Origin of the sequence: Kribbella sp. NPDC051586 (assembly GCF_044453965.1) — a bacterium.
GTDB lineage: Bacteria > Actinomycetota > Actinomycetes > Propionibacteriales > Kribbellaceae > Kribbella.
Genome location: NZ_JBITDF010000005.1, coordinates 670,318 through 725,358, shown reverse-complemented (window position 1 = coordinate 725,358; position 55,041 = coordinate 670,318). Strand labels below are relative to the sequence as shown.

The following is a 55,041-nucleotide window of genomic DNA, read 5'->3' as shown; positions in this document are numbered from 1 at the left end:
GCTCGGCCCGGTGGCTGCGGACCTCGGCACGCGGATCACGCTCGCGGTCTTCCTGGTTGCCTCGGTCAACTTCCTCGGCCTGGGGCTCAGTCCGACGGCACCGGACTGGGCAGTCAGTGTGTCCCGCAACCGCGAAGGACTACTGCTCCAGCCGTGGTCGGTGCTGGCGCCGGCGCTCCTCCTCGTCTCGTTCACCCTGGGCTTCAACCTGCTGGCCGATCGTCTCGTGCACAGGTCTCGGCAGGTTGTGACCGCATGACGGTGGCGCGAGTCGACAACCTGAGGGCTACGGCGGGGTCGGCGATTCTCGTCGACGGCGTGTCGTTCGAGGTTGTCGCGGGTGAGGTGACGGCGCTCGTCGGCGCCTCCGGGACCGGTAAGACGACGTCAGCATTGGCGTTGCTGGGCGAGCACGGTGACGGCGTACGGCTCGATGGGCGGGTCGAGGTCGGCGGTGAGGTTGTTGTCGACAGCAACGGGCCGACGCCGGCCGACGTGCGTGGGCGGGTGGTTGCGTACATGCCGCAACATCCAGGCAGCGCCCTCAATCCGGCCCGGAGGATCGGTACGACGTTGCGCGAGCTCGCGAAGCTTCACGACGGCGATGTCGGGGAGGCTGTCCGCGCAGCGCAGTTGCCGGGCGACCGGGCGAGTCTGAAGAGGTTTCCGCATCAGTTTTCTGGCGGACAGCGGCAGCGGATCGCGCTGGCACAGGCCTTGACGTGCAGACCGCGGGTGCTGGTCCTCGACGAGCCAAGTACCGGTCTCGACTCGATCACCCGCCTGCAGTTGGTCCAGGAGCTGCGTGACTTGACTGCGACCGGCCTGGGGATCTTACTGCTCAGTCACGATCTCGACCTGGTGCGGGCGCTGGCGACCCGGGTCGTGGTTCTGGACGCGGGCCGAGTGGTCGCCGATGTACTCCCGCCGTCGCCCGACCTGCCCACCACGGGAACCTCGGCAGCCGGGCATCCGTTGCTAGAGGCAATGAGCCTGTCTGCTTCGCTGCGGCCCCGCGGCCGCGACGTCGTACTGCGTGACGTCGAGCTGAGAGTCCGCGCCGGCGCCTGCCTCGGGGTCGTCGGCCGCTCGGGCAGCGGTAAGACGACCCTCGCCCGCTGTCTCGCCGGCCTGCACGAACGCCATACCGGCCGCATCCTCCTCGACGGTGAGCCGCTCCCGGTGCTGCGCAATCGCACCCGCGAACAGAACCGCCGCGTCCAGTACGTCTGGCAGGAAGTGCGCGGCTCCTTCGACGAACGCCGTCCAGTCGACCAGCAGGTCGCCCGTACGGCGCAACGCCTCCGCGGCCTCCCAGTACAGCAAGCCCGAGAAGAAGCACAGGCCACCCTCGCGAGACTCGGCGTCGCCGCGATCACAGCGGGCCGCCCGCCGAGCCGGCTCTCCGGCGGCGAGCTCCAACGCGCCGCCCTCGCCCGGGCCGTGCTCGCGAACCCCGACGTACTCATCTGCGACGAGATCACCACCGCCCTCGACGACCGCGGTACGGCGCTCGTCCTCGACCTGCTGGGCGAACTGAAGGCCCGCGGTACGGCGCTGATCTGGATCGGGCACGACGTCGGCCTGGTCGCGGCCGCCGCGGATCAGGTCCTGGTCCTCGACGCGGGCCGCGTGGTCGAGCAGGGCCCGCCCTCGACCCTCACCACCGAACCACACCACGAACTGACCCGCCGGCTGGTCGCAGCCGCCCGGATCGGCAACCCGCACACTCCGCCCGTGCTGACCCTCGATACAGGATCTGACCCAAGGAGCGAACCGCGCCGATGACGCGACTGCACGACCACCTGGCGGAGGCCATCAAGGATCCCGATCCGATCCGCGTCCGGTCCTCGTCAGGGGACGACCTGATCTGTCTGCGGTTCGAGACCATGAAGGTGTACTCCGCCCTCGGCGCCGTCCGCCACCTGCTCGAGACCGGACGGGTACGGCGCGGTGACACGCTGATCGACAGCTCGAGCGGGATCTACGCGCACGCGCTCGCACTCGCCTGCCACCGGTACGGGATGAACTGCCACATCGTCGGCTCGACCACGGTCGACCGGACCCTGAAGATCCAGCTCGAGATCCTCGGCGCGACCGTAGAACAGGTCCCGTCGTCCACCAACCTCCAGCTCGACCAGAACCTCCGCGTCCGCCGGATCGGGGAGATCCTGCGCGCCAACCCGACATACCACTGGATGCAGCAGTACCACGACGACATCCACTACCTCGGGTACCGCGCGGTCGCGGATCTCGTGGCCGAGGTGGTGCCGGACGGAGCGCTCTGCCTGGTCGGCGGCGTCGGTACGGGCGCCTCGACCGGCGCGATCGCGGCGTACCTGCGCGAGCGTGGGCGGGACGTGAACCTGGTCGGGGTGCAGCCGTTCGGGAGCGTGACGTTCGGGGCCGGACACACGCAGGACCCGGAAATGATCATCGCGGGAATCGGGAGCTCGATCGAGTTCCGGAACGTGCGGCACGAGCTGTACGACCGGCTGCACTGGGTCTCGTTCGACTATGCGATGTCGGCCGCCGTCGACCTGCTCCGGACGTCGGGCGTGTTCGCGGGCTTGTCGGCGGGTGCGGCGTACCTGTCGGCGCTGTGGGAGCACAGCTGTGACCGTGGCCGCAGGCACGTGTTCCTGGCCGCGGACACCGGTACGCGGTACGTCGAGTCCGCTTTTGCCCGGCATGCCGAGGCGCGGCCGATGGCGTCGATGCGGCCGCGCGAGATCGACTCGCTGGCGGAGCTCTCCGTGCCGTGGTCGGCGATGTCTTGGGACCGCCGGGAGTCGGCGCAGGCTCACCGCAACCCCGAAAGGCTGGCCGATCTGCCATGACCGTTGCTGACCTCACCGCAGCAGTTCTCGCTGGTTCTCCTTCACCGGCGGACTTCAACGTCACCAGCGCCTTCTGGCTGCATCACACCACCCGGCTGCCGGGCGCGGATGTCACCTACCGGAACTACTACGTGCTGCTCCGCGTGGGGGAGGCCTTCGGCGCCTGTTCCTTCGAGGCAGGGGAGTTGGACCCGTCGTACTGCGCGGACACCTCGGGCCGGACGCTGGCCGACGTACTCACATCCGACGATCCGCTCCCGGTGCGGATCGCGGCGCTCGACGCCTACTTGGCCGCGGTCGAGCCTCACCACACGTCCGGGCAGGCCGAGGAGATCGTCCTCCCGGCCGGTACTCCGGACGTCCGGGCGCGCGCCCGCGATGCCGCGGTCGCCGGTCTCCTGGATGTTGCTGACGGCACTAAAGTCGCGCTGATCGGGGTGGTCAACCCGCTCGTCGACGCGATCACGGCGCGCGGCGGGATCTGCCTGCCGTGCGACTTCAACCTGCGCGAGACGGCGTCGGGTCTGCCGGTGTCCCGCGACATGACCGAGGTGATCGACGCGGCGGACGCGGTCGTCGCCACCGGCATGACGCTGTCCAACGGCAGCTTCGACGTACTCCTCACTCGTTGCCGCGAGCAAACGAAGCCGCTGGCGATCTACGCCCAGACCGGCAGCGCCGTGGCCCGCGCGTTCCTCGGCGACGGCGTCACCGCGCTGTCGGCCGAACCGTTCCCCTTCTCTCAGTTCAGCTCCCGCCCGAGCAGCCTCTACCGCTACCGGACGGATCGATGACCACGCTCGCACGCTCGACCGAAGTACCCGGAGATCTCCGGATGGCCAAGCGGTTGTGGCCGTTTCTGCTTGCCTCCGCGGTGGGACTGATCCCGTTCACCGTGTTCGGGATGTATCTGGTGCCGATCGCGGATACCGCGGGTGGCAGCGTGGCGGAGATCGGCGGGTTTCGCGGATTGGGAGGACTCGCGGCCTTGGCGGTGGGAGTGTTGCTGGCGCCGTTGATGGATCGGATGGCCAGGGAGTTGGTAGCTGCCGGCGGCCTTGCCCTGCTGGGGATCTCGGCCGCGTTGGGTGCCGTGGGCAATGTCTTCGCGCTGGCCGCGTTCTGTCTGTTGATCGGCACCTCGACGTCGGTCCTGGCGCCGTCGATCGGGGCCGCGGCGGCGGACCGGTTCCGATCGCCTGCGGCCGCCGCCCGCGCGGCGACGCTGGTGTCCGCCACGACTTCGGCGATGGCGATGCTGGCCGCGCCGGTGCTGGCCGGTCCGGGGCTGATCTGGGGCTGGCGGGGCAACCTGCTCGCCGCCTCGGCGATCTCATTGGCGCTGTCCGCGGCCTTCTTCTGGCGCGGCCGTGGGCGCAAGGCTCCACTTGGCAAGAACGCGCGGATGAGCTACCTGACGACGTACCGAGAGCTGGCCCGTGTCCCCGGCGCGCTCCCGCTGCTCGCGGTCGCCATGCTCCGGACGGCAGCCTTCATGGGGTACCTGGCGTACCTCGCCGCGTTCTACGACGACAAGTTCGACCTGCCTCCGGGCTGGTTCGCGCTCGTGTGGTCGCTGAGCGGTGCGTCGTTCTTCCTCGGCAATCTCTTCGCGGGGCGTTATCTCGCCACCGACCGCGCGTGGATCAGCCCCGAGAAACTGCTGCTCGGCGGCATCACCGTCGCCCTGATCGCGGTCGCGGCGTTCTACTTCTCGCCGACCCTGCCGCTCACGCTGCTGCTCACCGCGCTCATGGGCGCCGGCCACGCAACCGTCGCGGCCTGCGTCATGACTCTGCTGGTACGCCGCAGCGGCGACCTGCGGGGCTCCGCGCTGAGCGTCAACGCGGCCGGGATGAGCCTCGGCACATTCCTCGGCGCCGCGATCGGCGGGCTGGGCCTGGGCCTCGGCGGGTACCCCGGTACGGCGCTCGCCTTCGCCTCGATCACGCTCGTCGCGATGCTGTGTGCCCTCAGAGTTCAACGCCGGCAGTAAGGGTCAGGATCGGGGATTTGCCGGAGTCCTCACCGAGCCGTTCTCGATATATCGTTCCGTGTTATGGAGAATCTGCCCGACCGCCCGCACCCGCACGCGCACCTGCGGGCGTCCGACACCGATCGTGACCAGGTCGTCGACGTACTGCGGGACGCCCTGATGTCGGGCCGGTTGTCGCAGGACGAGCACGCCGAGCGCCTCGAGCAGACGTTGCAGGCCAGGACGCTGGGCGAGCTCGAGCCGATCACCCGCGACCTCGTCGTACCGGGTCAGGCTCAGCCGGTGCCGCTGCCCGTGACGCAGCCGTCGGTGTCGAACAGCCCGGTGCCGATCGAGGAGCCGGCCGACCCGAGCCAGAGCTTCGACACGATGGTGGCGATCTTCGGCGGCGGCGAGCGGACCGGCCGCTGGCGGGTGAAGCGGCGTACGAACGCGTTCGCGGTGTTCGGCGGGCACGATCTGGACATGACGAACGCGGTCTTCGAGGGCCGCGAGGTGACGATCTGGGCGTTCGCCGTGTTCGGCGGCATCGACATCACCGTCCCCGAGGGCGTCACGCTCCGCAACGAGGGCGTCGGCATCTTCGGCGGCTTCGGCGCCCGCGGCAGCGACGACCCGGACCCGAACGCGCCTACCGTCGTGGTGAAGGGCCTCGCGCTGTTCGGCGGCGTCGGCGGCCAGTCCTCGGCCAAGCGGCACGGCAAGAATCACAAGGGCAAGGGGCACCACGAGCTGCACTAATGCGCGTGCGGTCCGGGGCGCGGCCTCATAGCCTGCCGTCATGAGCGACTTCGTCCCAGCTGACTTCGACGTACCCCGGGAACTGATCACGCCGCGCTTCCGGCTGGAACCGCTCGGCCCGGAGCACAACGTCCCGGACCATGCCGCGTGGACGAGCAGCATCGAGCACATCCGGGCGACTCCCGGCTTCGGCGGCAGCTGGCCGCCGGTCGACGGAATGTCGCTGGAGTCCAATCTCGGCGATCTGAAGCGTCACGCCGAGGACTTCGTGCAGCGGCGCGGCTTCACCTTCACGGTGCTCGAGACCGGCGGTGACGTGATCGGCTGCGTGTACATCTATCCGTCGCGCAAGGATCCGAGCGTCACCGACGTCCGTTCCTGGGTGAGCGCCGACCGGGCCGAGCTGGACATCGCGCTGTACGAGGCCGTCAGCAACTGGCTGGCCGCGGACTGGCCGTTCGGACGAGTCGACTACGCGGTCAGATCCACGACTTGAACCACATCCGGCTGAGCCAGTCCGGGTGGGGGAGGACCTTGTCGGTCAGGATCGGCCAGATGTAGGCGAAGTTCAGCACGACGAGTACGACGAACGCGCCCGTCACCGCGCTGCCGATCAGCCGGCGCGGTGACGCCGTACCGAGGGCGGCACGGGCCGGGCCGAGGATCTTGCCGAGGATGAGAGCCACCGCCATCACGGTGAACGGGATCATCGTGACCGCGTAGAAGAAGAAGATCGGTCTGTCGTCGAACCCGAACCACGGCACCCAGCAGGTCACGAACCCCACGATCGGTACGCCGTACCGCCAGTCCCGCAGGCCGATCCAGAACACCAGGGCCGCGATCAGCGCGAGCGCGCCGCCCCACCACAGCAGCGGCGTACCCAGGGCAGAGATCACCTGCAGGCAGTTGGTCCCGGCCGGGGCGTTGCAGCCCGGCGTACCGGGTTTGATGTCGTTGACCGCGTCGAAGCCGATCGGGCGGGCGATGATCGGCCAGCCGGCCGGGTTCGACTGGTACGGATGGGTGGCGTGCTTGATGTAGTCGCCGGTGTGGAACGCGAGCACTTCCTTGTGGTACTCGAGCAGGGACCGGAAGTCGTCCGGCACGACCTTCATCACGCCGTGCGCCGGATTGCTCGCCGCCCAGTTGTGGTCGTACGCGTTGTCGTGCAGCAGCCAGCCTGTCCAGGTCGCGAGGTACGTGACGCCGGCGACCAGCACCAGGCTGACGAACGCCGGGATGCCGTCCACCAGCGCCGACTTCACGAACGCGAACCGCACACCGAGCGCACGTCGCGCGCCGAAGTCCCAGGCGAACGCGAGCACGCCGAACGCGGCGAGCGTCCAGACCGCGGACCACTTGGTGCCCAGCGCGAGGCCGAAGCAGATGCCGGCGGCGATGCGCCACGGGCGGATCAGGAGCCAGCGGCCGATCGTCCGGCGCTCGCCGTCGGCGGTCGGCTGGTCGAGGGAGTCCGCGTGCCGGCGACGGGTCCAGTCGCGGTCCGCGACCAGGCAGGAGACGGCCGCGACTAGCCAGAACGCGAGGAAGATGTCCAGGAGCGCGACCCGGGACATGACGAAGTGCAGGCCGTCGACCGCGAGCAGCAGGCCGGCGATCGAGCCGATCAGGGTGGAGCGCGTCATCCGGCGTACCGTCCGGATCACCAGCAGGACTGTCAGCGTGCCGAACAGGGCCGGCATGAACCGCCAGCCGAACGTGTTCATGCCGAACAGCTGCTCACCGGCCGCGATCATCCACTTGCCGACCTCGGGGTGCACGGTCAGGCTCGGGGTCGGCTTGAAGACGTCCAGGTTGCCGCTCAGGATCGCCTTGTCGGCGGCGCCCTCGGGCTGGTCGATGAACTGCCGCGCGTAGCCGAACTTGAGCAGGCTGAACGCGTCCTTGGCGTAGTACGTCTCGTCGAACACGAACTTCACCGGCGTACTGAGGTGCCAGAACCGCAGGATGCCCGCCATCAGCGTGATCGCGAGCGTCGCGATCCACCCGCCGTCGAAGTCCCGCGGCATGGCCGGGTACAGGCGCTCCTTGAGCGGCGGCAGCCGTCTCCCGAGCACGTCCCGCCCGAGCGTCTCCAGCCCCTCGCCGGCGTCGCTACGCCGCGCAGTCCCATCCTCGATCACAGCAGCCACGCCCGCCATCGTACGGACGCCCCGGTACCACCGCCTCCCCGCGGTTGTGGATAACCAGAACCAGCAGCGCCGAACCTCCTACAATCAGGCACATGAGCACGCCACGCGAGGAGCTGCACGCACTGATCGACTCGCTGTCTGACAGCGCAGCGGCCGAGCTGCTCCCAGAGCTTCGCCTGCTCAGGCTCCAGGCCGAAGCCCGCACCGAGCGGCCGCGCAAAGCTGGGACCTGGCCTCCGTCGTGGTTCGGGGCAGTGGAGGGCAGCCGGCCCGACCTGTCCGCACACATCGACGAGATCCTCGGTGCGGAGTTCGGACGACGCTCGAAGTGACCATTGTCGACAGCGGGCCTCTGGTCGCCGCCGCACTCGTGAGTGACATCAACCATCGGCGCTGCGTCGAGCTCTTCGCCTCGTTGCGCCTCAACCGCGAGCGGCTGGTGCTTCCGCCGTTCGTCGTGGCCGAAGTCTGTTATCTCCTCGCCCGCGAGGGCGGCTCGAAGCCGGAGGCGGCCTTTGTCCGGTCGCTGGCAACGGGAGATTTCACCGTTGCGCCGGTGACCGATGCCGGGCTCGAGCGCACCGCTGACCTGATCGAGCAGTACGCCGATCTGCCCCTCGGGATGACCGATGCGTCGGTGGTCACACTCGCCGAGCAGTTGGAAGTGGGCGAGATCGCGACACTGGATCGACGGCACTTCAGCGTGGTCCGACCACGGCACGTCGACGGTTTCACCCTTCTGCCATGACCGGGCGATTGGTGCTTGCGGGGACGCCTATTGGGGATGTTTCTGACGCTTCGGCGCGGTTGGGGCGGGTGCTGGCGGCGGCGGACGTGGTCGCCGCGGAGGACACGCGGCGGTTGCGGCGGCTGACTTCGGAGCTGGGGATCACCGTCGGTGGTCGGGTGATCAGCTACTTCGAGGGGAACGAGCGGGAGCGGACGCCGGAGCTGCTGCAGGCGCTGGTCGACGGGCAGACCGTGGTGGTGGTGACGGATGCGGGGATGCCAAGCGTCTCGGATCCGGGATATCGGTTGGTCGCGGCGGCGATCGAGGCGGACGTCCAGGTGACGGCAGTGCCGGGGCCGTCCGCGGTGCTGACGGCGCTCGCGCTGTCCGGGTTGCCGGTGGATCGGTTCACGTTCGAGGGGTTCCTGCCGCGCAAGCAGGGTGAGCGCGGGCGGCGGCTCGACGAGCTCAAGGACGAGCCCCGGACGATGGTCTTCTTCGAGGCGCCGCACCGGATCACCGCGTCCCTGGAGGCGATGCGCGACGCGTTCGGCGCGGATCGGCGTACGGCGGTGTGCCGGGAGCTGACCAAGACGTACGAAGAGGTGAAACGCGGTCCGGTCGACGAGCTCGTGACGTGGTCGAAGGACGGCGTACGCGGCGAGATCACGATCGTCGTCGCCGGCGCAGACCCGGACAAGATCGTCACCCCGCAGGACCTCGCCCGCGAGGTGGCGAAGGACGAGGAAGCGGGCACCCACCGCAAACAAGCGATCGCTGACGTCGCCAAGCGCTTCAACGTCCCGAAACGGACGGTGTACGACGCCGTCCTAGCCGCCCGAGACCCTGGTAAATAGCATTCGCGCGCCCCACTACGCTTGAGTCATGTCCGAGAAGGCCTATTACGTCACCACCCCGATCTACTACGTCACGGCCCCGCCGCACATCGGCAGCGCCTACACGACGGTGGCCGGGGACGTCCTGACGCGCTGGCACGCGCAGCGCGGCGAGCGCAAGTGGTACCTGACCGGTACCGACGAGCACGGCGAGAAGGTGATGCGCAGCGCCGAGGCGCAGGGCATGACGCCGCAGGCGTGGACGGACAAGCTGGTCGAGGAGGCCTGGAAGCCGGCCTGGGTGGACGTCGACATCGCGTACGACGACTTCATCCGGACCACCGAGCAGCGCCACACCGAGCGGGTCCGTGAGTTCTGGCAGACGCTGTACGACAAGGGCGACGTCTACAAGGGCGAGTACGAGGGCCTGTACTGCGTGGGCTGTGAGGAGTTCAAGCTCCCCGCGGACATCCGGACCGACGAGGACGGCACGCAGCGGTGCATGATCCACGGCACCGAGTTGGAGACGGTCTCGGAGACCAACTACTTCTTCCGGCTCTCGGCGTACGCCGACAAACTGCTGGAGCTGTACGACGAGCAGCCGGACTTCGTCGCGCCCGCCAGCGCCCGCAACGAGGTGATCGCGTTCGTCAAGCAGGGCCTGCAGGACCTGTCGATCACCCGCTCGACCTTCGACTGGGGCATCCCGGTGCCGTGGGACGAGGACCACGTTCTGTACGTCTGGATCGACGCGCTGCTCAACTACGTGACGGCGGCGGGCTACGGCACCGACCCGAAGCGGTTCGAGGAGTTGTGGCCGGTCGACGTGCACCTGGTCGGCAAGGACATCCTCCGGTTCCACGCGGTGATCTGGCCGGCCATGCTGATGGCTGCCGGGGTCGCCGTGCCTCGCCAGGTGTTCGCGCACGGCTGGCTGCTGGTCGGCGGCGAGAAGATGAGCAAGTCGAAGCTGACCGCGATCGCGCCGCACGAGATCACCGACCACTTCGGCTCGGACGCCTTCCGGTACTACTTCCTGCGCACGATCCAGTTCGGATCGGACGGCTCGTTCTCGTGGGAGCACCTGAGCGCGGTCTACACCTCCGAGCTCGCGAACGGCCTGGGCAACCTGGCCAGCCGGATCGCGGCGATGGTCGGCAAGTACTTCGACGGCGTGCTGCCGGAGCCGACCGACCACGGACCGGCCGAGCAGGCGCTCGCGGACAAGCTCGCGCAGACGGTGGCGACCGCGGACAAGGCCCTGGACACGCTCGCCTTCCAGGACGCGCTCGCCGCGATCAACGAGCTGGTCGGCGCCGTGAACGGGTATGTCACCGAGCAGGAGCCGTGGAAGGTCGCGAAGGACGATTCGCAGCGGGACCGACTCGCGACGATCCTGTACTCCGCGGCCGAGACGCTGCGCGCGGTCGCCGTACTGCACAACCCGACGATGCCCAAGTCGTCCGCGAAGCTCTGGGAGCTGCTCGGTGCAGAGGAGAAGCTGGGCGCGCTGAAGGATCAGCGGGTGCAGGACGCCGGCACGTGGGGCCAGCTGCCGGCCGGCGCGACGCTGACGAAGGGCGATCCGCTCTTCCCGCGGCTTGAAGAGAGCTGATTGCAAACAAACTGACGCCGTCGTCCGGGAATGCCGGGCGGCGGCGCAGCCTTTTCTTGTAGCAACAACCAATTCGAGGAGGCTGTCGCATGTGGGCTGTGGTGTTCGAGGAGTACGGCGATCCTGAGGTACTGAAGCTGCAGGACGTGCCGGAGCCGCACGCCGGTCCGGGGCAGGTGCGGATCAAGGTGCAGGCGGCCGGCGTGAACCCGTACGACACCAAGATCCGCCGCGGCTTCACCAAGGACTTCGCGCCGGCGAAGTTCCCGGCGATCCCGGGGTTCGAGGTGGCCGGCGTGGTGGACGAGGCCGGGGACGGCGCCGAGTTCGCGATCGGCGACGAGGTCGTCGGCTGGTCGGTCGGCGGTTCGTACGCCGAGTACGCGCTCGCCGGCAATGTGACGCGCAAGCCGGCGGGCCTCGGGTGGGAGCAGGCGGTCGGCGTACCGGTAGCCGGCGAGACCGCGCAGCGGGTGCTCGATCTGCTCGGTGTGAAGCCGGGCGAGACGATCCTGATCCACGGTGCGGCCGGTGCGGTCGGCTCGGTCGCCGTACAGCTCGCTGTGGCGGCCGGTCTCACGGCGATTGGTACGGCGTCCCCCGCGAACCACGACTACCTGCGCTCGATCGGCGCGGTCCCGGTGGCCTACGGCGACGGTCTGCTCGAGCGGGTCCGCGAGGCCGCGCCGCAGGGCGTCGACGCGGTGTTCGACACCGCCGGCATGGGCGGTCTCGAGGAGTCGATCGAGCTCCGGGGCGGCACCGACCGGATCGTCACCATCGCCGACTTCGGCGCGGCCGAGCTCGGTATCCAGGTCTCCGGCGGCGGCACAGGCACCCCCGACGAGGTCCGTGCCGCCCTCGACGCCCAACTCCAGGCGGCCGCCGACGGCAAGCTCACGATCCGGATCGCCGACACCTTCGGCCTGCCCGACGCGAACAAGGCCCAGGCCCTGAGCGAGTCCGGCCACGCCCGCGGCAAGATCGTCGTACTGCCTCAGGCGTAGGCGAACCGGGACTGCGGCGTTGGTACGTCGTCTACCCGTGGGTCCCAGCGATCGACGAAGTTGACTCCGGGCGGGACCTCGATGGATTTCGTCGAGGTCCAGCCGCGGGTGAGGGTCGGGAAGTCTGGCACGTCCGGGTGGTAGTGCGGCTTGCCGGTGCCGAGGAGGTCGCGTGCCATCGGTGCGCTGCGTGCCTGGTACCGGAAGTCGGCCGACAGCCGTAGCCGCTTGGTCCGGTTCGGCATCGCGCCGTGCACGGTCAGGCTCCCGAACAGCAGTACGTCGCCCGGCTGGTACGACGTCGTACGCCACTCCGGATCGTTCTCGTCGGCCTCGGCCCGCATCATCCCCGGCCCGTCGGACGCTTTCACGGGCAGTACGCCGAGACGCGGCGACCCGGCGTACACCCGCAGCCCGCCGATCTCGGGCGGCGCCGGGCTCAGCGGGAGCCAGGTGGTCAGCGTGTCGACGCACCCTTGGATGAACCGGTAGTCCTGATGGATCGGTGTCGGATTCGCCCCCGGCGACGGCGGCGCGATCCGGCAGATATGCGCCGGATGCGCGAACGCCTCCTCACCCAGCAACTGCGAGGCGACCCCGATCAACTCCGGCCGTACGGCGAGCTCGTGGAACGCCTGCGTGCTCTGGATCGCCGTATAAGCACCGAAGAACCCCGCCGACCCCTCCTCGACAGCCCGCCCCGAAGCCACCAACTCCCGCGGATCCGCATCCCGCGCCAACCAGTCACTGTCGTACAAGATCCGCGCCAGCTGCTCATGCACATCGGTGACCACCTCAACCGGCAACAACCCCCGAAAGAACAGGTAGCCATCCGTCCCAAGCCGCTGCCGCAGTACGGCGTCGTCCGCCCGATCGGCGTACGAGTCGGTCAGTTCCTTCATTTGAGTAGTCGCGAGTAAGCCGCCGCCTTCAGGGCAGGGAACGGCGACTCCCTCCTTTCGGAGATCAGGGACTGTCGGTCCCGACTGATTGGGTGGATCTCGTGTCCCGGTTCCGGTTGTTCGCGAGGGTTTCCGTATCGTCGGATCCCAGGCAACGCGTGTCAGTAAGTTGAACCGCAAGTGGGCGCAGGTGCTGGTGCCGAAGGTCGGTTGGGTGCGGTTCCGACTCTCTCGTCCTGTTCCCGAGGCGAAGTCCTACCGCATCACCTCCGATAGAGCAGGTCGCTGGCATCTTGCGTTCGCGGTCATCCCGCCACCGATCCCCGCGCCCGGCACTGGCGCAGTCGTCGGGGTGGACCGCGGCGTCAAGGTGTCGGCAGCCCTCTCGACGGGAGAACTCCTGACGTGCCCTAGCTGGTCCGTGACAGAGCAGGCCCGGCTTACCTCGTTGCAACGCCGCCTGGCCCGCTGCCGTCGCGGCTCCAGACGGTCTGCACGAGTCAAGGTTGCGATCGCGAGGCTGTATGCACGCGCGACAGACAGACGTAAAGACTGGGTGGAGAAGACCAGCACCGACCTCGTTTTGCGGTTCGATGTGATCCGTGTGGAGGCGCTGCGCATCGTCTCGATGACCAGACGTCCCAAACCCAAGCCCGACGTCGAACAGCCCGGTAGGTATCGGCCGAACCGTCGACGCGCGAAGGCCGGGCTCAATCGAGGGATACTTGCCAACGGTTGGGGGCTGCTTGTGCGTCGACTGAAGGACAAGGCGACCAGCCGGGTCGAGCTGGTCGATCCCGCCTACACATCTCAGACCTGCGCTGTTTGCGGCCATTGCGCATCGGACAACCGCGAGAGCCAAGCGGTGTTCCGATGCCGAGACTGCGGCCACCGAGCGCACGCAGATGTGAACGCGGCAATCAATATCGCGGCCGGACGGGCCGTTAGTGCACGTGGAGAGGCGCCTTCCTTGGTCTCCATGAAGCGTGAACCTCAACTCACTACCCTCCTGTAGTGGTTGGAATCTCCGGCCTTCGTGGCCAGGGAGGACGTCAATTGTCGTTTCCGATCTTGTCCATGGCGGCGGCGATGTCCTGGACAGGGGTCTTGTCGAGGAAGAGGTCGTTGGCGGCTTTGTTGATCTCGGTGACCTTCGAGGTCCAGCCGTCGGCGATCGGGAGGTTGACGGTGGAGCCGGCGGCCGAGTCGAGGAAGGGTTTGACGTCGATGCCCTTCTTCTGCCAGAAGGCCTGGTAGCCGGCGCCGGCGTCGGTGAGGGCCGGGATGATGTAGCCGGCGTCGCCCATCAGCCGCTGTGCCTTCTCGGTGCCGAGGAACGCGACCAGCTTGCCGGCCTCGTCCGGGTGCTTGGTCTTGGCGAACATCGCCTCGGCCAGCCCGTTGATCACGACGGTGCGCCCGGCCGGTCCGGCCGGCATGGCCGCGACCCCGATCGGGAACTTCACCTCGGGCAGCGCGAACGGCAGCAGCGCGTTGTTCGCCGGGAACATCGCGACCTCGCCGCGGTAGAACATCTCGGTCGCCTGCCCGGTCGGCGGGTTGGTCCGGGTGCCGTCCGGCGACACCTTCCACTTGAAGATCAGGTCACGCGCGAACTGCAGCGCCTCGACCGACTTCTGCCCGGCGAAGTCGAACGTCCCGTACGGCTTGTCCATCGCGTGGCCGCCGTTCGAGGCGATCCAGTTCAGCCACTGGGTCTGGTTGTGGTTCCACGAGCAGAAGCCCCACTGCTTCGGGCCGACGGTCAGCTTGCGGGCGACCTCGAGGAAGCTGCCGGAGCCGTCCGGCGCCCAGGTCAGCTCGGCCGGCATCGTCACGTCGGCCTTCTTGAACAGGTCCTTGTTGTACAGCAGCCCGACGATGCCCATGTCCTTCGGCATCCCCAGTTGCTTGTCCTCGAACTTGTACGACTGCACGACGTTCGGGTTGTACGCGTCGAGCTTCAGCCCGGCCTTCGAGATCAGGTCGTCCAGCGGCGCCAGCACACCCTTGCCGGCGAAGTCCGGGAAGTAGTCGACGGTCAGCCAGAACACGTCCGGCGCCTTGCCGCTGGCCAGCTCGGTGGTGAGCTTGGTCCAGTACTGGTCCCAGGGCAGGACCTCCATCCGGACCGTGATGTCCGGGTTCTCCTTGGTGAACTCCGCGAAGACGGCCTTGTAGCCGACCTCCTGCTGCTCGTCCCACAGGCGGTAGACGAGCTCGACCTTGCCGCCGCCGCTGCTCGCCTTGTCGTTCGACGAGCCGCAGCCCGCGAGGGCGAGCACGCTTCCGGCGCCGATCAGAAAAGTCCTCCTGGACAAAGACATGAGAGCCTCCGAACTACTTGAGCCCGGTAACAGCGACCGAGCGGACGATGAAGCGCTGGAAGACGATGAACAGGACCAGCAGCGGCGCCAGCGCGATCAGGCTGCCGGCCATCACGGCGTTGTAGTCGACGCCGATCTCCCCCTTGAACAAGGCGATCCCGACCGACAGCAACCGCTTGTCCTCGCTGCTGGTGATGATCAGCGGCCAGAGGAAGCTGTTCCAGTTGGCGACCACGGCGAGCGTGGTCACGGTGACCAGGATCGGTTTCGACAACGGCAGCACGATCGACACCAGCGTCCGGACCCGCCCGGCGCCGTCGATCCGGGCGGCGTCCTCGAGATCCGCGGGAATACCGCGGAAGAACTGGCGGAGCAGGAAGATCGCGTACGGCGTGCCGAGCATCGTCGGCAGCATCAGGCCGGCCCAGGTGTCGACCAGGCCGAGCTTCTGCATCATCAGGTACAGCGGGATCATCGTGACCACCGGCGGCACCATCAATGTCGACAGATAGACCCAGAACAACGCGTCCCGGCCGGGGAACGACAGCCGCGCGAAGGCGTACGCCGCCAGTACCGCGAACACGACCTGGCCGAGGGTGATCCCGGCGGTGACGAGCGTCGTGTTGACCAGGTAGCCGCCGAAGCCGGACGCGAACAACCGGTGGAACGCCGCCGTACTGGGTGGCACCCCGGGCTGCCACGGCATCGTCTCCGACAGTTGCCCGGGGCCCTTGAAGGCTGTCAGCACGGTCAGGAAGTACGGGAAGATCGCGAGTACGCAGCCGGCCACCAGGACGGCGTACACGAAGACGCGCAGTTTCATCCGGACACCTCGTAGGTCGTACGGCGTTCGAAGTACACGAACTGGGAGAGCGTCGCGATCAGCACCACGGCGAACAGCAGCACCGAGATCGTCGAGGCGTAGCCGAAGTCGAACTTCTTGAACGCCTCGTCGTAGATCAGGTACGTCGTCACCTCGGTGCTGTCACCGGGACCGCCCTCGGTCATCACGAAGATCGTGTCGAAGGCCTGGAACGAGCCGATCACGTTGGTGATCAGCACGAACAGCATCGTCGGCCGCAGCAGCGGCAGCGTGATCGTGAAGAAGTGCGCGACCGGGGACGCGCCGTCCAGGGACGATGCCTCGCGCAACGACGGCGGGATGTTCTGCAGTCCGGCCAGGAAGAACAGCATGTTGTACCCGGCGAACTGCCAGATGTGGACCGCGGCCACGCTCGGCATCGCGAGCACCGGGGACGACAGCCACGCCGGGCCGTGCACGCCGAACAGGCCGAGGAACTGGTTCAGCGCGCCGCGGCCGGGGTCGAAGATCCAGCTCCAGACGAGGCCGAGGGCAACAGGTGTCGCCATCCACGGGATCACCAGCAACGCGCGGAAGTACTTCATCCCGCGGAGCTTGCGGTCGACCAGGAGTGCGAGCAGCAGCGAGAGGATCGTCGTACCGGGCACGCAGATGACCACGTAGTACAGCGTGACCAGCAGCGAGTGCCAGACATCGGAGTCGGTGAACAGCTTGCGGTAGTTGGCCAGTCCAATGAATTCCGGGGTCGACAGCAACTTCCAGTCGAAGAGGCTGAGCACCAGGACGATCACCACCGGGGCGAGCAGGAAGCCGAGTACGCCGACCAGGCTCGGCGCGAGCAGGGCGTACGCCGCGGCCGTCTGCTTGCGGGCCCCGATGCGGCGGGCGCGGTGGGGCGCGGGCCTAAGCATCGGGATCCTTCAACGGGTGCGGCCGCGGCGAGCTCGGGACGAGCAGTTCGCGGGTGCGATCCAGACCCCAGCGGTCGAGCTCGCCGATGGGATCGCTGGACATCCGCAGACCAGGACCCTCGGAGATATGTTCTGCCCAGATCTCCCGCTCCTGGACGTCGGGCCGCACGATCAGGCAGTCGGAGTCGTTCGCCCACCACCGGCCGTGCAGGAACTCACGCGCCACCGACGTGGACCGCGCGCCGCGCTGACCCGGCTGACTGATGTCGCCGGACGGCGGCTCGACCAGCGGATCGGTGTCGGGGGAGATGCGCATGCAGTCGACCAGTCCGAGACTCGGCAGGATCGGGGCGCCGCAACCGTGCAGGATCCGGTTGGGTCCGACGGCCTCCCGCAGCAGCCGCAGCCCGTGCCGGTACGCCGCGATGCCGTCGAGCTGCTCGTGGCGTTCGCCGTCGATCGCCCCGGCGTACACGAAGTCGAGCTTGAAATGGTCGTACCCCTGCCGGCACAGCTCGGTGAAGACGTCCTGGATGTGCCGCGCCGCGCCGGGATGGGTTACGTCGAGGACCAGTTGCTCCTGGCCCCAGTTGGTGCCGGCGTTGATCCCCGGGACGAGCCACTCCGGATGTTTGCGGGCGGTCTCGCTACCGCTGCCGACCAGGAACGGTGCTACCCAGATACCTGCGCGGCGACCGCTCGACCGGATGTCGGCGGCGAGACGGACCGTCGATCCGAAGTCGTCGCGCGGCGTCAACCAGTCGCCGATCGCGGCCTGGTATCCCTCGTCGAGCAGGACCAGGTCGACGCTGAGATCGTGCTGGTCGAACTGGCGGACCTCGGCCATCACGTCGCGCTCGGTGACCTTGCCCCAGTACGCGTACCAGCTGCACCACGACGGACCGAAGACGCGGACAGGCGGCGCGCCGGCGGCGAAGAGGTCGGCCCAGTCGGCGAGCGCCTGGTTCGGGTTGGCGTGCTTGCTTGTCGTCACGTGGATCTGCCCGTCGGCCGAGATGATCAGCCGGTCATCGTGAACCTCGGCGCGGATCGACGGGACCGCGTCAGGGGTGCTCGCGGCAACGATTGTGACCTCGGTGCCGGTCGCGACTGCGAGCAGACCCTCGCCCTGGAACCGGCCCGCATTCACGCCCGGGCGGTAGGCCATCACGTGATGGTTCGGGGCGGTCGGCCGCGGCGGGGACGCGTCGAGGCGGTACCAGCCGCTCGGGCTCCAGGACTGCCAACCGTGCTCGAAGACCAGCGTGGAGGCGTCGTACTCGAGCTCGGCGACGGGGGCGAAGGGCACGGATCACTCGATTCTTCGGGTGCAGGATCTTGCTAATCTTGGAGCCCTTACGAGGGGATCCACCATGACGGAGCCTGCTGACTTCGAGCACGATCTTGCTACCCAGGTCCTGATCGAGCTGTACAGCGAGATCCCGCCGCCGAGCAAACTGGTGACCGGTCATTTCCACAGCGGCGGCGACTACCGCGTCGTCCGGCCGGACGGCGTGGGCAGCTGGTACCTGCTGTACACCGCGTCCGGGACGGGCCGGTACCTCATCGGCGAGAACAGGCTGACCCTGCGCCACGGCGACGTCGTACTGGTCAGCCCGGGTACGCCGCACGACTACGGGACCGTCGGCACGTACTGGGAGTCCTGGTGGGCGCATTTCCAGCCGCGGCGTGAGTGGCACGCGTGGTTGTCGTTGCCACAGGCAATGCCGGGGTTGTCGTACGTGCGGCTGACCAGGTCGTCGGAGACCGACCGCGTGGTGTCGGCGTTCGACCGGCTGCACCGGGATGCGCAGCGGGCCGGCCTGTCCCCGACCGGCGACACCGAGCTGCATCTGCTGGAGAAGAGTGTCGCGACCGAGCTGACCATGAACGGCATCGAGGAGGTGCTGCTGACCGCGGTCGCCAGCCTCCGCCGGGAGACGCAACACCTGGATGCCCGGGTGCATCTGGTGCTCGAGGCAATCACCGCCGACCCGGCCCGGCCGCACACGCTGACCTCACTCGCCGGCCTCGCCCAGGTATCGGTCTCCCGCCTCGCACATCTGTTCAAGGAGCAGGTCGGCGACTCGATCATGAACGTCGTACTGGCGCTGCGTCTGCAGCGCGCCGCCGAGCTTCTCGGCGCCACCGACATGTCCGTCGCCCAGATCGCCGCAGCGGTCGGCTTCGACTCCCCGCACTACCTCAGCCGGCAGTTCGGCCGCCGCTACGGCATCTCGCCGACCGCTCATCGAGCCAAGGTCAGGAACCCGGAGCTAGAGCTATATTGAGCTCGGTCGCGGCCGCGTAGTCGGCGCCGCCGGCCAGCCCGACCAGCCGCACATAGCGGGCCGTCGTACCGGCAGGGAGTCGGGCGATCTTTGCGTCGACGCCGCCGTCCCACGCGCCCGTCGTCACCGAGGTGAAGGTGACCCCGTCGGTGCTCGTCCGGACGTCGTACGACGAGATCCGGCCGTTCGGCACGTCGGCGTCCTGGCGCGGTGTGTAGACAAGCGCCTCGATCGCGCGCGACGTCTTCAGATCGAGGGTGATGTACTGCGGCAGCGGTGCGTGCGGGCTCCAGTTCGAGTGCCACATCGTCGTGCAGTTGCCGTCGATCGCCGCCGCCGCGCTGTAGGCGGGGGAGCCCTGGCTGGTGGCCGTCGCCGTCATCTCACTCTGCGGCAGCAGGTCCAGCGGACCGAACGGGCCGTCGGCCGGCGGTGGCGTACCGGGGATCGCGGTCACCCGGCCGAGACTGGGGGCCTTGAGCAATGGATGGGTGCGAAGATAGTTGAGGAAGACCTCCTGGCCCATCTTCGGTGCCCGGGTCAGGCCGGTGAACTGCTGGAACCCCGGATACCCGTACTGCGCTCCGTGCAACGGCATCGCGGCGCTCGTCGTCACGCGGTACGTCTTGTCGAGGTCCAGTGGCTTCCCGTTGATCAGGACCTTCGCCGGATCGACCCGGTCGCCGACGGGTCTGCCCAGGTCGTAGGTGTAGCGGAAGTTCGCCGAGGTCGCGAGCGCGGACAGCCGGGTGCAGCCGTACGCCGGTGGGATCCACTGCTGCTCGAGGACGGCCTCGACCGTGGAGCCCTTCATCGAGAGCGTGGTGATCGGCGAGATCCCGGCGACGGGCCACGCATCGCCGTACGTCACCGTGCCCGCCTTCAGCCCGGCGGCGATGACGTCGACGCCGAGATCGGCCGGTACCAGCGCGAAGTCGCCGTCGGCTTCTGCTTTGTAGAGGTCGGCGACCAGGTTGCCGGTACGGCTCTCGGCCTTCGGCGCGAAGTCGAGGTCGCGGTCCAGCTTCGTGAGCGGTTGCGCCTGCCGGGCGGTCCACTTGTTCATCCAGTACTTCACGATCTTCTGGATCTTCGGGTCGGGCGTCAGGTCCTTGGTGATGGCGTGGTTGGTCGCGGTCGTCGCGGACCGGATCACCTCACCGGTCGCCGGATCGAGCTCCAGGTTCACCTCGCCGAGCACGCGGCCGTGGTTGCTTGCCTCGAGCACCGGCCGCGGTACGCCGTTCGGGTCCGGGATCATGCAGTTGAACGCGGTGTGCCAGTGGCCGCCGAGGATCACGTCGATGTCCGGCGACATCGCGCGGGCGGCATCGAAGATCGGACCGGTCGGCTCCTTGCACTCGTCGTACAGCCCGCCCTGCTGACCGCCCTCGTGCATGCTGACCACGATCGCGTTGACGCCTTGGGCCTTGAGCGCGGCCGCGGCCCGGTTCGCCGCCTCCACCACGCCTTGGAACTCGAACCCGGAGCCCTTGATCGACAGCGTCTCGGTCGGCGTACCGGGGAAGCCGAGTCCGATGAACCCGATCCGCTGCGATCCGGCCTTCGCGATCCAGTACGGCGGCAGCACCGGTCGCTTGGTCCGCGGGTCGACGATGTTGGCCGCGTGGTACGCGTAGTCGGTGCCGTGGAAGTTGCGGCCGGTGGAGTCCTTGAAACAGCTGTCGAAGCCGGGCTTGCCGTAGCAAGCGCCGGTCGTCATCCGGCGCAGGAACGGGAATTCGCGGTCGAACTCGTGGTTCCCGGCGACGTCGAAGTCCATCCCGAACGCGTTCAGCACCTCGATGGTCGGCTCGTTCGCGAACGCCTGCGTGTAGTCGGGCCAGCCGCTGAACTGGTCGCCCGAGCCGATCAGGAAGCTGTTCGGCTTCCTCAGCTCGTCGATATGCGCTTTGAGGTAGCCGGCGCCGCCGACCTGCTGCGTGCCGGAGGGGCCCGCGATGGTCAGGTTCTCGGTCTCCGACAGGTAGCCGTGGAGGTCGGTCAGGCTGAGGATCTGCACGGCGATGGGCGGGGGCGTCGTCGCGGTGTGTAGCGCTCCTGCGACGAGGCTTAGGGCGGCGAGAATTGCGCTGATCCGGGGCATCGGCTGCTCCTGTCGGTCGGGCGGAACCGAGACGCAAATTACTGGGCCGCGGTCGGCGCGAACATGGCCTTGGATGCTGACTTCCTGCACGATCCGGCTGACGCTTTTCTACAAGCGCATGGGGAATGGGAACCGTACGGTCAGGGGTAGAGAGGAGTTTGACCATGACTGGATATGACGCAGTGGCCGAGATCGACATCGATGCGCCGGCCGCGCAGGTCTGGGAGGTCCTGACCAGCCCCGAGAAGTTGAAGGAGCTGTGGTTCGGGGCCGAGGTCGAGACGGACTGGCAGGTAGGCAGCCCGATCACCTGGTCGGGCGAATGGGAAGGCAAGCCCTACCAGGACAAGGGCGAGATCCTCGCCGTAGAGCCCGAGCGCCTACTGAAGCTGACCCACTTCAGCCCCCTCACCGGCCAACCCGACGTACCGGAGAACTACCACACCCTCACCTACGAGCTGACCGGCAGCACCCACCTCAAACTCACCCAGGACAACAACGCCACCGAGGACGAGGCCAAACACTCCCAGTCCATGTGGGAGACGCTCGTAGCCAAGGTGAAGGAGGCCGCTGAGGCCGGATAGCGGGTTGTTTGATGAGTGGCCTGTTATTGCGCGCTAGCCGTGACATAACCCGCTATCGAGGCAGGTTGTGAGCGGCCGATCGCGCGGTGGATGCGGTTGAGGAGGTTGGAGGGCCGGGCGAGGTCGGACCAGCGGACGCGGACGACCTGATATCCCAGGTCGCGCAGGTCGTCCTCGCGCACCTTCTCGGCGATGAGCGCCTGCCGGCCGCCGTCGCCGTACTTGACGTCTCCGTCGAACTCGACGATCACGCCGTACTGCGCGAACAAGAAGTCGACCCGCGCGACCAGCGAGCCGCTGCCGTCCCGGATCTCGGCCTGGGCCAATGGCGCGGGCAGACCGAGATCCGCCAACAGGGCCCTGAGCCGCGACTCCCCGACAGACTCGGACCGGGCGTCGCCGAAGCGCACCGCCCGGGTCGCGGTGCTGATGCCGCGCCGGCCGGTGAACAGTTCGAGGGCTGCGGCCAACTGGTGGGCTGTTGCGATACGCAACCGCAGCGCCTGGTCGACGACGGAGACCGCAACGGGATAGCTGGTCGCCCGAATGGTCTCCACGACAGCCCGTGGGCCTGCAGTCGTCCGTACGCCGTCGACCTCGGCCCGCGCGTCGACCGGTGGCCGAGGCGAGTGCTGGCAGACCGCAGCACCAGACCGGCCCGCGCCGACGAGCCTGGTCAGATGTACTCGGCGCAGATCGAGATCCGAGACACGAATCCCGAGCAGGAGCAACGCCGACTGATGGCTTACGACCGCCCGACCGCGCAACCGGTGGTACACAGCGCTCGCGGTACGCACATGCAACCAGGTATCCCGCTCCCAGGCCGGCATCGCCTCGACCGCGGGTCCCGACTCGGCGTACGCGCCCCGAGTCAGATGCACCCACCGCCCCGACACCACCTCCCGACGGAGATCGGCATCGGAGTAGCCGGCGGCGATCGCATCCCGCCGCGAGAACCATCCGCCCCGCCTGGCAGCCACAACCTGAAGTCTCACGTCCATGTCCACAACATGCCGCGAACTCACCCGCTCACCGGGCCCGATCTTCGGACCTGTGGATAGCGGGTCGATCACCGGTTGTTTCGCCGCTGACCGCTTGTAAGCCGCCACCGGCGAAACAACCCGCCAGTGAGTCGGGTGGGGTCAGTAACCTAGGCGGCATGTCTGATGGTGTGGAGGTGAATCGGCCGACTCGGGAGCGGGCTGCGATCGGGGAGGACGGGCGGTCGCGGGATCGGAGTCGGCCGGCGGTGCCCGATCCGTTGCCGATGAGTGTGGTCGACGCGCACTGCCATCTCGACATCGCGGACGGCGAGGACGGTGCGTGGTTGAGCCCGGCGGAGGCGATCAAGCTCGCGTCGTCCGTCGGCGTGACGCGGATCGTGCAGGTCGGGTGCGATCTGCCGGGCGCGGTGTGGGCGGTCGAGGCGGCATCGCAGTACCCGAACCTGATCGCGGGCGTGGCCCTGCACCCGAACGAAGCGCCCAAGCTGAAGGAGGCCGGCGAGCTGGACAGCGCGCTCGCCGAGATCGAGCGGCTGGCGTCGAGCTCGGACAAGGTCCGGGTGATCGGTGAGACCGGGCTCGACTACTTCCGTACCGGTGAGGACGGGCGTACGGCGCAACACGAGTCGTTCGCCGCGCACATCGAACTGGCCAAGCGCCTGGACAAGACGCTGATGATCCACGACCGCGACGCGCACGAGGACATCCTGCGCATCCTGGACCGCGAAGGCGTGCCCGACCGGCTCGTCATGCACTGCTTCTCCGGCGACACCGAGTTCGCCCGCGAGTGCGTGAACCGCGGCGCCTTCCTGAGCTTCGCCGGCGTAGTCACCTTCAAGAACGCCCAGTCCCTCCGCGACGCCCTCGCCGTCACCCCACTCGACCGCATCCTCGTCGAGACCGACGCCCCGTACCTGACGCCGTCCCCGTACCGCGGCAAGCCGAACGCGTCGTACCTCATCCCCCACACCGTCCGAAAGATGGCCGACGTCCTCAACATCTCCGTCCCCGAACTCTGCACCGCCCTCAACACCAACGCCAACCACGCCTTCGGCGGCCCTTGGTAACCGTTCGGCCGTTACCCTGAACCTGTGGATCAGGTGGATTACGACTCTGTAGACGCACAGGTGCGGGAGCTCGCCGATTCGTTGCGCGATGCCGACGAGGCCACCGTGGCAGCCGAAGTCACGCGTCTGACGGCGTTGGCCGAACAGATCGCGGACGAGCGATCCCGCAACCTGGCGGTCATCAGAGCGGGGAAGCTGCCCGAGCTGATCCGCGGCCCGCAGCCGGGGACAAGCCCGCAGTACGAGCGTGCGGCGAGCCTGGTCACCCAGGTCGTCAACGATCAAGGCCCGGCGGCTGATCAGATCGACCACGCCGAGCGCGCGATCACCGAGATCGGCGCGTTGGCCAGACAGGCCCCGCCGCGCGAGCTCCGCACGATCCTGCGGATGAACTCGACCCTGAAGCGTCTGATCGAGCGCCGCCGGAACGAAGGTGCGGACGGCGGATCGTGACCACCGACGTCGAGATCTCCCCGCAGTCCTGGGAATACCGGCTGGTGGCCGCGGTCATCTACGCAGTCGACCAGCGGGTCGGTGGTAACGCAGCCGCGCCGCGGACCCATTGGAACGGGCTGCTGCTCGAGGAGACCAACCCGGACTTTCTGGGTTCGGCGGGCGATGACGGCAGTATGTCGGTGTCGATCGAGAACGTGCTCGAGCCGCTGCGGAAGGCCCGGGATCTCAATCGCCCGCTGAACGGCGGTGAAGCATGGGAACTCCGCGACGCGATGGGGACGCTGACCCACGAAGCCGTGCACCTACTCGCTGAGCTCGGCGACCAGAACGCACCGGACGCCTACCCGTACGACTCCGCGGCTACAGCCGACAACGAAGGCCGTACCGAGCACTGGACACACGTCAATCTCGACGACATTGTCCGCGACGTCTTCCCGGACGCCGGACTGGAGCACGCGGAGGCGTCCGTGTCGTCCCAGACGAGCCTCGACGCCTATCCCGCCTACACTCCTGCCGCCCGGGAATTTGATCGAGCCCTGGCCGCGCGGAGCGGGCTGACGAGTTCGGAGGTCACCGAGAAGCTGATGGTGACGGACGACTCTCAGCGGTGGAACGTCGCGGTCGACCTGGTGATCGACGAACGCCTCGCGAAACCGGGCCTGATGCCGGAGGCACACCGTGCCGAGGTGCGGGAACAACTCGTCGCTCCGTTGCGCGATTCGCTGTCCGGCCTGGAGGCGATCGAGGCCGACGACTCGCTGGGGAGCGATGACAAGTCCACCGAGGCCACCAAGGCCGCTCAGAAGGCGGTGGCAGGGCTGGACCAAGAACTGAATCGCATCGAACGCAGGTACCGCATCGACAACATGCAGAGTGCCCAGCAGCAGTCCCAGCGCCCGGCCTCCCGGCTGAACCAAGCTGTTCGCCAAGCCCAGGAAAACCTCCCGCCCGACCTCAAACGGCTTCGATCCTTGACCGGGCCTCAGGCGCCCGCGGCCGGGGCGGCCAAGCGGCCGGCTGATGCTGCGGACCGTCCGCCGTCGGAGCAGGGCGACGGCTCCCGGCCACGTGGGCAACAGGCACCACAACCTGGTGGCCGCAGGCAACCGAGTTCTCCGCATCGCGGATGAGGAGTCGGTGAATTTGGTAACTGTCCTTGCTGACGCAGACATCCGGGCGCGGCTGGACCCTGGGCAGGCTGTGGTGTGGATGCGGGAGGCGATCCGCGCCGCTCACGAAGGACGTCTGCACACGCCGCCTCGAGCCAGCACCGATCTGGGATCCGGGCGGCTGGTCTTCACTACTGGTGCGTTGGAGGGGGAGTGGTTCGGGTATCGGTCGTACGACTCGTTCGGTGGCGAGCCGGGGGAGCAGGTTGTGGTGGTTCACGACTGGCGGACGGGTGAGGTGCGGGGGATTGCTGTGGGCAACGAGTTGGGGCCGCGGCGGGTGGGGGCGATCGGTGGGGTGGCTGTTGATGCGCTGGCGAATCCGGCTGCTGACACTCTCGCGTTGATCGGCACAGGCACCCAGGCGTTCACGCAGCTGTGGGCGATTGGGGCCGTACGGCGGTTGTCGCGGATTCGGGTGTTCAGCCGGGATCGGGGGCGACGAATCGCCTTTGCCAGGAGGGCTTCCGAGGAACTCGGGCTGTCCGTGAGCGCGGTCGAGTCGGCCCGGGAGGCCGTCGAGGGGGCGGACATCGTCGTGCTCGCCACCAACAGCCCGACGCCGGTGATCGACCCGGGCTGGGTCAAGGACGGCGCCTTCGTGACGACGCTCGGGCCCAAGCAGCACGGGCGGGCCGAGTTCGGGCCGGAGTTGATCGATCGGGCCGATCTCGTCGTCACGGACTCGGTCGCGCAGACCCGCGCGTACGACCCGCCGTTCATCCTGTCCGGCACCCCAGAACACGATCGCCTGATCAGCCTGGGGTCGGCAGTGAGCGGCAACATGACGGGTGGGACCGTCCTGTTCTGCTCAGTCGGCCTCGCCGGCACCGAGGCCTACCTGCTGGCGAAGCTGGTTTCGTGACCGTGCGGACGCCGACTGTCAACCTTCGCGCCGCCCGTTGCGCGGGTGGTCGGACGGGCGCAGTCTGAGGGCGTCGGCCCGGTTCGGGGCCGGCCTGCAAGGGGGAGGGGCAATGAGTGTTCTGATGACCCTGCGGGTGACTGGGGACCCCACGGCGATGGAGAAGTTGGGTGCCGACAACGGTGCGCTCTTCCAAGGTGTGATTGCGGACGCGTCGAGTCGCGGACTGATCTCACATCACTTCTACGGCAGTGACACCGAGATTCTCGTGGTCGACGAGTGGCCAGACGAGGCGTCGTTCCATGCGTTCTTCCAGCACTCCGGTCAACAGATCCAGGAAATGATGGCGTCGGCCGGTGTGACGGCCCAGCCGCAGCCGGAGTTCTGGCGCCACCTGGAGGTCGGCGACGACGTCGGATGACGCCGCCTGGTAGACACATCTCATGGAGTTCAGTGAGGTGGTCCGGCGGCGGCGGATGGTGCGGAACTACGACCCGGATCGACCGGTCTCCGACGAGGTGCGGGAGCGCATCCTGGAGAACGGTCTCCGGGCGCCGTCCGGGGGGTTCAGTCAGGGGTGGGCGTTCCTGACGCTCGAGGGGGACGAGCGGGAGCGGTACTGGCGGATCGCGGCCGAGGATCCGGACGAGAAGTATGTGGATTGGATCACAGGCCTGCGCCGCGCGCCGCTGCTGATCCTCGCCTTCGCGCACAAGGACGCGTACCTCGATCGGTACACCGAGCCGGACAAGGGCTGGACCGATCGCGACGAGGGCCGCTGGACCGCGCCGTACTGGTACGTCGACACCGGGATGGCGGTCCTGCTGATGCTGCAGACGGTCGTCGACGAAGGCCTGGGGGCCTGCTTTTTCGGGCCTCCTGCCGACAAAGCGGGCCGGCTGCTGAAGGAGTTCGGCGTACCCGAGGGCTTCGATCTGGTCGGCGTGCTGTCGGTCGGGCACCGGGCCCAGGACAAGCGCTCGCCATCGCTGAAACGCGGCCGCCGGACGACCGCCGAAGTGGTGCATCGGGGTCAGTGGGGCCATCACCTGGCGTGACGAGGCGTGTCGGCCCCGTTACACCCATTTGCGACTCGCCGACCAGGGGATTGGCACTTCCGGCATATCTTCGTTATGGTCCCGTGATGTTGGCCGGGATCGGGGAAGATTCCGGGCAGCACAACCCCTCGGCGGGATCAGAAGCTCCGGGCAGCCAGTCCGGCGTCGGCGGTCGGTGCCTGTGCTGTCCCACCCCGTGCCCGGGTAGCCCTACCTGGGAGCGTTAGTGCGTAAGTCCATCATCGTGGCCGTCGGTGCGACGGCTGCGTTCGCCGTCGCGGGCGGCTCCGTGGCATATGCCGCGAAGAGCAAGACGGTCAGTCTCTCCGTCGACGGCCAGGTGCGGAAGGTTCACACCTTCGGCTCCACCGTGGCAGACGCCCTGAAGGCCGAGAAAGTTCAGATCGGCGCCCATGACGTGGTTGCGCCGGGTCCGGACGCGAAGCTGAAGGACGGCCAGGAGATCTCGGTCCTCTACGGTCGCGAGCTGACTGTCAACGCCGACGGCACCAAGAAGGCCTACTGGACCACCGCCGACAGCGTGAACGAAGCGCTCGCCGACCTCGGTCTGCGGTACGACGGGGCGCAGCTGTCCACCAGCCGTAGCGCGCCGCTCGGGCGTCAGGGTCTGGAGCTGGTGGTGAAGACCCCGAAGACCGTGCAGATCGTCCACCTGGGCAAGACCGCGACCATCAAGTCGCTGGCCGGCACTGTCGGCGAGGCCCTGACCGAGGCGAAGATCCGCTGGGATGCCGACGACCGGATCAGCCCGGCCGCCGCGACCCCGCTGAAGCTCGGCGTCAACAAGATCGGTTACGTGCAGGTCCTGCAGAAGCAGGTCACCAAGACCCTGGCGGTCGCGCACGGCACCGACGAGACCAAGTCGGCGACGCTGGTCGAGGGCACGAAGAAGACCACGACAAAGGGCACGGACGGCTCCAAGTCCGTCACGTACCTGTACACCTACCTGGACGGCAAGCTGTCGACCACGAAGGTGGTCACGTCGAAGGTCGTCACCGCGCCGGTCGACGAGCAGATCCTGGTCGGCACCAAGCCGAAGCCGGAGGAGCCGACCACCACGACGACGGACGAGAAGCCGTCGGTCCCCACCAGCAGTGGTGGCGCGTGGGACCGGATCGCCGCGTGTGAGTCCGGTGGCAACTGGGCCGCGAACACCGGCAACGGGTACTACGGCGGCCTCCAGTTCGACCACGGCACCTGGGCGGCCTACGGCGGTACGGCGTACTCCAGCAACGCCAACGGCGCGTCCAAGGCGCAGCAGATCGCGATCGCGGAGAAGGTCAAGGCCGACCGCGGTGGCTACGGCGCTTGGCCGGTGTGCGGCAAGAAGGCCTGAAGCTGACACACTGGCGGCGTGAGCTCGTCTGATTCATCCACCTCAGCCGGACCGAGACTTCTCGGTCCGGCTGATGTGCGTTCACTGGCCGCGTCCCTCGGGGTTCGCCCGACCAAGCAGCGCGGACAGAACTTCGTCATCGACCCGAACACGGTCCGCCGCATCGTCCGCGCCGCCGACCTGTCCGCGGGCGAGACCGTGCTCGAGGTCGGCCCCGGGCTCGGCTCACTGACCCTGGCGCTGCTGGCGGCGGGGCATCCCGTCACCGCCGTCGAGATCGACCCGTTGCTGGCCGGGGCGCTCCCGTCGACCATCGCGACGTACGCGCCGGAGCAGGCGTCCACGCTGACCGTGGTGGAGGCCGACGCGATGGACGTGGGGCCGGCCGAGATCGGTACGCCGAGCGCCTGTGTGGCGAATCTGCCCTACAACGTCGCCGTACCCGTGCTGCTCCACCTGCTCCAGGTGTCCGACTCGCTGCGCCACGGTCTGGTCATGGTGCAGTCCGAGGTCGCGGACCGGCTCGCCGCGGGGCCTGGGTCGCGGACGTACGGCATACCGTCCGCGAAGGCCGCCTGGTACGCCGACGTACGGCGCGCCGGGCCGATCGGGCGAAACGTGTTCTGGCCCGCGCCGAACGTGGACTCCGGCCTGGTCGCCTTCGAGCGACGGGACCCGCCCGAGACGCCGGCTGGCCGCGAGGAGGTGTTCGCGGTGATCGAGGCCGCGTTCTCGCAGCGGCGCAAGACGATCCGGTCCGCGCTGGCCCGCTGGATGCCGGACCGCGCGCGGCTCGACGAGGTGTTCGCGGCAACGGGTATCGACCCGCAGTTGCGCGGTGAGATGCTCGGCATCACAGACTTCGCCGCGCTCGCCGGTGCAGGTCGGACTCGGTAAGGCACCTAGGGCATGCCGCGGTCTCCTGCGCCTACTGCGCGGCACTCGGCACGACGCAGAAGACCGCGACATGCCCTAGCCTGTGCGACGTGCCACCTTCTGTTGAGGTCACGGTGCGGGCGCCGGCCAAGATCAATCTCGGTCTGTCGGTCGGTCCGCCGCGCCCGGACGGTTTCCACCCCGTCGCCACGGTGTACCAGGCCGTTGCCCTGTACGACGACGTCACCGCGCAGGTCCGTGACGACGACGGCGAAGTCTCGGTCGAGATGGTGGGGGACTTCGCGAACGACGTACCGACCGACGAGACGAACCTCGCCGTGAAGGCGGCCCGGCTGCTGCAGGCGGAGTACGACGTCGACGAGGGCGTCGAGCTGACGATCCGCAAGACGATCCCGGTGGCGGGTGGGATGGCCGGGGGATCGACTGACGCGGCAGCGACCCTGGTGGCGTGCAACCGGCTCTGGGGTCTGCAGCTGACGCAGACCGAGCTGCAGCATCACGCGGCGGAGCTCGGCAGTGACGTGCCGTTCTGCCTGGTCGGGCACACCGCGCTCGGTCAGGGCCGTGGCGAGCAGGTCACCGAGGTGATGTCCCGCGGGACCTTCCACTGGGTGTTCGCGGTCGCCGACGGCGGTCTGTCCACGCCGGAGGTGTACGGCGAACTGGACCGGTTGCGCCCGCTGCGCCGGGTCGAGCCGCCGCAGGTCCGGCCGGAGTTGCTGTCCGCGCTGTTGTCCGGTCAGCCCGGCGCGCTCGCGGTTGCTCTCAGCAACGACCTCCAGGCGGCCGCGCTGTCCTTGCGCCCGGAGCTGGGCGACACGCTCCAGTTCGGACTCGACCAGGGGGCACTGGCCGCGCAGATCTCCGGATCCGGCCCCACCTGCCTGTTCCTCGCCGCCGACAGCCGGAGCGCGGTGGACCTGGCCGTGGAGCTCGCCGAGTCCGGCCTGTGCCGCATGGTCCGCCAGGCCGAAGGCCCGGTCCCCGGCGCCCGAATCCTTCCCGCCATCGTCAGCCACTAGCACACTCGCGAGGAAGTCATTGTCAGCCGTGCCGGCCATCCTGTCGCAAACGTAGTTCCGCTGCCGACTGTCCGCCGGCGCGGCTCTCGGTGAGAAATTGACGCTGGTGACTCGCGACGGACTGATCCAGCGGTACGACGTTCCAATCCTCGAAGCCTGAAAATCACTCGTCCGCACCCTTGGTGTGGTGTTACGGTCCGACTGCCCCTTTATTGGACAGACAGGAGACCGGGATGCGCCGCGGATCGATCGACCTCATCGGTTCTGATCGTTTCGACGCATTCGCGAGGACTCTTGAACTCTCTGACGATGGGCATTGTGGCGCATGTCGACGCCGGTAAGACCAGCCTGACCGAGCGGCTGCTGTACGCCGCCGGCGTTATCGACCGGGTCGGCCGGGTCGACGACGGGAGCACCCAGACCGACACGATGGACCTCGAGCGGAAACGTGGCATCACGATCCGTTCGGCCGTGGTGTCGTTCGCGCTCGGCGACCTGCCGGTCAACCTGATCGACACCCCCGGACACTCCGACTTCATCGCCGAGGTCGAACGGGCGCTGTCCGTGCTCGACGGCGCGGTGCTGGTGATCTCCGCGGTCGAGGGAGTGCAGCCGCAGACACGGTTGCTGATGCGCACGCTGGACCGGCTGCGCATCCCGACGCTGCTGTTCGTGAACAAGATCGACCGGGTCGGCGCCCGGGACGACGAGTTGCTTGCCGACATCAAGCGCTTGCTGACGCCGTCCGCGGTGCCGATGGTCGCGGTCACGGACCTCGGGACACGGTCCGCCGGCCTCACCCCGCTTGCCCTCGACAACGAGCCGCTCGCGGAGATGCTTGCCGAGCGCAACGACGATTTCCTCGAGCGGTACCTGTCCGGCGGCCCGGTCGACCTCGCCGGCGAACTGCGCCGGCAGGTCGGACAGGCGCAGGTGCACCCGGTGTACTTCGGCTCGGCGATGACCGGGGTCGGCGTACCCGAGCTGATCGATGGCATCCGATCCTGGTTGCCCAGAGCAACCCAGATGGATCAGGATTGCTTGCAGGCAAGGGTTTTCAAGGTGGAGCGCGGCGCGGCCGGGCAGAAGATCGCCTCGGCCCGGATCGTCGCCGGTGAGCTGAGGCCCCGCTCAACCGTGGAGGTGCATCCGATGCACGGTCCGTCGTACCAGGCGCGACCGACCGGTGTCGAGGTGTTCGAGCGCGGCGGGCGGCGTGCGGTTGATCGGGCCGAGGGTGGTCAGATCGTCGCGTTGCGCGGGCTGAAGGACATCCAGATCGGGGACCAGCTCGGCGTACGGGCGAAGGAGCTCGGGCAGTTGTTCGCGCCGCCGACGCTGGAGACCGTGGTGAGCGCGCGGGACCGGGTCAAGCTGTTCCAGGCGTTGACGCAGCTCGCCGAGCAGGATCCGCTGATCCGGGTCCGCAAGGCCGACGACATCACCGTCAGCCTGTACGGCGAGGTCCAGAAGGAAGTGATCGCGTCCTTGCTGGCAACGGAGTACGGCGTCGACGTGACCTTCAGCGAGACGACGCCGATCCATGTCGAACGGCTGGACGGGGAAGGCGAGGCGATCCGGGATATCACCGCACCGGAGAACCTGTGGGCGGCCGGCGTCGGCTTCCGGGTCTCACCGGTTGCTGAGGGCATCGAGTACAACCTCGTGGTCGAGCTCGGCGGGCTGCCCCGCGCCTTCCACACCGCGATCGAGGAGACGGTCCGGCTGACGCTCCACCAGGGCATCTTCGGCTGGGAGATCCCGAACATCCGCGTCGACCTCACGCACACTGCGTACGACAGCGTCGGCACGGTCGCAGCCGATTTCCGCCGGCTGGTGCCGCTGGTTCTGATGCAGGCGATTGCCGAGGCCGGTACGACGGTGATGGAGCCGGTCAACCGCTTCGAGCTGGACGTTCCGTCCGACACCGTCTCGCGCATCCTCGCCCACGTCGCCGAACACCGCGGCGTCGTCTCCCAAACCACCCTGACCGAGTCGCAGGGCCACCTGGAAGGCACCATCCCCGCGGCGAGCACCCACCCCTTCGAGATGTTCCTGCCGTCACTGACGCACGGCGAGGGCCTCCTCGCCACCACCTTCCACTCCTACCAGCCGGTCACCGGCGCACCGCCTACGCGCGCCCGCACCGACGGCAACCCCCTCAACGAGAAGCAGTACCTGCTGAACCTCAATCGAAACGTTTGAGGATGGTGTGGATCTCCTTGACGGTGTCGGCGCGGTCGGGGAAGTGGGCGGTGATGCAGAGGAGTTCACGCAGGTGGAGGAGCGGCATCCGCGCACGCCACCCGTCAGCCAGCGGATGCTTCTCCTCGTACGCGGAGAAGAAGGTCTCCGACAGGTGGCCGTAGATGAGGAGGGTGGCCAGGTCGGCCTCGGGCCAGCCGTAGTTGACAGCGGGATCGATCATGCCGGGGTTGCCGTCGGGGCCGGGCAGAAGATTGCCGTGCCAGAGGTCGCCGTGCAGCAGCGACGGCGGTTGGGCCGGGACGAGATCCACCAACCTGTTGGCGATGCGCTCCAGGCGCCGGCGGTCGCCCGCGGGGAGCTGGTTGTGGCAGTTGGGCTCCTCGAGGTAGCGGAGAAGCCGTTGCTCGGCGAAGAAGGCATGACCGTCAGTCGTCCAGGAGTTCCGCTGCGGGAGCATCCCGAGGTAGTTGTCCTGGTGGTACCCGAACTTGTCCGCCCTCTGCTGGTGCTGCAGCGCCAACGCGCGACCCGCGTCCTCCCAGTACGTCGGCGACGCGGCCGCCGTACCGAGATCCGCCAGCACGATGAACGACGGCGTGACCCGGAGCACCTCTGGTACGGCGAACCCGCCGGGGATACGCAGCGCGTCCAGGCCGTCGGCCTCGAGCGGATACAGGCCGGGCGGCAGGTTGTCCTGCGTCTTCACGACCACCGTCCGGCCCAGCGACGTACGCACGCGGTAGGTCTTGCTGGCGTATCCGCCCTCCAGCGGATCGGCCGCGATCGGGTCGCCCAGAGACAGGCCTTCGAGCCAGGCAGGAGTCAGCACTTGGTGTCCCTTGAGCGATGTAGCTTGGCGCTAGCGGCGCCCAGGCACGCACCTCGGGGCACTTGGCCAGCGCCCACGATGCTCCGCATCGAGGCCACTGACCAAGCACCCCGATGCACGCACCTGGACACCGCTATCGCTCAAGCTACATCGCTCAAGGGACACCGACGATCCTGGCACGCCTGCCGCGGTCGGATACCCTTGGGCGCGTTATGGCGGCACCTAACTTGGTCAATATGGAAGCTGTTTCCAAAGGCTTCGGCACGCGGACGTTGCTCGACTCGGTCACCCTCGGGATCGGGCGCGGAGAACGAGCCGGCGTGGTCGGACGGAACGGCGACGGCAAATCGACGCTTCTACAGGTCCTGGCGAGGCGTGAGGAGCCCGACAGCGGCCGGATCACACACAACCGCGACCTGCGGCTGGGGTACCTCGGGCAGAGCGACGACCTCGACCCCGAGCAGACCGTGCTGCACGCGGTGCTCGGCGATGTCGAGACCTACACCTGGGCTGCCGATCCGCGCGCACGCTCGGTGATGGAGCACTTGCTCGGTGAAGTCGACCACCAGGCATTGGTCGGCAGCCTGAGCGGTGGTGAGCGCCGCCGGGCGTCCCTCGCGCGGCTGCTGCTGACCGAGGTTGACCTGCTCGTCCTCGACGAGCCCACCAACCACCTCGACATCGAGGCCGTCAGCTGGCTCGCCGAGCACGTCGTCGACCGCGCCGGCGCCCTCATCGTCGTTACCCACGACCGCTGGTTCCTCGACGCGGTCTGCACGGTCACCTGGGAGGTGCAGGGCGGCCAGGTTTCGTCGTACGACGGTGGGTACGCCTCCTACGTACTGGCCAAGGCCGAGCGGTCCCGCTCCGCGCAGGTCACCGAGACCAAGCGGCAGAACCTGCTGAAGAAGGAGCTCGCCTGGCTGCGCCGTGGTGCGCCGGCGCGCTCCACGAAGCCGAAGTTCCGCATCGATGCCGCGAACGCCCTGATCGAGAACGAACCGCCGCCGCGCGACAAGCTCGCGCTGTCGCAGCTGGCGACGGCCCGGCTCGGCAAGGACGTGTTCGACGTCGAGGACGTCAGCCTGAGCTTCGGCGACCGGGTGATGCTCAACCACGTCACGTTCCGCCTCGGCCCGGCCGACCGGATCGGGCTGCTCGGGCCGAACGGCGCGGGCAAGACGACGTTCCTCAAGGTGCTGACCGGGCAGCTCGCCCCGGACCGCGGCCGGGTGAAGCAGGGCAAGACGGTCCGCGTCGCGAATCTGTCCCAGACCCTCGACGAGGTCGACGGCGCGGCGACGGTGCTCGAGCACATCACCGCCATCCGCCGTACGGCGGCACTCGCCGGGCGAGGCGGCGAGCTGACGTCGTCGCAGCTGCTGGAGCGGTTCGGGTTCACCGGGGACAAGCTGACGACGCGGATCTGCGACCTGTCCGGTGGTGAGCGGCGCCGGCTGCAACTGCTGCGGATCCTGCTCGACGAGCCGAACGTGCTGATCCTCGACGAGCCCACCAACGACCTGGACGTCGAGACGCTCACCGTGCTCGAGGACTTCCTGGACAGCTGGCCCGGCGTCGTCGTCACGGTGACCCACGACCGGTACTTCCTGGAACGCGTGAGCGACATGGTTTACGCCATCATGGGTGACGGTCAGGTGCGGCATCTGCCGCGCGGTGTCGATCAGTATCTCGACGAACTCGCGGCCGGAATTCCGCGCCGGGCGCCGTCGAATGCGTTGACACCGGCGCCGGAGATGTCCAGCAATTTGTCGGTTGATCCGGCGGCGTCCCGGGCGGCGAAGAAAGAGCTGAACCGGATCGAGCGACAGCTCGCCAAACTCACCGAGACCGAGGCGAAGCTGCACGACCAGTTGGCCGCGAGTGCCAGCGACTACGAGCGCCTGGCCGAGCTGGACACCGAACTGCGCAAGCTCGCCGACGAACGGGCCGAGCTGGAGACCGCTTGGTTCGAGGCCGCCGAGCTGGCGGAGTAGGCGCTGCAGAGGCGCGGGTCGAGCCGCGGCGCCCCTCCGATCCCCTGTTGATTCGGAGGGGGCGCCGAGCTCTGGGTGAGCGGCCCCCGTGCCGGCCGGCGTTGTTCGGGCCCCGAGCCCCGGACACCGCACGGCCACTTTCGGCGGACCACCTCTTGCCGCCGAAGTCACCGTGTCCTGACATTTTGTAGTCGGTCAGCAACCGACGGTGATGACCCTAGTGCGGGCGCTCACGCAGTGTCGATAGTCGTCGGCTACAGCAGTCTCTCGATCTCGTTGCAACTAGCAACGATCGGAGCAGGTGAGAAGTGACGGGTCGTCTTTTCGGATTATTCCGGCACAATTCCGGGACGTGTTTGTCCGGATATTTGTTAGTGCTTTTCCAGGTCGAACGGGCGGACCAGTTCACGCAGTACGCGGGCGATCTTCTGCTGGTCGCGCTCGCTCAGCGATCCCAGCAGCGCGCGCTCGTGGGTGAGCAGGTCGGCCATCGCGGCGTCGACCGCGTCGCGCCCCGCGGTGGTCAGCTGGACGAGGACGCCGCGCCGGTCGCTCGGGTCGGGCAGGCGCTCGACCAGGCCGCGGGCGGCCAGCCGGTCGACCCGGTTCGTCATCGTGCCGGAGGTGACGAGGGTTTCCTTCAGCAGCTTGCCGGGGGAGAGCTGGTACGGCGCGCCTGCCCGGCGCAAGGCCGCGAGCACGTCGAACTCCCACGACTCCAGGCCGTGTGTGTCGAACGCTTGACTGCGGGCGCGATCCAGGTGCCGCGCCAGCCGGCTGACCCGCGACAGCACCTCCATCGGCGCCACGTCGAGATCGGGGCGCTCCCGGCGCCAGGCCTCGATCAGCCGGTCGACCTCGTCCTCCATGCGTCGAGACTACCCATCAAGACTCTTGACATCAAGACAAGTCGCAGGACTAGAGTATCTCGATGTCAAGATAAATCGTGGAGAGAGGTGCAGACCGATGCGTACGTCACCGGTGTGGAGTCCAGTGCAGTACGGCACGTACGCCGACGAGCGGGCCCGCCCGTTCCGGGACCTGGTCGAGCGGGTGCAGGCGACGGAGGTGCGGACGGTCGTCGATCTCGGGTGCGGTCCGGGTGCGCTGACCGCGACGCTTCGCCAGGTCTGGCCGGAGGCTGCGATCCGGGGCGTCGACAGCTCGCCGCAGATGCTCGAGGCGGCCGCGGAGTACGCCGACGACCACCTGAGCTTCGAGTTGGGCGATGTTCGCGAGTGGGCCGCCGAGCCGGGATCGCTCGATGTGATCGTCACCAACGCGACGCTGCAGTGGATCCCGGAGCAGGTCGATCTGCTGCCCGGGTTCGTGCGGGCGTTGCGTCCGGGCGGCTGGCTGGCGATCCAGATCCCCGGCAACGGGAACGCGCCGTCGCACGCGATCCTGCGCGAGCTCGCCGGCAGCGGGCCGTACGCCGAGTACGCGAAGGACGCGTCGCTGCGCCCGGATGTGCCTGGGCCGGCGGAGTTCGTCGACGTACTCAGCGGTGAAGGGTGCGTGGTGGATGCGTGGGAGACGACGTACTTCCACGTGCTGTCCGGCGACAACGCCGTACTGGAATGGGTGAAGGGGACAGGTGCGCGGCCGGTGCTGCAGTCGTTGCCGGACGACCTGCGGACGCGGTTCGAGGCGGAGTACGGCGCTCGCCTGGCGGAGGTCTATCCGCAGAAGCCGTACGGGACGTTGCTGCCGTTCCGCCGGATCTTCGCGGTTGCGCAGAAGAAGGGATGACCATGCGGCTCGATCATGTGCAGGTGTCGTGCCCGCCCGGCGGTGAGGATGTGGCGCGGGCGTTCTACGGCGAGGCGCTCGGGATGACCGAGCTGGAGAAGCCGGACCTGCTCAAGGCTCGCGGCGGATGCTGGTTCAAGCACGGGGATGCTGAGCTTCATGTCGGCGTCGAGGAGGGGTTCTCGCCGGCGAAGAAGGCGCATCCGGCGTTGGCGGTCGACGACCTGGACGCGCTCGCGGAGAGGCTGGCGGGTCTCGGCTATCCGGTGCGGTGGGACAACGAGACGATCCCGGGCCGCCGGCGTTTTCACACCGCCGACGGCCACGGAAATCGTGTGGAGATCGTGTGACAGGCGGCTCGCCCGGCCCCCTCAAGCCGGGCGAGCCGCTGGCTCATTCGGTTGCCAGGGCGCCGGCGGGGGCGACCTTGGCGGCCCGGCGAGCGGGCAGCACCGAGGCGAGCAGACCGGCGACCGCGGCCACGGCGGCGATGACGATCAGCAGCGTCCCGGGTACGGCGTACTCCACGCCGCCGTCGGCGGTCTGGCCGCCCATCAGCGCGCTCGTCCCGGTCCAGCCGTAGACGAGGCCGAGCACGATCCCGAGACCGGCCGCGACGAGTGCCATCAGCAACGATTCGACCGCGAGCATGCGGCGCAGCTGGCGGCGGGACAGGCCCATTGCCCGGAGCAGCGCGTTCTCCCGCGTCCGCTCGAGCACCGACAGGCTGAGCGTGTTACCGACGCCGACCAGCGCGATCAGCACCGAGACGCCGAGCAGGCCGACCCCGACGATCAGCAGCACGTCGAAGACCTTCGTGTAGCTGGTCCGCTCGGCCAGACCGCCGTTCACCGAGAGGTCCTTCACGGTCGGGATCGACTGCTCCACGGCGTCGATCACGTCCGAGCCGTCCGCCTTCGGATCCGACGCCAGCCAGAACCCGGTGACCGGCGCGCTCGGCGCCAGTTCGGCGAGATCGGACGAGCTCACGGTGATCGGATCGAGCCCGGTCGCCCGCTGGGCCGTGACGGTCAGCTTGTGCTTCCCGGACACGATCGTCAGCGGGGAGCCGTCCTCGAGCTTCAGCATGATCATCGTCGAGCGGTCCAGCAGCGCCGTACCCGGCTTGAGCTCGGCGGCCGCCTCGGGGTTGTGGATGACCGAGCCGGCCGATGCGGGATCGATGCCCGTCACCTGGACATCCTGGCCGCCGGACTTCACGAGCACCTGGCTGACCGGGACCACCTCGGTGATGCCCTTGATGTCGCGCAGTTGCTGCGCGGCGTTGGCCGGCATCTTCTCCTTGTACGTCGTCACCATCAGATCGACCGGGTACTCGCCGTTCATCGACACGTCGAACGTCTTCCGCACCGACGCGATCCCGACGCAGGTGAGGCTGATCAACGTCACGCCGATGAGCAGTGCTGACGTCGTGGCCGCCGTACGCTTCGGGTTCCGGACCGCGTTCGCGACGGCGATCCGAGCGGGTACGCCGCCACCCCTCGCGGGCAGTGCGCCGATCACCCGGATGAGCGCCGGCACCAGCAGCGAACCGACCGCGAGGATGCCCAGGAACGAGATCCCGCCACCGGCCACCCCCACGAGGACCTGGTGCGAGACCGCCCCGGCCGCGAGCAGCAGGCCGCCCCCGGCGAGCAACAGGAAGCCCAGGATCAGACGCAGTACGCCGGCCTTCGACGCGGCGGCCGGAGCCACCTCAGGACGCAGTGCGGCCAGCGGCGCCACCTTGGTCGCCCGCCGAGCAGGTACGACGGCAGCGACCAGGGTGGCCACGGTGCCGAGCAGGAGCGGCAGGAACACCGACGACAGGTCCAGGTGCAGCGGCAGCGGCGGAATGCCCCAGTCGAACTCGCGGGACAGCGCCAGCCCCAGCGCGGAGAGCGCGACGCCGAAGACCACGCCGATGGTGGACGCGACCACGCCGACCACGCTCGCCTCGGCAAGCACCGAGGAGAACACCTGCCGCCGGGATGCGCCGACACAGCGCAGCAGCGCCATCTCGCGGGTGCGCTGGGCGATCACGATCGTGAAGGTGTTGCTGATCACCAGGCAGGCGACGAACAGCGCGATCACGGCGAACATCCCGAAGACACCGCCGAGTACGTCGATGCCGTTGGTGTAGCTCGCCACCTCGTGGGCGATGAACGCCGTACCGGTGAAGGTCGTCAGACCCTTGGAAACGACGGCCCCCGCGGCGTCGGCCGCCTGCTGCTGCGTGACGCCGGGCTTGGCGGCGATCGCGATCCCGCGGACGAACGCGCCCGGTTCGAAGATCTTCACCATGGCCGGCGTGGCGACCGCGGACGCCGTGCCGACGGACTTCGAGTCGTCGAGCAGACCGACGACGGTGGCGTTCCACGACTTGTCGTCGTACGAGCTGATCCGCAGCGTCTGACCGACGGCGACCTTGTGCTTGGCCGCGGTTCGGGCCGGCAGCGCGATCTCATTCGTTGCGCTGGGCAACCGTCCCGAGGAGGCAGCGGGGCCGGTGATGCGGCTGGTGTCGTAGAGCGAGTCGATCGGGAGCGTGGTCGGCCGGACCAGGTCGGAGAACGACGCCTCCATGTACGCCGTGGTCAGCGTGACCACCGACGCGGCCTGCGGCAGCTTCTGCACCTTCGCGATGTCGGCGGGCGAGATCGTCGACCGGTCCGGGTACACGACCGCGTCGACACCCTTGTACTGCGCGCCGATGGTCTCGTCGACGCCGTGGGACGCCGACGAGTGCACGATCATCGCCAGCGACCCGAAACCGACCCCGAGGACGATCGCCAGACAGGCCGCGACCAGGCGGCCCACGTGGGCGCGCAAGGAGGAGAGGATGGAACGTCGCACGTCAGGCTCCCAGCTGCCGCAGCGCGTCCAGGACGCTCTCCGGGGTCGGCTGCCGCAGCTCGCCCGCAAGCTTGCCGTCGGCAAGCATCACGACGCGGTCGGCGTACGACGCGGCCAGCGGGTCGTGAGTGACCATCACCACGGTCTGGCCGAACTCGCGGACCGACCGGCGCAGGAACCCGAGCACCTCGGCGCCGGACCGCGAGTCCAGGTTGCCGGTCGGCTCGTCGGCGAACACGACCTCCGGCCGGCCGACCAGGGCCCGCGCGACCGCGACCCGCTGCTGCTGACCACCGGACAGCTCCGACGGCCGGTGCGTGAGCCGGTCCTTCAGGCCGAGTACGTCGATCAGCGTGCTGAGCCACTGCTGATCCGGCTTGCGGTTGCCGAGCTCGAGCGGGAGCAGGATGTTGTCGTTCGCGGACAGCATCGGGAGGAGGTTGAACGACTGGAACACGAAACCGACCCGGTCCCGGCGGATCTTGGTCAGCTCGGCGTCGGGCAGCTGGGTCAGCTCGGTCTCGCCGAGCAGGACCTGGCCGCTGGTCGGCGTGTCGAGCCCGGCCAGGCAGTGCATCAGCGTCGACTTGCCGGACCCCGACGGGCCCATGATCGCGGTGAACCGGCCGACCCCGAAGTCGACCGAGACGCCGTCCAGCGCGGCGACCGCGGTGTCGCCCTGTCCGTACACCTTGCGCAGCTCGTGCGCCCGGATCGCGGTCCGCGGCTCCCCGTCCTGCGGCAACCGCCCGGCCGCAAGCTCCCCGGTCTGCAAGCTCATGTCACTCCTTGGATCAACGTGATGTTGTCCATGAAGTTAGTGATTCGCCGACCGGGTTACGTCGGACCAGAGTGGGGACTGCGGGTCCTACCTGGGTATTACTTGGTGGGCCTGACCAGACCCGTCTCGTACCCCAGGACGACGAGGGCGACCCGGTCGCGGAGGCCGGTCTTGGCCAGGATGCGGCCGATATGCGTCTTCACCGTTGCCTCGGACAACGTGAAGAGCTTGGCGATCTCCGTGTTCGACAGGCCGCGGGCCACCTCGACCAGGACCTCCCGCTCGCGGGCGGTCAGGTCGGCCAGGTCGGGCCGCTCGGTCTCGGTGTCGGGCAGCGCGCCGGCGAAGTGCTCCAGCAGACGTTTCGTCGTACTCGGAGACACCACGGCGTCGCCGGAGTGCACCTGGCGGATCGCGGACAACAGGTCGGCCGGCGGGGTGTTCTTGAGCAGGAAACCGGCCGCGCCGGCCTTGATCGCGGCGAACGCGTACTCGTCCAGGTCGAAGGTGGTCAGCACGATCACCTTCGGTGCCTCCGGCAACGACTGGAGCCGGCGGGTCGCCTCGACCCCGTCCAGCCGCGGCATCCGGACGTCCATCAGCACCACGTCGCAACCGGTCACCTGGATCTTCTCGACCGCCTCGCCGCCGTCGCCGGCCTGTCCGACCACACGCATGTCGGCCTGGGAGTCCACGAGCATGGTGAATCCGGCCCGGACGAGCTCCTGATCATCCACGAGGAACACCCGGATCACGTCGTCCATTACTCTCCAGTCGGCAAGTTGTAGGGCAGTTTGGCGATCACCTCGTAGCCGCCGCCCGCCTTCGGTCCGGCGCTCACCGTACCGCCCGAGACCGAGGCGCGCTGCCGCATCCCGACCAGGCCGTGACCTGGATCCGAGCTCGGTGCGACGCCGGCGCCGTGCCCGTCGTCGGTGACCACCACGGTCAGCATCTCGCGACCGAAGTCCAACGAGACGGAGGTGAGCGCTCCCGGCCCGGCGTGTTTGAGCGTGTTGGTCAGACCCTCCTGCACGATCCGGTACGCCGTGAGCCCGAGCAGCGCGGGCAGATCACGAGGCTGGCCGGTGACGTCGTACGCCACGTTCAGCCCGGCTTCGCGGACGTTGTCGATCAGCTCGGGGAGGCTCGACACGCCCGGCTGCGGACGCGGCTGGTTCGGGTCGAGCTCGTTCTGCTCGTCCTGCTTGAGCAGGCCGAGCATCTTGCGCATCTCGGTCAGGCTCGCGCGGCCGGTGTCGCCGATCGTGGCCAGTGCCTTCTTCGCCGCCTCGGGGGACTGGTCCGCGGCGTACAGCCCGCCGTCGGCCTGGACGATCATGATCGACAGGCCGTGCGCGACCACGTCGTGGATCTCGCGCGCGATCCGGGTCCGTTCGTTGCTCACGGCCAGCTTCGCCTCGCGGTCGCGGTCCCGCTCGAGCTGGGCGGCCCGCTCCTCGAGCTGAGCGACGTACAGACCACGGGTCCGGCGGCGGTCGCCGAACGCCCAGACGCCGAAGACGACCGCGGCGAGGCCCACCATCGTGGTGATCTGCTGCTTCCAGTCCGAGTTCGACCAGTACCGCGAGGTCGCCATCAGGACGCCGAGGCCGCCGATGCCGAGGGCGATCCGGCTCAGCCGCACGTCGCCGTACACGGCGATCGCGTAGAGGGCGACGAGCAGACCGACGTTCCCGGCCTGCAGTTCGATGCCGAACAGCCACTGCACGGCGGCGACCGAGCAGACCGCGAAGAACGCCAGCTCGGGGTGGGTGCGGCGCCAGATCAGCGGGAACAGCATGCCGAACGCGAGGATGCCGCCCCAGTGCACCTGGGCCAGCGACAGGAAGCCGAAGGTCATGCAGAGCCCGCCGGCCAGGAACAGGTCGAACGCCTTGCTCCGGGCAGGCAGCGGCCTCGCGGTCAGCATCCCCGTCATGCGAGCCAGGGTACGGGGCCGATTTCGCGCGGAGGTCATGCCACGGGCGGATTTCGCCGTACGACCGCGGGTGTTACTTGTGCGGTCTGGTCGAGAGAGTGGGCTTGGCTTCGAGGCCGGACAGGCCGTTCCAGGCGAGGTTGACCAAGTGGGCGGCGACGTCCGGCTTCTTCGGTTTGCGGGCGTCCAGCCACCACTGACCGGTGAGCGCGACCATGCCGACCAGCATCTGGGCGTACATCGGCGCGTTCTTCGGGTCCAGGCCGCGGCGCTTGAACTCCTCGGCGAGGATGTGCTCGACCCGGGTCGCGACGTCGCTGAGGATCGAGATGAACGACCCGGTCGACGATCCGACCGGCGAGTCGCGGACCAGGATCCGGAAGCCGTCGGCGTTGTTCTCGATGTAGTCGAGCAGTGCGAGAGCGGCCTGCTCGACGAGCTCGTGCGCCCGGCCGGCCGTCAGCGCGCCGGTGACGCCGTCGAGCAGCGCGCGTACCTCGCGGTCGACGACGACGGCGTACAGGCCTTCCTTGCCGCCGAAGTGCTCGTACACGACCGGCTTGGAGACCTCCGCGCGGTGCGCGATCTCCTCGACGGAGGTGGCCTCGTACCCCTTCTGGGCGAACAGGCCGCGGGCAATGGTGATGAGCTGTTCGCGACGTTCGGCACTGGTCATCCGGATCCGGCCGGACCGCCGCGGTTTGGGTTCCGTCACGTCGTGATCACGTCAGCATCATGCCGCACTTCGGGTGTTGCCGGTGGGAGTTTTCAGGCAGCCTTGAGCGTACGTGGCGAAGAGTCCACACGTCGGGCCTCCAGCCGTTCCTTGACCGGCCAGCGCACGTCGGACACCCAGCCGCGCTGCTCGAAGAACCAGATGCAGCGCGCCGACGTGTCGAGCTGACCCTTGAGTACGCCGTGCCGCGCGCAGGTCGGGTCGGAGTGGTGCAGGTTGTGCCACGACTCGCCCTGGCTCAGGATCGCCAGCCACCACACGTTGCCCGACTTGTCCCGGCTCTTGAACGGCCGGTCGCCGATGGTGTGGCAGATCGAGTTGATCGACCAGGTGACGTGGTGCAGCAGCGCGATGCGGACCAGGCTGGCCCAGAAGAACGCGGTCAGCGCGCCTTGGATCGACCAGGACCAGAGCCCGCCGATGACCGCGGGCGCGAGCAGGGAGACCGCGACCAGGAGCGGGAACATGCGGGACACCCGCACGATGTCCTTGTCCTTCAGCAGGTCCGGTGCGTACTGGCGCTGCGGGGTCTGCTCGGTGTCGAACAGCCAGCCGACGTGGGCGTGGTAGAAGCCCTTGGTCAGCGCTCCGAGGGTGTTGCCGTACTTCCACGGGCTGTGCGGGTCGCCGTCGCGGTCGGAGAACTTGTGGTGCTTGCGGTGATCGGCCACCCAGCGGATCACCGGGCCCTCGATCGCCAGCGAGCCGGCGATGGCCAGCGCGTACTTCATCGGGCGGTTCGGCTTGAACGACTTGTGCGTGAACAGCCGGTGGAACCCGATCGAGATCCCGTGCCCCGCGACCGTGTAGAACACCACGGCGAGTACGACGTCCCGCCAGCCGAGGAAACCGCCCCACGCGATCGGCACCGCCGCCAGCACCGCCAGGAACGGGATGCCGATGAACAATGCCAGCGCGACCTGCTCCCAGGCCTTCTTCTGCTCACCGCCGAGCGTGCCGGTGTTCACATCCTCGACGACCGGCGCGGTACGGGTGGGCGCTTCCGGGGCGGCAACGGGTGGGGTCATAGCGGTTTCATCCCTCTGGTCCGGGTTCCTTACCTACGCCACCGTAACCTACGGCACCGTAGGTAAGGAACCCCTCAGCGTGTCGTCCACCCCACTCATGGCAAACTGTCCCGGCAACCACGATCCCCCGTGGGGTAATCGGCAGCCCGCGAGACTTTGAATCTCGAAGACCAGGATCGAAACCTGGCGGGGGAGCAGCGCAAAACCCCGGCTCGGGACCGTCTGAGCCGGGGTTTTGCTAACGGATTTGCTAACAGGCCACTGGGACCGGGGCCTCTGGGTCGTCTTCGTCGGGGTCCGTGGCCGACGCTTCGGTGTCCCCGTCGACGGCAGCAGCGAAGGTGTTAGCAACCTCGTCGGCGTGCTTGCGGATGACGTGCGCGTAGACGCGGAGGGTGATCGCCGGGTCGGCGTGCCCGAGCCGTTCCGCCACCACGTGAACCGGCACACCGGCTGTCAGGAGCAGGGTGGCGTGAACGTGCCGGAGGTCGTGCAGCCGAGCGTGTGGGAGCGGCTTCGGCGGCCGGGGGAGTTCCTGCCGCTTGGTACGCCGGGTGCCCGGGATCGCAGGCTCGTTGTATTGCCGAATGAGCACGGACATGAGGTTGGTGACCGTGTCGGGCGGCACCGGTCGACCCAGCCCGGTCGTGAACACGTAGTCGCCGCCGAGCCACGCATCCCCGGCAATCTCCTTCTCAGCGCGCTGACGACCACGGTGCTCGCGCAGGATCGCCAACGTCTCCTTGTCGAGCCCGACAGTGCGCTCCCGACCGCTCTTGGGTGTTCCCTCCTGACGCTGTCCGCCCACCATGCCCGCCGTACCCCGAATGTGGATCGCTCCACGGTCCCAGTCCACCTCAGACCAGCGCAGGTAGAGCAGCTCACCACGTCGAGCGCCGGAGTACGCCGACAGCCGATAGAAGGCGTACAGCCGGTGGGATTCGGCCAGCCGGAGGAACATCCGCAGCTCCTCCGCCGACCAGATCGTCCCAATCGGCTTGACCTCCCGACGTGGACGCTTGGCCGTCGTACACGGGTTGGACGGGATGAGCCGATCCGCCTTGACTGCGTCGTTCAGCGCCTTCCGGAGAATCGCGTTGATGTACTCGATGCTCCGCGGCGACAGGCCGTTGCCACCCTTGCCGCCCTTGGTCGACAGCTCCTTGTACATCGCGGTCAGCGTTGCCGAACGAACAGCCTGAAGGCGCATCTTCCCGATTCGCGGGTAGACGTGCCGCTCCACCCACTCGCGATACCCGGCGAGGGTGCTGGGCTTGATCTCCATCGAGTGACCATCGAGCCAGCCAGTCAGGTACTCCTCGACGGTGATCCGACTCTTCTCGACGTACTCACCGCGTCGAGCAGATCGGCGGGCGTCGTCGCGTGCTTCCTTTGCTGCGTCCTTGGTTGGGAATCCACCGACCCACTTCGGCTTGCTCTTGCCAGTGATCGGATCGGGCACACGAACGACGTATGACCACGTCTTGCCCCGCTTGGTGAGTCCGTCCTCCACCCCGGCCATCAGGCAGCCTCTCCGAGGTCCGCGACGAACTCCACGAGGTCGGTCGATCGGATGAGTCGCGAGCTGTCGATCTTGACCGAGCGGAGCGCGCCGGACTGGATGAGCTGGTACACCTTCGCCCTGCTCAACCCGAGCGCGGATGCGACTTCCGGGACGCGGTACAGCAACTTGGTTTCCTGCATGGTCATCTCCCCAGATCAGGCCGCAGGTTCAGCGGCGTCGTTGGTGTTGCCGGTTGCCGAACAGGTGTCGGCGGGTGGTGCATTTGCAGTGCGTTGCTTGGCTTGCTCGTACTCGGTTCGCCACCGGATGCGCTCCTGGATGCCGCGTGTGAGTACGCCGTGCCAGGTGGGTAGGTCGTCGTCGTTTGCCCGGTCGACGGCCGACCAGATGAACCGGGGTGTGCCGTCCTCGAGCTGCGTGGTTGCGGCGTAGCGGTCGGTGTCGGGCATGTCGACACCGGCAGCGGCGAGGGTCTGCCGTACGACCTCGGCACGGTCGGCGCGGTGGTCGGTGAGGGTCTTGCCGGTCCACTGGCGCGATACGAGGACGCGTCGGCCTCCAAGTCCCAGGTGGTGCCTGTCGTGGGCTTTGGAGGGGCACCACCCGGGGCGCATGCCGGGTTCTGCGTCCTTGGGCTGTACGCCGAAGCGGAGCCAGTTCGAGCAGGATGGCGAGCAGGGCAGCCAGCGGACCTCACGGTGCAGCCGGTCCAGGTGCATCGCCTGCGCCGTGGTGATCGCGTCGTCGTCGCCGTAGGTGTCCGCGATCGACTTGGCGAGGTACTTGGTCAGGTAGCCAATCGCCTTGCCCACCTTGTCGTCAGCGTCGGCGATGATGCCCTGATAGTCGATCTGGGTACCGAGCTTGACCACGTGCGCCGGGGTCGCGGCTAGGTCGTCATCGATCGCGTCGAGCGCCTGGTCCCAGGTCGGCAGCAGCGTGCGGGTGTGAGGGTCCAGAAAAGCGCCGGCGTAGTTGTCCCAGGTCGGCAGGTCGTCACCGACGTACACGGGCTCGGTGCACTGGGGCCACCACAGTTGGTGGTAGGTCGCGGCGGCCACGTCCTTGACGACCTGGCGGGGGATGACGCCCCGGACGGCGGCGTGCAGGTGCGGGGCGAGGCGGCGCTGTGCTTCGACGGTGGCGAAGTACTGGACCTTGTACCCGGCGCAGCGGCGCAGGTTCTGCCAGAACCGGTCAACGATCTTCGGGAAGTGCAGCGCGTCCATCGCGGCCCGGTGGTAGTCGTACGTCGACGGGTCGACCGGAGTACCCAGCACCGGAGCAGCCTCGTCGTGCTTGGCGCCGCACGGGCACCGGCCACCGTCGCCGGGGCGGGTGTGGATGCGGCCGTACGACGGGAGCGTGAGGGTCAGGAACATGGACGGCCGGTAGGTGCGTCCGCTCGAAGCGGTGAACGTCGTGCCCACAGTGCGGTTGTCCATCGGGACCTTGGGTAGGTCCGGGGCGTCCTGGCGGCGGCGAGTCGACCTGACCCGACGCGCCGATTCGTCAACGTCTACAGGAGTTTCCTCGTCGTTGTCGGTGCCCTCTTCGGTGTCGTCATCCGAAGCCGCGGGGGCATCCTCGGCCAGGTCGTCATCGGTGCCGGGGATCTCGTCGTCTCGGTGCCAGCCCTCGCGGCACTGCTGCATCCGGAGCTTGCGGGCACGGTCGGCGCACGGCGGGCACTGACGTTCCTGAGTCGAGCCGCACGGGATCGGCACCACGAGCTGTTCACCAGTCGACGTGTCGGTCATCCGGGATAGCACCGGGCGGACGCAGACGCCGTTGCGGACGGCCAGGTCGTGCAGTACGTCGGGGGCGACTTGGCCCAGGGTCGAGATCATTCGTGACCATCTCCTCGGCGTGGGTGTTCTCGTTCACCGGCCCAAGGGATCCGCGCCGTGAGGTAGACGCGGACCCCCGTCGAGCCGTGGTTGGGGTAGAGGCGGCCGGAGCCAGTGAGGTCGAACACCACGCCCAGGACCTTGACCATGACCTCGATCTCGTCGGGGTCGCCTGATACGCGGAGCTGGACGGTCATGCCGCCTGCCTCCAGAGGTATTCGGGCAGCAGCGTTGCGCCGTCCAGGGCGTCGACGACCGGGGCGCCGTCGACCAGGTCACGGGCCAGGACGTTGCGTTGCAGCTCGGTCGTGCCACCCCAGACCCCGTACTGCTCGCGGGTGGACAGGGCGTAGGCGAGGCAGGAGCGGCGGACCGGGCAGAACCCGCACCGGTCGACCGCGTTCGTCTTGCCGGTGGTGTCGGTGTCATCGGGGAACCAGGTGTCATCGGCGGTCGAGCGGCATGCGCCCATGGCTTGCCAGCCGGGTAGGACGTGTGCGGTCAGCTCGGCGCGCAGGTCGTCGGTCAGCTCAGGAGCCGCGTCGAAGACGAGTTCCAGTTGTCCAGGGATCTCGCGCCGGTTCATGCCGCCTCTCCCGTCTCGTCGGGCTGGTCCAGCTCGTCCACGTCGACCAGGTCGGCGGTTGTGTCGACCGGGCGGAGGTGGTGGGCGGGCCGGTAGTCGCGGGACATGGTCTTGATCTCGTCATCGGTGACGTAGGCGGCGCGGACGCGGATCGGGACGGGTGAGTTCTCGACCTTGACGAACCCGACGCCCGGTAGCGACAGGGCGACGTTGTCGGCTTCGGCCCCGAGGTCGCGCTGCCCTTCACCAAGGACCATGTCGACTTGGGAGGACGAGCCGAGCCGCAGCGCGATGCGGTCGGGGAAGATGTCGCGCCAGGTGACGATGTCCTTCGTGGGCTCGACCACGGTGGCCATGACGGCGTAGCCGGGGCCGCGTCCCTTGGACAGCAGGCGTCCGAGCGCGGTCTCTACCCGGCCCATCTGACGGCGACCGTCCGGACCCGGCAGCAGGGTCGTGAGCTGCATCAGCTCGTCCACGATGATCAGCACCAGCGGTGTTTGTGTCGACACGGTGAACTTGCGGGCACGACCGCGCAGGTACCGGGCGCGCTCGTCCAGGTCGTCCGCGTCCTGCTCCAGCAGCGCCACCATGGCTTCGTAGTCGTCGGCCTCGTACCGGTAGAACAGGTCGCGGCCGAACTCCAGTTCCATGCCGCCCTTGGGGTCGATCGCGTGCACCTGGACCAGACCGGCCCGGATGTACGGGGCCAGCGCCCGCAGCGTTGACCAGATGATCGCGGACTTGCCCGAACCGGTGCCCCCGGCAACGAGAATGTGTGTGCCCTGGACCCGCAGCCGCCATGGCGTACCGTCCTCGGCGTACCCGATGACCAGCCCGTCCAGGTCCTCGACCCGCAGGTTCTCCGGGATCGCGACGGCAGGGATCGTCTTGACCAGCGGGTCACGCTTGTACAGGTCCAGCCACACCCGGCCGGGAGTCGCCTGCCGAGTCGTGGCACGGCGGGCGCGGGTCGCGTGCTGGAGCCGTTCCAGGCAGTCCGTGACGTCGCCGGGAGTGATGCCGTCCGGCAGGTCGAGCAGCAGTGAATCGGTGGACGCGTTGGACCTGACCTTGATGATGCGGGGCCGGACGATCCATTCGCGGACCTCGGTCTTGATCGACAGTCCGAACCGGCCCATCCACCACCACCAGCGCGGCGCGTACACGAACCAGCGACGCCACCACGCCTTGACTCGCCAGCCGACCAGGCGGCGGAACGACTCGGGACGACGCAGCCGCCATACCCCGAGCATCGAGCCGAGCACCAGGCCGGTGCTGACGGCCCAGGCCCAGCCGTAGGAGCGGCACCACCAGATCCCGAACCCGGCCAGGAGCAGCGGCCCCATGACACCGGGGTAGCGCAGCAGCGACGCCAGCAGCCGCACCACCGGCACCCCACCCGATGCCTTCCGGCCCTCCTTGATCTTGCCCATCACTTCCGCCCCCTCTCGTGCTTCGCGAACCGCCGTTCGACGGCCAGCAGGTTCCGCCAGGTCTGCTCCAGCGCGGTCATCGCGCCGGCCGCGCCCTCGTTGGCGTCCGGGTCCGGCGCATCGGCCAGCACCCGAGTCGTCTTCTGCAACTGCGAACGGGCGTCGTCCAGCTCGTTCATCACCGCCCGCAGCTTCGCCATGGCCTCCAGGTCGTTGCCGACGCCGAGCGCCCGCGCCCACTGATCCAGGAACCGGCGCTTACCCGCGATCGCTCCAGTGATCGCCATGACTCATCAGCCCCTCTCGTGCACTGCGAACCCGCGCAGCGCCTCACCGACTACCAGCACGGCCAGATCGATCCGGCCCAGCGCGAGCGCCAGCGACCGGCGTACCTCGTCGTTGGGTGCCTTCGACAACGACCGGGCAACCTTCCGGACCCGGTCCTGACCGTCGAGCAGACGACCCATCAGCCTGTGCAGCTCGGCCGATGCCTCGTCGTCGTTACGGGCACCGAGTGCATCGGCCCAGCCGTCCAGATCGCGCCGGGTCGCGAACAGCGCCGTCATCACGCCACCGTCCGGTACGGCACCGGCTCATCGACCAGGTGCTCAAGGCACTCGTCGTGGTCGTGCTCGTTCCACTCGATCGACCCGAACACATCCGCGTACGCGCACGGCTCGCCACTCGGCAGCAGACCCAGCGCCTGGGCGAGCTCCTGACGCGCCAGCTCCAGCGCATCGACCAGGTCCTCCAAGACCAGCAGGTCATGGACGAACACGTTCACCTCAGCGCCGTCACCGCCGACCTTCAACACGACCCACGGACGCCGACCGCTCTCGTTGTACAGCTTGTACGACACTCCCGTCTCCGGCTCGATGTGCGCGTTCACCGTCATCAACGCGACCGCCCCGCCCGCCATGCTCAGGCCGCCTTCGGAGCCTGAGCGGACTTCGGCGCACGAACCGCCATCGCCCGGAACGACCAGGCAAGGCGCGGACGGTTGCCGTTCTCCGCGATGTACGGCGTCGCCGTCATGCCCTCGAACTCCACCGGCGTGAACGGCATCCCCTGCGGCTGCGGCGGCAACACCGGCGCCTGCTTCGCCAGGATCTTCACCGAGATCTGCCGGTCCGCCTTGCGGGCGTCGCGGTCACCGTCCATCACGTCGACCGACCACACGTTCAGGCCGGACTCTTCATCGATCGCGTACACCGGACGGTCCTTCGTCGACCGCTCGAAGTCCCGCACCTGCGTGACCTCCGAGACCGCGAAAACGCCGTACGGGAAGACCTCACCGAACTCGATCTTGAGCTTGCGCGGCATAGCCATGACTACTGCTCCTTCTGAGTAGGGCGCCTAGGCTGACTAGTCAGGCTGCGATATGACCAAGGTAACCAGCCTGGCTAGCCAGGTCAAGTATCTGGACAAGAAAATTCCTAGGCTGCCTAGCCAGGTACTACGCTGGGAGTCATGGAGCTAGACCCGAACGACCCACGTCCGCCGTACCGGCAGGTCGCCACTGCGCTGCGCGCCGGGATCCTCACGCAGAAGTTCACGGCGGGGGAGAAGCTGCCCTCACAGCAGGAACTCGCGACTCAGTACGGCGTAGCGCGGATGACGATTCAGCAGGCGCTGAAGGTTCTGCGTGACGAGGGGCTGATCGTGTCGAGAGTCGGCAGCGGGGTCTACGTTCGCGACCGGGCGGACCAGGCGGTCGGCCTTCGCCCGCACATCGAGCAGTCATTCGAGCGGACGCGGGTCACCATCGACTTTGCTGGTCTGACTGGGGAGACCCTGCTCGGTGCCCTTGAGGAGCCGATCGAGCGCATCCGGCGCGGACGCCTGACGCCGGAATCGGTCACCATCCGCCTGCTGCTGCCGGACTTCTCCCAGCCGCTCGCGGTTCCCTCACGTGCCGGTTCGAAGCCCGGCGACGACCCTGCCGTCCGTGACCGAGTAGCCGAGATCGCGCACCGGTCAGCCGGAGCCATCGTTGAAGCGGTCCGCGAACTCGGCGACCTGGGACTTGTCCAGAAGACCGAGGTTGAGACCCGGGTCATCCCGCTATCGATGATGTTCAAGATGTACCTGATCAACGACGAGGAGCTGTTCTTCGGCTTCTACCCCGTCGTTGAGCGCGAGGTGAAGATCGGCACCAAGGACGTTCCGATCTTCGATGCCGTGGGCAAGGACACCGTCCTCTTCCATCACTCAACGAGCGAGGGCGACCGGGCCACCGGTGCGCAGTACGTCGAGCAGGCCCGACGCTGGTTTGACAGTCTCTGGGGCACACTCGGCCGGACCTACGAGCCGTGACCGCCGAAGCGTTGGCCGTCACCTTGCGCAGGAGTCCTGTCATCCTGCTCGACTTCGACGGTCCTGTGTGCGCGGTGTTCGCCGGGTATCCGGCGTCGCAGATCACCGACGAATTGCGCGGTCTCGCGCTCGACCAGGTCGGTGAGCTGCCGCCGGCTATGTCTGCGATCACCAGCCCGCACGAGTTCCTGAGTGCTGCCGCCGAACTATCTCCCGAGCTGGGCCGCCACGTCGAGGAAGCCCTCCAGACCGCCGAGATCAAGGCCGTCGAGAGCGCCACACCAACCCCGGGCGTGGAAGCATTCCTGACCGCCTGCCGGGACGCTGGCCGACAACTCGCGATCGTCAGCAACAACACCGGCGCATCGGTACGCGCCTACCTCGACCGAGTCGGCTTGACCGGTTTCGTCCACCACATCGAGGCTCGTGACCCGTCCGATCCGGCTCTCATGAAGCCGAGCCCGCACCTGATCGAGCGCGCTGCCGAGGCACTAGCGGTGGAACCTGACGCGTGCACGCTGATCGGCGACCAAGCCACCGACGTACAGGCCGCTCGCTCGATCGGAGCCGCAAGCATTGGCTACGCCAACAAGCCGGGCAAGGCGGACGACCTCACCGCCGCCGGTGCTGACGCGGTTGTCACGCAAATCGCCGAGCTCACCGAGGCAATTCGGCGTTAAGACGGTTCGCCTGTTGACTTAGCCGTGCGGCCAACTGTCGACGTCCGCCGGTACTCTCGAAGCGTCGGTTCCACCACGAGGAGAACGCCGTGCCGCCGAGCGCAAGCGAGTTCAACCGGAAGTTTCGTGCCGCCCAGCGGCAGGCGCAGCAGCAGTTCAATCGGGACGTCCAACGGTTCCAGCGGCAAGTTGAAGCAGAGAACCGGAAGATCGAGGCCCAGAACCGGAAGGCTGTGAACGATTACAACCGTGCCGTCGATCAACACAACCGGCGAGCGGACGCTCACAACAAGAAGGTGATCGACGAGATCAACCGACGCCTCCAGGCCAGCGGACGTCCGCAGGTCCGCTACACGCCCCAAGAGCAAGAGCTGGTCGATCGCGTCCACGACGCGATTCCGGTCGACGTCCGCGAGTACGACGTCTTCCTCAGCTACGCCAAGATCGACGGGAGCACAGTCGCAGGCGAGCTGCACGGACGGCTTCGAGAGCTTGGGCTTAGCGTCTGGTACGACGAGCTCGCAATTCGACCGGGCAGGAGCCAGGCCCTGCAGATGGACCAAGGTCTTCGGAAGGCTCGGGCAGGCATCGTTTTGCTCACCGCCGCGTATCTGGCCGGAAGGTTCTGGACCGAACGCGAGCTCGGGGCCTTGCTGCACAAGGACACCCTGATTCCGGTTTTGCATGGCGTCACGTTCTCCGACGTCGCCGAGTACAGCGGCATCCTGCCCGACCTCGCTGGTTTCACAACCGAACGCGACTCCGTATCTGATATTGCCGCCAAGATCGCTGGGGCCGTCACCGCCGAATCGTAGATCTGGCCGAATCCGAGCGGTGCCCTGCCGAATTTGGCTCTTATGGATCAAGGCGCGCCTTCGGCGCGCGGCGCGGGCGTGCGCATGCGCCCTCCGGCCGTTCACCGCCCGCGCCGCACGCTTCGGGCATCTTCCGTTGAACAACCCCCAGGGGCTCCGCCCCCGGACCCCCGACCTCACTCCGGGATGCCACCGGGCCGTCTTCCCGCCACTCGGTGAGGCGAAGCCGAGCACGTCTGACCATGGCTGTCCAGACTCGCAAGCTCGACCCGCTGGGCAACTGGACAGCCATGGCCAGACGTGCTCCCTGGCGGTCACCGAGCGACGGGAAGCCCCCCTTCAACCAGCAGCGTTGTACAACCTGAACAGGGAGTCGCGCTGCCTGGGCTGGGTTCGCAGGTGCCTGGCCAGGGGTGGCGTCAAGCTCGAATCTGAGGCGGCGGATCGTTCTCACTCACGAGGGTGAGACCGCCTGTTTCGTCGCGCTGCCAGCGCCGCCCCGCCGCGTCACGGAAGTCGAGGATCGCGTACGGGCGCGTCTTCGTTCCCTGCACGAGATCGGCCAGGTCGCGGCGCACAGTCGCACCTGGTGGGAGAACCGGGATGTACTCGCCGACGCGGGCGTGAGCAGCGTCAGGTGAATACGCCTGCGGACTGACAGCGAATGCAGGGAGGTCCGACCCGTTCGTCACGACGATCACCGTGTGACTCTGGTTGAAGGCGGGGCCTGGTACATCCTCTAACCAACCGACGATTCGGCGTGCCTGTGACTCACGCTCATCCAGCCGCAACGCATCCCGCTCTTGCTCAGCCGCGATCCTCGCCTTGTCAGCCCGTCCGCGCTCAACGACAGCAATCCATACGGCGACGACGACAGCTCCTACGGTGCCGACGGCCGTTGCTACGTCGACGATGATGCGCCACAGGGGATCGTCCGGTGTCGTGG

The 55,041-nt window shown here is 68.1% G+C and carries 58 protein-coding genes and 1 tRNA gene (2 of these 59 cut by a window edge); 32 read left to right on the top strand and 27 right to left on the bottom strand.

The window, feature by feature from the left end:
- The 7 genes from ACIA58_RS37155 to ACIA58_RS37125 all read left to right on the top strand — a co-directional run.
- Positions 1 to 259, top strand: the end of a protein-coding gene (locus tag ACIA58_RS37155) for an ABC transporter permease (protein ID WP_396408540.1). Its footprint begins 584 nt before the window's first position; only the last 259 of its 843 coding nucleotides appear in the window; its start codon lies beyond the left edge, outside the window; its stop codon occupies positions 257 to 259.
- A complete protein-coding gene (locus ACIA58_RS37150; RefSeq protein ID WP_396408539.1) occupies positions 256 to 1,788 on the top strand; it encodes an ABC transporter ATP-binding protein in 1,533 nt (510 codons plus the stop codon). Before ACIA58_RS37155 ends, ACIA58_RS37150 begins: the two co-directional genes overlap by 4 nt.
- A complete protein-coding gene (locus ACIA58_RS37145) occupies positions 1,785 to 2,840 on the top strand; it encodes a pyridoxal-phosphate dependent enzyme (protein WP_396408538.1) in 1,056 nt (351 codons plus the stop codon). Before ACIA58_RS37150 ends, ACIA58_RS37145 begins: the two co-directional genes overlap by 4 nt.
- Complete coding sequence (locus ACIA58_RS37140) at positions 2,837 to 3,634, top strand: Rossmann-like domain-containing protein (RefSeq protein ID WP_396408537.1); 798 nt, start codon at positions 2,837 to 2,839, stop codon at positions 3,632 to 3,634. Before ACIA58_RS37145 ends, ACIA58_RS37140 begins: the two co-directional genes overlap by 4 nt.
- Entirely contained in the window at positions 3,631 to 4,836 is a 1,206-nt protein-coding gene (locus ACIA58_RS37135; RefSeq protein WP_396408536.1) for an MFS transporter, read from the top strand. The genes ACIA58_RS37140 and ACIA58_RS37135 overlap by 4 nt, the downstream gene beginning before the upstream one ends.
- Positions 4,837 to 4,899: 63 nt before the next feature.
- Complete coding sequence (locus ACIA58_RS37130) at positions 4,900 to 5,577, top strand: DUF1707 domain-containing protein (protein WP_396408535.1); 678 nt, start codon at positions 4,900 to 4,902, stop codon at positions 5,575 to 5,577.
- Between the two features lie 40 nt (positions 5,578 to 5,617).
- Positions 5,618 to 6,073, top strand: coding sequence for a GNAT family N-acetyltransferase (locus tag ACIA58_RS37125; protein WP_396408534.1), 456 nt, complete (start codon positions 5,618 to 5,620; stop codon positions 6,071 to 6,073).
- On the opposite strand, the gene ACIA58_RS37120 is transcribed toward ACIA58_RS37125, so the two are convergent.
- Positions 6,057 to 7,607 (bottom strand): dolichyl-phosphate-mannose--protein mannosyltransferase, encoded by a 1,551-nt coding sequence (locus tag ACIA58_RS37120; protein WP_396408719.1) that lies wholly within the window; start codon positions 7,605 to 7,607, stop codon positions 6,057 to 6,059. The genes ACIA58_RS37125 and ACIA58_RS37120 overlap by 17 nt on opposite strands.
- 215 nt (positions 7,608 to 7,822) lie before the next feature.
- On the opposite strand from ACIA58_RS37120, the gene ACIA58_RS37115 reads away from it, so the two are divergent.
- From ACIA58_RS37115 to ACIA58_RS37095, 5 genes are all read left to right on the top strand, one after another.
- Positions 7,823 to 8,062: a hypothetical protein gene (locus tag ACIA58_RS37115; protein WP_396408533.1), complete on the top strand. Its 240-nt coding sequence runs from the start codon at positions 7,823 to 7,825 to the stop codon at positions 8,060 to 8,062.
- A complete protein-coding gene (locus ACIA58_RS37110) occupies positions 8,059 to 8,478 on the top strand; it encodes a type II toxin-antitoxin system VapC family toxin (RefSeq protein ID WP_396408532.1) in 420 nt (139 codons plus the stop codon). The genes ACIA58_RS37115 and ACIA58_RS37110 overlap by 4 nt, the downstream gene beginning before the upstream one ends.
- Entirely contained in the window at positions 8,475 to 9,317 is an 843-nt protein-coding gene (rsmI, locus tag ACIA58_RS37105) for a 16S rRNA (cytidine(1402)-2'-O)-methyltransferase (protein WP_396408531.1), read from the top strand. The genes ACIA58_RS37110 and rsmI overlap by 4 nt, the downstream gene beginning before the upstream one ends.
- A 28-nt stretch (positions 9,318 to 9,345) precedes the next feature.
- Positions 9,346 to 10,911, top strand: coding sequence for a methionine--tRNA ligase (gene metG / locus ACIA58_RS37100; RefSeq protein WP_396408530.1), 1,566 nt, complete (start codon positions 9,346 to 9,348; stop codon positions 10,909 to 10,911).
- Between the two features lie 89 nt (positions 10,912 to 11,000).
- On the top strand, positions 11,001 to 11,918 hold the full coding sequence (locus ACIA58_RS37095) for an NADP-dependent oxidoreductase (protein ID WP_396408529.1): 918 nt from the start codon (positions 11,001 to 11,003) through the stop codon (positions 11,916 to 11,918).
- Here ACIA58_RS37095 and ACIA58_RS37090 read toward each other — a convergent pair.
- On the bottom strand, positions 11,909 to 12,820 hold the full coding sequence (locus ACIA58_RS37090; protein WP_396408528.1) for a phytanoyl-CoA dioxygenase family protein: 912 nt from the start codon (positions 12,818 to 12,820) through the stop codon (positions 11,909 to 11,911). The two genes, ACIA58_RS37095 and ACIA58_RS37090, sit on opposite strands and share 10 nt — an antisense overlap.
- Positions 12,821 to 12,989: 169 nt before the next feature.
- Between ACIA58_RS37090 and ACIA58_RS37085 the strand changes: the two genes are divergently transcribed.
- Positions 12,990 to 13,835: an RNA-guided endonuclease InsQ/TnpB family protein gene (locus tag ACIA58_RS37085; protein ID WP_396408527.1), complete on the top strand. Its 846-nt coding sequence runs from the start codon at positions 12,990 to 12,992 to the stop codon at positions 13,833 to 13,835.
- Between the two features lie 37 nt (positions 13,836 to 13,872).
- On the opposite strand, the gene ACIA58_RS37080 is transcribed toward ACIA58_RS37085, so the two are convergent.
- The 4 genes from ACIA58_RS37080 to ACIA58_RS37065 are packed head-to-tail and all read right to left on the bottom strand — an operon-like array spanning position 13,873 to position 18,190.
- Complete coding sequence (locus ACIA58_RS37080) at positions 13,873 to 15,147, bottom strand: ABC transporter substrate-binding protein (protein ID WP_396408526.1); 1,275 nt, start codon at positions 15,145 to 15,147, stop codon at positions 13,873 to 13,875.
- Between the two features lie 13 nt (positions 15,148 to 15,160).
- Positions 15,161 to 15,970, bottom strand: coding sequence for a carbohydrate ABC transporter permease (locus ACIA58_RS37075; RefSeq protein ID WP_396408525.1), 810 nt, complete (start codon positions 15,968 to 15,970; stop codon positions 15,161 to 15,163).
- Positions 15,967 to 16,881, bottom strand: coding sequence for a carbohydrate ABC transporter permease (locus ACIA58_RS37070; RefSeq protein WP_396408524.1), 915 nt, complete (start codon positions 16,879 to 16,881; stop codon positions 15,967 to 15,969). The genes ACIA58_RS37075 and ACIA58_RS37070 overlap by 4 nt, the downstream gene beginning before the upstream one ends.
- The gene (locus ACIA58_RS37065; protein WP_396408523.1) at positions 16,874 to 18,190 is read right to left on the bottom strand and encodes a glycoside hydrolase family 36 protein; all 1,317 of its coding nucleotides are present in this window, start codon (positions 18,188 to 18,190) and stop codon (positions 16,874 to 16,876) included. The genes ACIA58_RS37070 and ACIA58_RS37065 overlap by 8 nt, the downstream gene beginning before the upstream one ends.
- 64 nt (positions 18,191 to 18,254) lie before the next feature.
- On the opposite strand from ACIA58_RS37065, the gene ACIA58_RS37060 reads away from it, so the two are divergent.
- Complete coding sequence (locus ACIA58_RS37060; protein WP_396408522.1) at positions 18,255 to 19,172, top strand: helix-turn-helix domain-containing protein; 918 nt, start codon at positions 18,255 to 18,257, stop codon at positions 19,170 to 19,172.
- Here ACIA58_RS37060 and ACIA58_RS37055 read toward each other — a convergent pair.
- A complete protein-coding gene (locus tag ACIA58_RS37055; protein WP_396408521.1) occupies positions 19,144 to 21,279 on the bottom strand; it encodes a discoidin domain-containing protein in 2,136 nt (711 codons plus the stop codon). The genes ACIA58_RS37060 and ACIA58_RS37055 overlap by 29 nt on opposite strands.
- Before the next feature lie 164 nt (positions 21,280 to 21,443).
- On the opposite strand from ACIA58_RS37055, the gene ACIA58_RS37050 reads away from it, so the two are divergent.
- The gene (locus ACIA58_RS37050) at positions 21,444 to 21,863 is read left to right on the top strand and encodes an SRPBCC domain-containing protein (RefSeq protein WP_396408520.1); all 420 of its coding nucleotides are present in this window, start codon (positions 21,444 to 21,446) and stop codon (positions 21,861 to 21,863) included.
- 23 nt (positions 21,864 to 21,886) lie between these two features.
- Here the strand turns inward: ACIA58_RS37050 and ACIA58_RS37045 are convergent, their stop codons facing one another.
- Complete coding sequence (locus ACIA58_RS37045) at positions 21,887 to 22,843, bottom strand: type IV toxin-antitoxin system AbiEi family antitoxin domain-containing protein (protein WP_396408519.1); 957 nt, start codon at positions 22,841 to 22,843, stop codon at positions 21,887 to 21,889.
- Positions 22,844 to 23,022: 179 nt separating this feature from the next.
- Between ACIA58_RS37045 and ACIA58_RS37040 the strand changes: the two genes are divergently transcribed.
- From ACIA58_RS37040 to ACIA58_RS36995, 10 genes are all read left to right on the top strand, one after another.
- Positions 23,023 to 23,934: a TatD family hydrolase gene (locus tag ACIA58_RS37040; protein ID WP_396408518.1), complete on the top strand. Its 912-nt coding sequence runs from the start codon at positions 23,023 to 23,025 to the stop codon at positions 23,932 to 23,934.
- Between the two features lie 24 nt (positions 23,935 to 23,958).
- Entirely contained in the window at positions 23,959 to 24,387 is a 429-nt protein-coding gene (locus tag ACIA58_RS37035; RefSeq protein ID WP_396408517.1) for a hypothetical protein, read from the top strand.
- Positions 24,384 to 25,520: a hypothetical protein gene (locus ACIA58_RS37030; protein ID WP_396408516.1), complete on the top strand. Its 1,137-nt coding sequence runs from the start codon at positions 24,384 to 24,386 to the stop codon at positions 25,518 to 25,520. The genes ACIA58_RS37035 and ACIA58_RS37030 overlap by 4 nt, the downstream gene beginning before the upstream one ends.
- A gap of 7 nt (positions 25,521 to 25,527) precedes the next feature.
- Positions 25,528 to 26,424, top strand: coding sequence for an ornithine cyclodeaminase family protein (locus ACIA58_RS37025; protein ID WP_396408515.1), 897 nt, complete (start codon positions 25,528 to 25,530; stop codon positions 26,422 to 26,424).
- Positions 26,425 to 26,536: 112 nt separating this feature from the next.
- Entirely contained in the window at positions 26,537 to 26,845 is a 309-nt protein-coding gene (locus ACIA58_RS37020; protein ID WP_396408514.1) for a hypothetical protein, read from the top strand.
- 22 nt (positions 26,846 to 26,867) lie between these two features.
- Positions 26,868 to 27,482 carry a nitroreductase family protein gene (locus ACIA58_RS37015; RefSeq protein WP_396408513.1) on the top strand — a complete coding sequence of 205 codons (615 nt, stop codon included), beginning with the start codon at positions 26,868 to 26,870 and terminating at the stop codon, positions 27,480 to 27,482.
- A gap of 226 nt (positions 27,483 to 27,708) precedes the next feature.
- Positions 27,709 to 28,839, top strand: coding sequence for a ubiquitin-like domain-containing protein (locus tag ACIA58_RS37010; protein WP_396408512.1), 1,131 nt, complete (start codon positions 27,709 to 27,711; stop codon positions 28,837 to 28,839).
- 18 nt (positions 28,840 to 28,857) lie between these two features.
- Positions 28,858 to 29,736: a 16S rRNA (adenine(1518)-N(6)/adenine(1519)-N(6))-dimethyltransferase RsmA gene (rsmA, locus tag ACIA58_RS37005; protein ID WP_396408511.1), complete on the top strand. Its 879-nt coding sequence runs from the start codon at positions 28,858 to 28,860 to the stop codon at positions 29,734 to 29,736.
- An 89-nt stretch (positions 29,737 to 29,825) separates the two neighbouring features.
- On the top strand, positions 29,826 to 30,758 hold the full coding sequence (locus tag ACIA58_RS37000; RefSeq protein WP_396408510.1) for a 4-(cytidine 5'-diphospho)-2-C-methyl-D-erythritol kinase: 933 nt from the start codon (positions 29,826 to 29,828) through the stop codon (positions 30,756 to 30,758).
- Positions 30,759 to 31,067: 309 nt separating this feature from the next.
- On the top strand, positions 31,068 to 32,963 hold the full coding sequence (locus ACIA58_RS36995) for a GTP-binding protein (RefSeq protein WP_396408509.1): 1,896 nt from the start codon (positions 31,068 to 31,070) through the stop codon (positions 32,961 to 32,963).
- Here ACIA58_RS36995 and ACIA58_RS36990 read toward each other — a convergent pair.
- Entirely contained in the window at positions 32,947 to 33,795 is an 849-nt protein-coding gene (locus tag ACIA58_RS36990) for a fructosamine kinase family protein (RefSeq protein WP_396408508.1), read from the bottom strand. The genes ACIA58_RS36995 and ACIA58_RS36990 overlap by 17 nt on opposite strands.
- A gap of 212 nt (positions 33,796 to 34,007) precedes the next feature.
- Here ACIA58_RS36990 and ACIA58_RS36985 point away from each other — a divergent pair, with 212 nt between their 5' ends.
- Positions 34,008 to 35,792 carry an ABC-F family ATP-binding cassette domain-containing protein gene (locus tag ACIA58_RS36985; RefSeq protein ID WP_396408507.1) on the top strand — a complete coding sequence of 595 codons (1,785 nt, stop codon included), beginning with the start codon at positions 34,008 to 34,010 and terminating at the stop codon, positions 35,790 to 35,792.
- Positions 35,793 to 36,163: 371 nt separating this feature from the next.
- On the opposite strand, the gene ACIA58_RS36980 is transcribed toward ACIA58_RS36985, so the two are convergent.
- Positions 36,164 to 36,661 (bottom strand): MarR family winged helix-turn-helix transcriptional regulator, encoded by a 498-nt coding sequence (locus ACIA58_RS36980; RefSeq protein ID WP_130440594.1) that lies wholly within the window; start codon positions 36,659 to 36,661, stop codon positions 36,164 to 36,166.
- Between the two features lie 97 nt (positions 36,662 to 36,758).
- Here ACIA58_RS36980 and ACIA58_RS36975 point away from each other — a divergent pair, with 97 nt between their 5' ends.
- Both ACIA58_RS36975 and ACIA58_RS36970 read left to right on the top strand, forming a co-directional pair.
- A complete protein-coding gene (locus ACIA58_RS36975) occupies positions 36,759 to 37,544 on the top strand; it encodes a methyltransferase domain-containing protein (RefSeq protein ID WP_396408506.1) in 786 nt (261 codons plus the stop codon).
- Positions 37,541 to 37,894: a VOC family protein gene (locus ACIA58_RS36970; protein ID WP_396408505.1), complete on the top strand. Its 354-nt coding sequence runs from the start codon at positions 37,541 to 37,543 to the stop codon at positions 37,892 to 37,894. Before ACIA58_RS36975 ends, ACIA58_RS36970 begins: the two co-directional genes overlap by 4 nt.
- Positions 37,895 to 37,937: 43 nt before the next feature.
- On the opposite strand, the gene ACIA58_RS36965 is transcribed toward ACIA58_RS36970, so the two are convergent.
- From ACIA58_RS36965 to ACIA58_RS36940, 6 genes are all read right to left on the bottom strand, one after another.
- A complete protein-coding gene (locus ACIA58_RS36965) occupies positions 37,938 to 40,400 on the bottom strand; it encodes an ABC transporter permease (RefSeq protein WP_396408504.1) in 2,463 nt (820 codons plus the stop codon).
- Between the two features lies 1 nt (position 40,401).
- Positions 40,402 to 41,181: an ABC transporter ATP-binding protein gene (locus ACIA58_RS36960; RefSeq protein WP_396408503.1), complete on the bottom strand. Its 780-nt coding sequence runs from the start codon at positions 41,179 to 41,181 to the stop codon at positions 40,402 to 40,404.
- Between the two features lie 98 nt (positions 41,182 to 41,279).
- Entirely contained in the window at positions 41,280 to 41,945 is a 666-nt protein-coding gene (locus ACIA58_RS36955; protein ID WP_396408502.1) for a response regulator transcription factor, read from the bottom strand.
- Complete coding sequence (locus tag ACIA58_RS36950; protein WP_396408501.1) at positions 41,945 to 43,123, bottom strand: sensor histidine kinase; 1,179 nt, start codon at positions 43,121 to 43,123, stop codon at positions 41,945 to 41,947. The genes ACIA58_RS36955 and ACIA58_RS36950 overlap by 1 nt, the downstream gene beginning before the upstream one ends.
- 73 nt (positions 43,124 to 43,196) lie before the next feature.
- On the bottom strand, positions 43,197 to 43,838 hold the full coding sequence (locus tag ACIA58_RS36945) for a TetR/AcrR family transcriptional regulator (protein WP_344235320.1): 642 nt from the start codon (positions 43,836 to 43,838) through the stop codon (positions 43,197 to 43,199).
- Between the two features lie 53 nt (positions 43,839 to 43,891).
- On the bottom strand, positions 43,892 to 44,887 hold the full coding sequence (locus tag ACIA58_RS36940) for an acyl-CoA desaturase (RefSeq protein WP_396408500.1): 996 nt from the start codon (positions 44,885 to 44,887) through the stop codon (positions 43,892 to 43,894).
- A 123-nt stretch (positions 44,888 to 45,010) separates the two neighbouring features.
- Between ACIA58_RS36940 and ACIA58_RS36935 the strand changes: the two genes are divergently transcribed.
- Positions 45,011 to 45,082: transfer RNA gene (locus ACIA58_RS36935), tRNA-Gln, on the top strand.
- A 55-nt stretch (positions 45,083 to 45,137) separates the two neighbouring features.
- On the opposite strand, the gene ACIA58_RS36930 is transcribed toward ACIA58_RS36935, so the two are convergent.
- Genes ACIA58_RS36930 through ACIA58_RS36885 form a run of 10 tightly spaced genes read right to left on the bottom strand, consistent with a single transcriptional unit; the run spans position 45,138 to position 51,613 of the window.
- Positions 45,138 to 46,409: a tyrosine-type recombinase/integrase gene (locus ACIA58_RS36930; RefSeq protein ID WP_396408499.1), complete on the bottom strand. Its 1,272-nt coding sequence runs from the start codon at positions 46,407 to 46,409 to the stop codon at positions 45,138 to 45,140.
- Positions 46,409 to 46,591: a helix-turn-helix domain-containing protein gene (locus ACIA58_RS36925; protein WP_329002880.1), complete on the bottom strand. Its 183-nt coding sequence runs from the start codon at positions 46,589 to 46,591 to the stop codon at positions 46,409 to 46,411. Before ACIA58_RS36925 ends, ACIA58_RS36930 begins: the two co-directional genes overlap by 1 nt.
- 15 nt (positions 46,592 to 46,606) lie before the next feature.
- A complete protein-coding gene (locus ACIA58_RS36920; RefSeq protein WP_396408498.1) occupies positions 46,607 to 48,262 on the bottom strand; it encodes a replication initiator in 1,656 nt (551 codons plus the stop codon).
- Positions 48,259 to 48,459: a hypothetical protein gene (locus ACIA58_RS36915; RefSeq protein ID WP_396408497.1), complete on the bottom strand. Its 201-nt coding sequence runs from the start codon at positions 48,457 to 48,459 to the stop codon at positions 48,259 to 48,261. The genes ACIA58_RS36920 and ACIA58_RS36915 overlap by 4 nt, the downstream gene beginning before the upstream one ends.
- Positions 48,456 to 48,848 (bottom strand): WhiB family transcriptional regulator, encoded by a 393-nt coding sequence (locus tag ACIA58_RS36910; RefSeq protein ID WP_396408496.1) that lies wholly within the window; start codon positions 48,846 to 48,848, stop codon positions 48,456 to 48,458. The genes ACIA58_RS36915 and ACIA58_RS36910 overlap by 4 nt, the downstream gene beginning before the upstream one ends.
- Positions 48,845 to 50,284, bottom strand: a complete 1,440-nt coding sequence (locus ACIA58_RS36905) for an FtsK/SpoIIIE domain-containing protein (RefSeq protein ID WP_396408495.1) — start codon at positions 50,282 to 50,284, stop codon at positions 48,845 to 48,847. The genes ACIA58_RS36910 and ACIA58_RS36905 overlap by 4 nt, the downstream gene beginning before the upstream one ends.
- Complete coding sequence (locus ACIA58_RS36900) at positions 50,284 to 50,571, bottom strand: hypothetical protein (RefSeq protein WP_329002874.1); 288 nt, start codon at positions 50,569 to 50,571, stop codon at positions 50,284 to 50,286. The genes ACIA58_RS36905 and ACIA58_RS36900 overlap by 1 nt, the downstream gene beginning before the upstream one ends.
- A 6-nt stretch (positions 50,572 to 50,577) precedes the next feature.
- Positions 50,578 to 50,850, bottom strand: a complete 273-nt coding sequence (locus ACIA58_RS36895) for a hypothetical protein (protein ID WP_396408494.1) — start codon at positions 50,848 to 50,850, stop codon at positions 50,578 to 50,580.
- Positions 50,850 to 51,203 (bottom strand): hypothetical protein, encoded by a 354-nt coding sequence (locus tag ACIA58_RS36890; RefSeq protein WP_396408493.1) that lies wholly within the window; start codon positions 51,201 to 51,203, stop codon positions 50,850 to 50,852. Before ACIA58_RS36890 ends, ACIA58_RS36895 begins: the two co-directional genes overlap by 1 nt.
- A 2-nt stretch (positions 51,204 to 51,205) precedes the next feature.
- A complete protein-coding gene (locus ACIA58_RS36885; RefSeq protein ID WP_396408492.1) occupies positions 51,206 to 51,613 on the bottom strand; it encodes a plasmid replication, integration and excision activator in 408 nt (135 codons plus the stop codon).
- A 141-nt stretch (positions 51,614 to 51,754) separates the two neighbouring features.
- Here ACIA58_RS36885 and ACIA58_RS36880 point away from each other — a divergent pair, with 141 nt between their 5' ends.
- The 3 genes from ACIA58_RS36880 to ACIA58_RS36870 all read left to right on the top strand — a co-directional run bounded on the left by ACIA58_RS36880 (position 51,755) and on the right by ACIA58_RS36870 (position 54,095).
- Positions 51,755 to 52,600, top strand: coding sequence for a GntR family transcriptional regulator (locus ACIA58_RS36880; RefSeq protein WP_396408491.1), 846 nt, complete (start codon positions 51,755 to 51,757; stop codon positions 52,598 to 52,600).
- A complete protein-coding gene (locus ACIA58_RS36875) occupies positions 52,597 to 53,280 on the top strand; it encodes an HAD family phosphatase (RefSeq protein ID WP_329002868.1) in 684 nt (227 codons plus the stop codon). The genes ACIA58_RS36880 and ACIA58_RS36875 overlap by 4 nt, the downstream gene beginning before the upstream one ends.
- An 89-nt stretch (positions 53,281 to 53,369) precedes the next feature.
- On the top strand, positions 53,370 to 54,095 hold the full coding sequence (locus ACIA58_RS36870) for a toll/interleukin-1 receptor domain-containing protein (protein ID WP_329002867.1): 726 nt from the start codon (positions 53,370 to 53,372) through the stop codon (positions 54,093 to 54,095).
- Positions 54,096 to 54,514: 419 nt separating this feature from the next.
- On the opposite strand, the gene ACIA58_RS36865 is transcribed toward ACIA58_RS36870, so the two are convergent.
- A protein-coding gene (locus ACIA58_RS36865; protein WP_396408490.1) for a hypothetical protein crosses the window boundary here: on the bottom strand, positions 54,515 to 55,041 show its 3' portion. The gene runs 13 nt beyond the window's last position; 527 of the gene's 540 nt are visible here — the last part of the coding sequence; its start codon lies beyond the right edge, outside the window — the gene reads right to left on this strand; its stop codon occupies positions 54,515 to 54,517.

What these genes read in the sequence shown, in the direction of transcription:
- ACIA58_RS37150 (WP_396408539.1), top strand. Translation starts at nt 256, where the DNA reads ATGACGGTGGCGCGAGTCGACAACCTGAGGGCTACGGCGGGGTCGGCG.
- ACIA58_RS37115 (WP_396408533.1), top strand. Translation starts at nt 7,823, where the DNA reads ATGAGCACGCCACGCGAGGAGCTGCACGCACTGATCGACTCGCTGTCT.
- ACIA58_RS36980 (WP_130440594.1), bottom strand. Translation starts at nt 36,661, where the DNA reads ATGGAGGACGAGGTCGACCGGCTGATCGAGGCCTGGCGCCGGGAGCGC.
- ACIA58_RS36930 (WP_396408499.1), bottom strand. Translation starts at nt 46,409, where the DNA reads ATGGCCGGGGTGGAGGACGGACTCACCAAGCGGGGCAAGACGTGGTCA.
- ACIA58_RS36995 (WP_396408509.1), top strand. Translation starts at nt 31,068, where the DNA reads ATGGGCATTGTGGCGCATGTCGACGCCGGTAAGACCAGCCTGACCGAG.
- ACIA58_RS36890 (WP_396408493.1), bottom strand. Translation starts at nt 51,203, where the DNA reads ATGGCGGGCGGGGCGGTCGCGTTGATGACGGTGAACGCGCACATCGAG.
- ACIA58_RS37060 (WP_396408522.1), top strand. Translation starts at nt 18,255, where the DNA reads ATGACGGAGCCTGCTGACTTCGAGCACGATCTTGCTACCCAGGTCCTG.
- ACIA58_RS36960 (WP_396408503.1), bottom strand. Translation starts at nt 41,181, where the DNA reads ATGAGCTTGCAGACCGGGGAGCTTGCGGCCGGGCGGTTGCCGCAGGAC.
- ACIA58_RS37075 (WP_396408525.1), bottom strand. Translation starts at nt 15,970, where the DNA reads ATGAAACTGCGCGTCTTCGTGTACGCCGTCCTGGTGGCCGGCTGCGTA.
- ACIA58_RS36880 (WP_396408491.1), top strand. Translation starts at nt 51,755, where the DNA reads ATGGAGCTAGACCCGAACGACCCACGTCCGCCGTACCGGCAGGTCGCC.
- ACIA58_RS37120 (WP_396408719.1), bottom strand. Translation starts at nt 7,607, where the DNA reads ATGCCGCGGGACTTCGACGGCGGGTGGATCGCGACGCTCGCGATCACG.
- ACIA58_RS37080 (WP_396408526.1), bottom strand. Translation starts at nt 15,147, where the DNA reads ATGTCTTTGTCCAGGAGGACTTTTCTGATCGGCGCCGGAAGCGTGCTC.
- ACIA58_RS36920 (WP_396408498.1), bottom strand. Translation starts at nt 48,262, where the DNA reads ATGATCTCGACCCTGGGCCAAGTCGCCCCCGACGTACTGCACGACCTG.
- ACIA58_RS36975 (WP_396408506.1), top strand. Translation starts at nt 36,759, where the DNA reads ATGCGTACGTCACCGGTGTGGAGTCCAGTGCAGTACGGCACGTACGCC.
- ACIA58_RS36915 (WP_396408497.1), bottom strand. Translation starts at nt 48,459, where the DNA reads ATGACCGTCCAGCTCCGCGTATCAGGCGACCCCGACGAGATCGAGGTC.
- ACIA58_RS36940 (WP_396408500.1), bottom strand. Translation starts at nt 44,887, where the DNA reads ATGACCCCACCCGTTGCCGCCCCGGAAGCGCCCACCCGTACCGCGCCG.
- ACIA58_RS37130 (WP_396408535.1), top strand. Translation starts at nt 4,900, where the DNA reads ATGGAGAATCTGCCCGACCGCCCGCACCCGCACGCGCACCTGCGGGCG.
- ACIA58_RS37050 (WP_396408520.1), top strand. Translation starts at nt 21,444, where the DNA reads ATGACTGGATATGACGCAGTGGCCGAGATCGACATCGATGCGCCGGCC.
- ACIA58_RS36950 (WP_396408501.1), bottom strand. Translation starts at nt 43,123, where the DNA reads ATGACGGGGATGCTGACCGCGAGGCCGCTGCCTGCCCGGAGCAAGGCG.
- rsmI (WP_396408531.1), top strand. Translation starts at nt 8,475, where the DNA reads ATGACCGGGCGATTGGTGCTTGCGGGGACGCCTATTGGGGATGTTTCT.
- ACIA58_RS36970 (WP_396408505.1), top strand. Translation starts at nt 37,541, where the DNA reads ATGACCATGCGGCTCGATCATGTGCAGGTGTCGTGCCCGCCCGGCGGT.
- metG (WP_396408530.1), top strand. Translation starts at nt 9,346, where the DNA reads ATGTCCGAGAAGGCCTATTACGTCACCACCCCGATCTACTACGTCACG.
- ACIA58_RS36900 (WP_329002874.1), bottom strand. Translation starts at nt 50,571, where the DNA reads ATGGCGATCACTGGAGCGATCGCGGGTAAGCGCCGGTTCCTGGATCAG.
- ACIA58_RS36905 (WP_396408495.1), bottom strand. Translation starts at nt 50,284, where the DNA reads ATGGGCAAGATCAAGGAGGGCCGGAAGGCATCGGGTGGGGTGCCGGTG.
- ACIA58_RS37090 (WP_396408528.1), bottom strand. Translation starts at nt 12,820, where the DNA reads ATGAAGGAACTGACCGACTCGTACGCCGATCGGGCGGACGACGCCGTA.
- ACIA58_RS36955 (WP_396408502.1), bottom strand. Translation starts at nt 41,945, where the DNA reads ATGGACGACGTGATCCGGGTGTTCCTCGTGGATGATCAGGAGCTCGTC.
- ACIA58_RS37140 (WP_396408537.1), top strand. Translation starts at nt 2,837, where the DNA reads ATGACCGTTGCTGACCTCACCGCAGCAGTTCTCGCTGGTTCTCCTTCA.
- ACIA58_RS37095 (WP_396408529.1), top strand. Translation starts at nt 11,001, where the DNA reads ATGTGGGCTGTGGTGTTCGAGGAGTACGGCGATCCTGAGGTACTGAAG.
- ACIA58_RS37135 (WP_396408536.1), top strand. Translation starts at nt 3,631, where the DNA reads ATGACCACGCTCGCACGCTCGACCGAAGTACCCGGAGATCTCCGGATG.
- ACIA58_RS37040 (WP_396408518.1), top strand. Translation starts at nt 23,023, where the DNA reads ATGTCTGATGGTGTGGAGGTGAATCGGCCGACTCGGGAGCGGGCTGCG.
- ACIA58_RS36895 (WP_396408494.1), bottom strand. Translation starts at nt 50,850, where the DNA reads ATGACGGCGCTGTTCGCGACCCGGCGCGATCTGGACGGCTGGGCCGAT.
- ACIA58_RS37070 (WP_396408524.1), bottom strand. Translation starts at nt 16,881, where the DNA reads ATGCTTAGGCCCGCGCCCCACCGCGCCCGCCGCATCGGGGCCCGCAAG.
- ACIA58_RS36910 (WP_396408496.1), bottom strand. Translation starts at nt 48,848, where the DNA reads ATGAACCGGCGCGAGATCCCTGGACAACTGGAACTCGTCTTCGACGCG.
- ACIA58_RS37145 (WP_396408538.1), top strand. Translation starts at nt 1,785, where the DNA reads ATGACGCGACTGCACGACCACCTGGCGGAGGCCATCAAGGATCCCGAT.
- ACIA58_RS36985 (WP_396408507.1), top strand. Translation starts at nt 34,008, where the DNA reads ATGGCGGCACCTAACTTGGTCAATATGGAAGCTGTTTCCAAAGGCTTC.
- ACIA58_RS37125 (WP_396408534.1), top strand. Translation starts at nt 5,618, where the DNA reads ATGAGCGACTTCGTCCCAGCTGACTTCGACGTACCCCGGGAACTGATC.
- ACIA58_RS37055 (WP_396408521.1), bottom strand. Translation starts at nt 21,279, where the DNA reads ATGCCCCGGATCAGCGCAATTCTCGCCGCCCTAAGCCTCGTCGCAGGA.
- ACIA58_RS37015 (WP_396408513.1), top strand. Translation starts at nt 26,868, where the DNA reads ATGGAGTTCAGTGAGGTGGTCCGGCGGCGGCGGATGGTGCGGAACTAC.
- ACIA58_RS36885 (WP_396408492.1), bottom strand. Translation starts at nt 51,613, where the DNA reads ATGGCTATGCCGCGCAAGCTCAAGATCGAGTTCGGTGAGGTCTTCCCG.
- ACIA58_RS36925 (WP_329002880.1), bottom strand. Translation starts at nt 46,591, where the DNA reads ATGCAGGAAACCAAGTTGCTGTACCGCGTCCCGGAAGTCGCATCCGCG.
- ACIA58_RS37020 (WP_396408514.1), top strand. Translation starts at nt 26,537, where the DNA reads ATGAGTGTTCTGATGACCCTGCGGGTGACTGGGGACCCCACGGCGATG.